The sequence below is a fragment of the Clostridium oryzae genome (assembly GCF_002029235.1).
Taxonomy (GTDB): Bacteria; Bacillota; Clostridia; order Clostridiales; family Clostridiaceae; genus Clostridium_AE; species Clostridium_AE oryzae.
This window is the reverse complement of record NZ_MZGV01000008.1, coordinates 1-57,671: the sequence shown is the minus strand read 5'-3', so window position 1 is coordinate 57,671 and position 57,671 is coordinate 1. Positions and strand designations below refer to the sequence as shown.

Annotated in this window: 39 protein-coding genes and 1 riboswitch (1 of these 40 running past the window's edge); of the genes, 10 read left to right on the top strand and 29 right to left on the bottom strand. The window is 32.3% G+C overall.

Annotated features, from left to right (window positions below):
* The 4 genes from pdxR to yunB form a co-directional block, all read right to left on the bottom strand.
* A protein-coding gene (pdxR, locus tag CLORY_RS05460) for a MocR-like pyridoxine biosynthesis transcription factor PdxR (protein ID WP_079422502.1) crosses the window boundary here: on the bottom strand, positions 1-1,005 show its 5' portion. 417 nt of this gene lie to the left of the window's left edge; the window shows 1,005 of its 1,422 coding nt (coding positions 1-1,005); its start codon is at positions 1,003-1,005; the stop codon falls past the left edge of the window.
* 12 nt (positions 1,006-1,017) lie between these two features.
* Complete coding sequence (locus CLORY_RS05455) at positions 1,018-1,917, bottom strand: nucleotidyltransferase domain-containing protein (RefSeq protein WP_139375968.1); 900 nt, start codon at positions 1,915-1,917, stop codon at positions 1,018-1,020.
* 61 nt (positions 1,918-1,978) lie between these two features.
* Positions 1,979-3,784 carry a GTPase HflX gene (gene hflX / locus CLORY_RS05450; RefSeq protein ID WP_079422501.1) on the bottom strand — a complete coding sequence of 602 codons (1,806 nt, stop codon included), beginning with the start codon at positions 3,782-3,784 and terminating at the stop codon, positions 1,979-1,981.
* Between the two features lie 102 nt (positions 3,785-3,886).
* Positions 3,887-4,546, bottom strand: a complete 660-nt coding sequence (gene yunB, locus CLORY_RS05445) for a sporulation protein YunB (RefSeq protein ID WP_242954349.1) — start codon at positions 4,544-4,546, stop codon at positions 3,887-3,889.
* A 259-nt stretch (positions 4,547-4,805) separates the two neighbouring features.
* Here yunB and CLORY_RS05440 point away from each other — a divergent pair, with 259 nt between their 5' ends.
* Positions 4,806-7,358 carry a transglycosylase domain-containing protein gene (locus CLORY_RS05440; RefSeq protein ID WP_079422500.1) on the top strand — a complete coding sequence of 851 codons (2,553 nt, stop codon included), beginning with the start codon at positions 4,806-4,808 and terminating at the stop codon, positions 7,356-7,358.
* A gap of 92 nt (positions 7,359-7,450) precedes the next feature.
* Here the strand turns inward: CLORY_RS05440 and CLORY_RS05435 are convergent, their stop codons facing one another.
* A complete protein-coding gene (locus CLORY_RS05435) occupies positions 7,451-7,825 on the bottom strand; it encodes a desulfoferrodoxin (protein ID WP_079422499.1) in 375 nt (124 codons plus the stop codon).
* Positions 7,826-7,930: 105 nt separating this feature from the next.
* On the opposite strand from CLORY_RS05435, the gene CLORY_RS05430 reads away from it, so the two are divergent.
* Entirely contained in the window at positions 7,931-8,128 is a 198-nt protein-coding gene (locus CLORY_RS05430) for a hypothetical protein (protein WP_079422498.1), read from the top strand.
* Between the two features lie 446 nt (positions 8,129-8,574).
* Here CLORY_RS05430 and CLORY_RS05425 read toward each other — a convergent pair whose 3' ends face one another.
* Positions 8,575-17,349 (bottom strand): glycoside hydrolase family 94 protein, encoded by an 8,775-nt coding sequence (locus tag CLORY_RS05425; RefSeq protein ID WP_169911542.1) that lies wholly within the window; start codon positions 17,347-17,349, stop codon positions 8,575-8,577.
* A 171-nt stretch (positions 17,350-17,520) separates the two neighbouring features.
* A complete protein-coding gene (locus CLORY_RS05420) occupies positions 17,521-18,816 on the bottom strand; it encodes a M18 family aminopeptidase (protein ID WP_079422496.1) in 1,296 nt (431 codons plus the stop codon).
* A gap of 476 nt (positions 18,817-19,292) precedes the next feature.
* Between CLORY_RS05420 and CLORY_RS05415 the strand changes: the two genes are divergently transcribed.
* A complete protein-coding gene (locus CLORY_RS05415; RefSeq protein WP_079422495.1) occupies positions 19,293-20,477 on the top strand; it encodes a cation diffusion facilitator family transporter in 1,185 nt (394 codons plus the stop codon).
* An 87-nt stretch (positions 20,478-20,564) separates the two neighbouring features.
* Here the strand turns inward: CLORY_RS05415 and manA are convergent, their stop codons facing one another.
* The 4 genes from manA to lepB form a co-directional block, all read right to left on the bottom strand.
* Positions 20,565-21,545: a mannose-6-phosphate isomerase, class I gene (gene manA / locus CLORY_RS05410; protein ID WP_079422494.1), complete on the bottom strand. Its 981-nt coding sequence runs from the start codon at positions 21,543-21,545 to the stop codon at positions 20,565-20,567.
* Positions 21,546-21,550: 5 nt separating this feature from the next.
* Positions 21,551-23,710, bottom strand: a complete 2,160-nt coding sequence (locus CLORY_RS05405) for a HelD family protein (RefSeq protein ID WP_079422493.1) — start codon at positions 23,708-23,710, stop codon at positions 21,551-21,553.
* Positions 23,711-23,743: 33 nt separating this feature from the next.
* On the bottom strand, positions 23,744-25,561 hold the full coding sequence (gene ftsH / locus CLORY_RS05400) for an ATP-dependent zinc metalloprotease FtsH (protein WP_079422492.1): 1,818 nt from the start codon (positions 25,559-25,561) through the stop codon (positions 23,744-23,746).
* A 138-nt stretch (positions 25,562-25,699) separates the two neighbouring features.
* Positions 25,700-26,227, bottom strand: coding sequence for a signal peptidase I (gene lepB / locus CLORY_RS05395; protein ID WP_079422491.1), 528 nt, complete (start codon positions 26,225-26,227; stop codon positions 25,700-25,702).
* A gap of 269 nt (positions 26,228-26,496) precedes the next feature.
* On the opposite strand from lepB, the gene rpe reads away from it, so the two are divergent.
* Entirely contained in the window at positions 26,497-27,162 is a 666-nt protein-coding gene (gene rpe / locus CLORY_RS05390) for a ribulose-phosphate 3-epimerase (RefSeq protein ID WP_079422490.1), read from the top strand.
* A gap of 102 nt (positions 27,163-27,264) precedes the next feature.
* Here rpe and CLORY_RS05385 read toward each other — a convergent pair whose 3' ends face one another.
* The 3 genes from CLORY_RS05385 to CLORY_RS05375 all read right to left on the bottom strand — a co-directional run bounded on the left by CLORY_RS05385 (position 27,265) and on the right by CLORY_RS05375 (position 30,585).
* Positions 27,265-27,894 (bottom strand): cysteine hydrolase family protein, encoded by a 630-nt coding sequence (locus tag CLORY_RS05385; RefSeq protein ID WP_079422489.1) that lies wholly within the window; start codon positions 27,892-27,894, stop codon positions 27,265-27,267.
* A gap of 49 nt (positions 27,895-27,943) precedes the next feature.
* Positions 27,944-28,876, bottom strand: coding sequence for an NUDIX hydrolase (locus CLORY_RS05380; RefSeq protein ID WP_079422488.1), 933 nt, complete (start codon positions 28,874-28,876; stop codon positions 27,944-27,946).
* A gap of 266 nt (positions 28,877-29,142) precedes the next feature.
* Positions 29,143-30,585, bottom strand: coding sequence for a coiled-coil domain-containing protein (locus tag CLORY_RS05375; protein WP_079422487.1), 1,443 nt, complete (start codon positions 30,583-30,585; stop codon positions 29,143-29,145).
* Between the two features lie 172 nt (positions 30,586-30,757).
* Here CLORY_RS05375 and CLORY_RS05370 point away from each other — a divergent pair, with 172 nt between their 5' ends.
* Both CLORY_RS05370 and CLORY_RS05365 read left to right on the top strand, forming a co-directional pair.
* Positions 30,758-31,528, top strand: a complete 771-nt coding sequence (locus CLORY_RS05370) for a hypothetical protein (protein ID WP_079422486.1) — start codon at positions 30,758-30,760, stop codon at positions 31,526-31,528.
* A gap of 137 nt (positions 31,529-31,665) precedes the next feature.
* On the top strand, positions 31,666-32,220 hold the full coding sequence (locus CLORY_RS05365) for a DUF4489 domain-containing protein (RefSeq protein ID WP_079422485.1): 555 nt from the start codon (positions 31,666-31,668) through the stop codon (positions 32,218-32,220).
* 87 nt (positions 32,221-32,307) lie between these two features.
* On the opposite strand, the gene CLORY_RS05360 is transcribed toward CLORY_RS05365, so the two are convergent.
* The 6 genes from CLORY_RS05360 to CLORY_RS05335 form a co-directional block, all read right to left on the bottom strand.
* Positions 32,308-32,862 carry a hypothetical protein gene (locus CLORY_RS05360; RefSeq protein WP_479723560.1) on the bottom strand — a complete coding sequence of 185 codons (555 nt, stop codon included), beginning with the start codon at positions 32,860-32,862 and terminating at the stop codon, positions 32,308-32,310.
* A gap of 202 nt (positions 32,863-33,064) precedes the next feature.
* Entirely contained in the window at positions 33,065-33,736 is a 672-nt protein-coding gene (locus CLORY_RS05355) for a methionine ABC transporter permease (protein WP_079422483.1), read from the bottom strand.
* Entirely contained in the window at positions 33,733-34,509 is a 777-nt protein-coding gene (locus tag CLORY_RS05350) for a methionine ABC transporter ATP-binding protein (protein WP_079422482.1), read from the bottom strand. Before CLORY_RS05350 ends, CLORY_RS05355 begins: the two co-directional genes overlap by 4 nt.
* A gap of 26 nt (positions 34,510-34,535) precedes the next feature.
* Positions 34,536-35,354, bottom strand: a complete 819-nt coding sequence (locus CLORY_RS05345; RefSeq protein WP_079422481.1) for a MetQ/NlpA family ABC transporter substrate-binding protein — start codon at positions 35,352-35,354, stop codon at positions 34,536-34,538.
* Between the two features lie 134 nt (positions 35,355-35,488).
* On the bottom strand, positions 35,489-35,656 hold the full coding sequence (locus CLORY_RS05340) for a YezD family protein (protein ID WP_079422480.1): 168 nt from the start codon (positions 35,654-35,656) through the stop codon (positions 35,489-35,491).
* An 86-nt stretch (positions 35,657-35,742) separates the two neighbouring features.
* A riboswitch (SAM riboswitch) is annotated at positions 35,743-35,851 on the bottom strand.
* Between the two features lie 363 nt (positions 35,852-36,214).
* Positions 36,215-36,691 (bottom strand): hypothetical protein, encoded by a 477-nt coding sequence (locus tag CLORY_RS05335; RefSeq protein WP_079422479.1) that lies wholly within the window; start codon positions 36,689-36,691, stop codon positions 36,215-36,217.
* 202 nt (positions 36,692-36,893) lie between these two features.
* On the opposite strand from CLORY_RS05335, the gene CLORY_RS05330 reads away from it, so the two are divergent.
* Entirely contained in the window at positions 36,894-38,858 is a 1,965-nt protein-coding gene (locus CLORY_RS05330; protein WP_079422478.1) for a GTP-binding protein, read from the top strand.
* Positions 38,859-39,301: 443 nt separating this feature from the next.
* On the opposite strand, the gene CLORY_RS05325 is transcribed toward CLORY_RS05330, so the two are convergent.
* Positions 39,302-39,931: a class I SAM-dependent methyltransferase gene (locus tag CLORY_RS05325; RefSeq protein WP_079422477.1), complete on the bottom strand. Its 630-nt coding sequence runs from the start codon at positions 39,929-39,931 to the stop codon at positions 39,302-39,304.
* 161 nt (positions 39,932-40,092) lie between these two features.
* Positions 40,093-40,986, bottom strand: coding sequence for an AraC family transcriptional regulator (locus CLORY_RS05320; RefSeq protein ID WP_169911541.1), 894 nt, complete (start codon positions 40,984-40,986; stop codon positions 40,093-40,095).
* A gap of 153 nt (positions 40,987-41,139) precedes the next feature.
* Here CLORY_RS05320 and CLORY_RS05315 point away from each other — a divergent pair, with 153 nt between their 5' ends.
* The gene (locus CLORY_RS05315) at positions 41,140-43,626 is read left to right on the top strand and encodes a beta-mannosidase (RefSeq protein WP_079422475.1); all 2,487 of its coding nucleotides are present in this window, start codon (positions 41,140-41,142) and stop codon (positions 43,624-43,626) included.
* 98 nt (positions 43,627-43,724) lie between these two features.
* Here the strand turns inward: CLORY_RS05315 and CLORY_RS05310 are convergent, their stop codons facing one another.
* The 7 genes from CLORY_RS05310 to CLORY_RS05280 form a co-directional block, all read right to left on the bottom strand.
* A complete protein-coding gene (locus tag CLORY_RS05310; protein WP_169911540.1) occupies positions 43,725-45,263 on the bottom strand; it encodes a response regulator transcription factor in 1,539 nt (512 codons plus the stop codon).
* Positions 45,241-47,043, bottom strand: coding sequence for a cache domain-containing sensor histidine kinase (locus tag CLORY_RS05305; protein ID WP_169911539.1), 1,803 nt, complete (start codon positions 47,041-47,043; stop codon positions 45,241-45,243). The genes CLORY_RS05310 and CLORY_RS05305 overlap by 23 nt, the downstream gene beginning before the upstream one ends.
* Positions 47,044-47,238: 195 nt before the next feature.
* Positions 47,239-48,903, bottom strand: coding sequence for an ABC transporter substrate-binding protein (locus tag CLORY_RS05300; protein ID WP_079422472.1), 1,665 nt, complete (start codon positions 48,901-48,903; stop codon positions 47,239-47,241).
* Between the two features lie 88 nt (positions 48,904-48,991).
* Positions 48,992-49,897 (bottom strand): carbohydrate ABC transporter permease, encoded by a 906-nt coding sequence (locus CLORY_RS05295; protein ID WP_079422471.1) that lies wholly within the window; start codon positions 49,895-49,897, stop codon positions 48,992-48,994.
* An 18-nt stretch (positions 49,898-49,915) separates the two neighbouring features.
* Positions 49,916-50,878, bottom strand: a complete 963-nt coding sequence (locus CLORY_RS05290; protein ID WP_079422470.1) for an ABC transporter permease — start codon at positions 50,876-50,878, stop codon at positions 49,916-49,918.
* Between the two features lie 366 nt (positions 50,879-51,244).
* Positions 51,245-52,399 (bottom strand): SGNH/GDSL hydrolase family protein, encoded by a 1,155-nt coding sequence (locus tag CLORY_RS05285; protein WP_079422469.1) that lies wholly within the window; start codon positions 52,397-52,399, stop codon positions 51,245-51,247.
* A 135-nt stretch (positions 52,400-52,534) separates the two neighbouring features.
* Positions 52,535-53,560, bottom strand: coding sequence for a LacI family DNA-binding transcriptional regulator (locus tag CLORY_RS05280; protein WP_079422468.1), 1,026 nt, complete (start codon positions 53,558-53,560; stop codon positions 52,535-52,537).
* A 363-nt stretch (positions 53,561-53,923) separates the two neighbouring features.
* Here CLORY_RS05280 and CLORY_RS05275 point away from each other — a divergent pair, with 363 nt between their 5' ends.
* Together CLORY_RS05275 and CLORY_RS05270 are read left to right on the top strand one after the other, a co-directional pair.
* Positions 53,924-55,300 carry a glycosyl hydrolase gene (locus CLORY_RS05275; protein WP_169911538.1) on the top strand — a complete coding sequence of 459 codons (1,377 nt, stop codon included), beginning with the start codon at positions 53,924-53,926 and terminating at the stop codon, positions 55,298-55,300.
* A gap of 60 nt (positions 55,301-55,360) precedes the next feature.
* Positions 55,361-57,544: an alpha-galactosidase gene (locus CLORY_RS05270; RefSeq protein ID WP_079422466.1), complete on the top strand. Its 2,184-nt coding sequence runs from the start codon at positions 55,361-55,363 to the stop codon at positions 57,542-57,544.
* Positions 57,545-57,671 lie beyond the last annotated feature (127 nt).

Sequence of the window (57,671 nt, the reverse complement as noted above, 5' to 3'; positions counted from 1 at the left end):
ATTTTCGATGCTTTCTTTAAATTTGTCAGGCACTATTACGTAACCTAATCTTATACCAGGTAAAAATAATTTTGAAAAACTTTTTATATATATTACTTTGTCATATCTATCTAAGCTCTTTAAAGATCTATACTCTATACTTTCATCATATATTAATTCTGATAAATAGTCATCTTCAATAATATAAAACTCATATTTTTGTGCCAGTTCTAACAGCTTTAGTTTTTTATCGATACCATAAGTAACTGTAGTCGGATTCTGAAAATATGTCATTAAATAGATGAATCTTATTTTTTTCTTTCTAAGCAGATACTCTAGACTTTCAAGGTTCATTCCATCCGGCTCAACCTCTATCTCAAAAATATTCGTCTTTTTCCAGTTAAAAACAGCCAAAGCACCACTATAAGTTGGTTTTTCAACGACTATGTTATCATTGTTATTTATAAGACCTTTAGCAATTATATCTATCCCCTGCTGAGCTCCAGAAACTATAAGTACATCATCCTTTTTAAATCTACTTTGCCAAAAGTATCTGATTATACTCTTTCTCAATCCCTCAAATCCCAGAAAATCCTGATAGGTAAGGGCATCTATCCCGTCTCTTTTGAGTACATCGTTTAGTATTTTTCTAAAGATATCTACAGGGAAAAAGGAATTTGATATGGTTTCTCCAGTGAAGTCTATGTAGTTTTTCAGCTTTTGCCTATTCAAATTTTTAAAGGTTTCAGAGTATTGTTTTTTTATCATCTTCAGGCTGTTTTTTCTTCTTGCATATGTACCGCTGCCCATTTTCTGATATAAGTACCCTTCCTCTTCCAATCTATTATAAGCATTTATGATAGTTATCTTATTAACAGCTAAATCCTTGGATAACTGCCTTATCGTAGGCAGTTTGTCTCCTTCATTTATTATTCCTCTGTCTATATTTTTTTTAAAATATTGATATATCTGAATATATTTAGGTATGTCATTATCCTTAAACTTAATATAATATTTTTCATTCATATCTATTATTCATTAAATGTAGTATACATTTTCTTTCAATATAACTTCTGTAGTACCAATACATAAATCTCTGGTATCCTTTTTTATAATATTTCTCTTGTAAAGTTCATTCAATATTTCTTCCATATCAATATCAAAACTTCTAAACAATTCATCCCTTTTTATCTGCTCAGAACTCATCTTTACCTCACTTTTCTGCATATATTCAATTAAAAAGCCAGTTATAGTTTTTATATTATCATCAATCTCTTGATTTATATAGTCTAATAGACCATTTATTCTATTTTCTACAGTCTCATCCTTATCAAGCAGGAATTTGTCCACATAAATTTTTAGCGTATCATTAAGATTCAATGCTACAGATAAAGCATCACGGCTTATCATATGTCCAGAATAGTTGACATAGAGCCTGCTGTAATCATCTATGCACATCATGCTAAAAATGTATGCAGTATATTCCCTGCCACTACTTAAATATTTTTTACACAGGTCAATATTGTTCAATAGCCTTGAAAAGTAAACAATATTCCATCTCTCTCTATCAAAATCTTGATAATATCTTCCACTATTATATGTAGAAGTTATATCTATATCTTTTGAAAACACAAGTCTAGATGAAGCTAATACTCTATGAATAAAACCTCCCCCGGCATTGTTTTCATACATATCGGTAAAGGCTTGTTTATTTAAAAATTTTAGGTGAAGAGGGATTCCTTTTTCTTCTGTATATATATTCTCCACAGTATCTGGTCCATTTTTCACTACAACAAATAGATCTATATCCGATTCTTTCCATAGATCTCCAGTAACCATACTGCCAAATACAAGCACAGCTAAGATATCTTCATTATTTTTAAGTTTTTCAACAATGTTGTTAAAAGCTTTTTGATATTGCAAAATTGAATTACTCAAACTAATTCCCCCCATCGTACCTTTATTTACTCTTTTTCTAATATGCACAAGACTTTTAAGCTCACATATCAGTATGAAATAGATACTTTGATCCTTTATTCTGAATTTCTTCATCAACTTCAGCTTTTATATAAATCCCATTATCTCTATATTCTTCGGTCTGCACTTTTGAATTTCTATGCAAAAATGCTGCGAAAGCGCTATCTTCATATGGAATGATATATTCACATGTCTTTAACATAATCGGTACATTATCTCCAATAGCTTTTAACAGTAAGTCAAGATTAACTTTGTCTCTAGCAGAAATCTCAAGCACTTGAATATAATTTCCATAACTTTCATACTGCTCTTTTATTTGCTCCAGCTGTTCCGGCTGGACCTTATCAATTTTATTTAATACCATTATTTTAGGACTATCAAATGCACCAAGTTCTATAAGTACTTGCTCCACAGCCTCTATCTGCTTATGAATTTCATCTGAGGAACAATCTACTACATGAACTAATAAATCTGAAAAAATTACCTCCTCCAGAGTTGATTTAAACGCCTCGATAAGATCATGAGGTAATTTTCTTACAAAACCTACCGTATCAGTTAATGTGATTGTTCCTTTATCTTCTAGTTCTATAGCGCGTATGGTTGTATCCAGCGTTGCAAAAAGCATATCTGCTTCAAACACATCTTCTTTAGTTTGATAATTTTTAGGTTTACACATGGAATAAAGCGTATTTCGCAGCGTTGATTTGCCTGCATTAGTATAACCTACCAAAGAGACTCTAGGTATATTATCTTTCTGCCTTTTTTCCCTCTGTACCTGCCTTACCTGCTGAATTTTCTTAAGCTGATCCCTTAAATCATATATTCTTTCATTTATATGCCTTCTATCAGTTTCAAGCTTCTTCTCTCCAGGGCCCTTAGTTCCTATTCCTCCACCTGTTCTAGAAAGAACTGTTCCAAGGCCCATAAGTCTAGGTATTCTATATTTTAATTGTGCAAGTTCCACTTGAATTTTACTTTCTTTGCTCTTAGCCCTTTTTGCAAATATTTCAAGAATAAGCGTAGTTCTGTCTATAACTTTAAAACCACTGCTATCCTCTAGATTTCTCACTTGCGAACCTGAAAGTTCATCGTCAAATATAAGCATATTTGCATTTAATGTCTGTCCTATAAGCTGAACTTCTTTTACTTTACCACTGCCAATATAGAACGCTGTGTCAATTTTGTTTCTCCTCTGAAAAATCTTATCTACAACTTTTACATTACATGCTAATGCCAATTGTTCAAGTTCATCAAGACTTTCAGTAGAATCACACCCTATAAGTAGTGCTCTTTCTGATACGTCTTCTTTAACATCTATGTCTTCCATGGCATTTTCAACATCTTCAACCTTCTGCTGGAAACCAAAATCTAATGCTTGCTTAATAGTTAAATTATTTTTTGTTTCTACATGCAAAATATTGTCTTTCAAATTGCAAAAGCCTAATGAAATCATAATATCATCACCATTTAGAGCTACAGCTGCCATACAATCTAATTTAAGCCTAAGCAACGCAGACAAATCTACTGCAGAAAGATTTGATATTCCATTAGGATGGGTATGTATAATTCTAATACCCGATAGTTTTTTTTCCTTTATATCAATAATGGGCATCTCCACGGTTGCGCTATCACCAATACTTATATAAACAATTCTTCCTTTTCTATCGATAGCTACACTTATCTCTCTATTTAGTTCCTCAGTCATATGAAGCATGAGTTTAACAATATCTTCTGATATGATTTCTGTCTTTTGTATTTTTTCATCATAGAGTTTTTCAAGAGTCTCCAAATAGCTATCTCTTACACCTTCTATATTACCGTATATCATAAATATCACTCTCCTTATTATTTGAGTAGTGGTATGCTTCTATTAATTTTATAACATTAATAGATTATTGTAAACAAATTGCTAATTAGTGCTTTTTCAATCTTATTTATCTCTAGCGGCTGGTACTGAAGATGAAGCTCCACTCATATCCATATTTATTGATGTGGCTGGTACTTTTCCAACTATTACCGTTTCACATATAGGGACCTCATTTGCAACTGTCACCTCCCTACTTCTCGTAGCAATAACAATTCTTATTTTTGTCTTTAATTCTACATAAATTCTATGTATAACCTGATTTATTCCTGCACTCTTTAATTCAGAACGATATTTTACTTCTATTCTTCCAATAGGTGTCATTTTCACTGTAACTTTTGGACCATGTTCTGACACAATACTATTTTGTAATATGTCGGCTACATATAATTTAATTCCTCGTCTCCCCAACGCAGCCAACTTTTTTTTAGATTCAATAGCTATAGTATTTGCTATTCGATTAAGTTTTAATGTATCTGCACGAAGAAGCACTATATTACCATTATTATCTTTTTGAATTTTAATTATGTTATCATAATTAAAATCTTTCGAATATTCATTTAGAATACATCTATTTATGATATCAAGAGATTTTGACTTCAGGTCTGAGTCTGCTATTACCATAGCTACTGGAAACAATTTTTTATCCAACACGTATATAAATCCAGAAAAAACGACCAATATTATTCCTAAAGCTATTAATATTTTTGCTAATTTTTTCTTCACACTACCACCTCCAACAATACCTAAAGAGCAAAGTTTTTATTGATGCCTTTACTCACTTATCATATATATATTTGTTATAAGCGTTAATAATGATATAAGCATTGAATATAAATAAACTGCTACTATATGAATTTTATAATTTATGTTATTATGTTATAATAGTTTAGAACTTTGATGTCAACCTAATAAAATGCATAATTAACTGTTCATTTTATTAATTATGTGATGTCATCAACTGCTATTTATTTTAGGAGGAAATATGGGAAAAAAGAAGAAAAAAAAGAAGAAAAACATTGTCCTTAGGATAATTAAATATTTTTTTGCTACATTTGTATTGTTAGGATTATTTGCAGCCGTAGCATTAGCTGGTGTTGTCCTAGCCATGGTCAAGACCGCTCCTCAGTTGGATGTTAATTCTATTCTTGAATTAAATCAACCATCTACATTATATGATGATAAAGGTAAACTTATGGATAAAGCTCCGACTGATATTAAAAGAGAAGTTGTTTCATTAAAACATATACCAAAAAATCTCCAAGATGCTGTTGTAAGCATCGAAGACGAGAGATTTTGGAAACATCCCGGTATTGATGTCAGAAGAATATTAGGTTCTGCATTTATTGATGCTAAAAGACTTTTAAGCAACACTCCAGGACTTCACGGAGCCTCAACCTTAGACCAGCAGCTTATTAAAAATACAGTACTTGGAAATGAAGTGACTCCAAAGAGAAAAATTCAAGAAATGTACCTTGCTCTAAAATTAGATAAAGCTCTTAGTAAAGATCAAATATTAGAGGCTTACCTTAATACAATAAATCTAGGTGGAAATATAAATGGTGTACAAGCTGCTTCAAAAAGATACTTTGGTAAAAGTGTTAGTAAACTATCGCTTGTCCAATGTGCTTATCTTGCAGGTGTAACTCAGAACCCATATAAGTATGGATATATTTCTACGTATGCAAGAAAAAACCCAAGTTATTATATGACAAGAACTGAGACAGTTCTATTGATGATGAATAAAAATGGATATATAGACCAACAGACTTATCAAAAGGCTCTCAGTGATCTGAAAAAAGGAAAACTGCACTTTGTTAAGGTAAAATCAACTTCTACTACAAACAAGTTGGATTATGAATGGTTTTCAAGACCTGTAATGGATGCTGTAAAATCTGATCTTATGAGGCAATATAATTATTCGACTGAAGAAGTTAACAAATTAATTATGTATGGCGGATTAAAAATATATACAACTATGGATAGAAACCTTGAAAAAAAAGCTCAGGCCATAATAAATTCCAATACTGTTTTAGGTAGTGCAGGTTCAAGCAAAAAGATTCCAGAGCCACAAGCCTCAGCAGTAATAATGGACTATAAAACAGGAAAAGTTAAAGTTATCATAGGTGGAAGAGGAAAACAGCCTGCTGCCTCTTATAACAGAGCTGCTTCAACAAAATTTTTACGTGCCACAGGTTCTTCTATTAAGCCTCTTACGGTTTATTCACCTGCTATTAATACTCAGCAGCTTACCGCTGGAAGTGTCGTTGACGATTCTCCTATACCAAAAGAAATTGGCATGCAATGGAAACAGGCTGATGGCAGTCCTTATAATCCTAAGAACGATAACCTTCTATATAGAGGCTATGTAACTGTCAGAGAAGCTTTAAGACGTTCTATTAACGTAGTAGCAGTAAAAATGGAATATCAGATTGGATTATCTACTGGTGCTGCTTATGCAGAAAAGTATGGTATACACTTCAGTGACAGTGAAAAAACTAACATGGCTTCCTTGGCTTTGGGTGAATTTACCGGTTCAAATCCACTACAGATGTCCGCTGCATATGGAACCTTTGGTAATAGCGGAATTTATACTTCTCCAATATTATATACAAAAGTTGTCGATAAAACTGGTAAGGTACTTTTAGAAAACAGCCCTAAGTCTCATAAAGTTTTAAGTTCTCAAGCTGCATATATAATGTATGACATGTTGAAAGGCCCAACCAGCAGTGCTCCAGGAGCTACAGCACCATCTGCTCGATTTGGCGCCATGCCTGTAGCTGGTAAAACAGGTACAGCATCATCAAAAACCAACCTATGGTTTTGCGGACTTACTCCTTACTATAGTGGAGCTATATGGATAGGTAATGATAATTATAGGCCTCTAGTTGGATTGAAAAGTAATGATGCTGCTAGGTTATGGGCTCAGATAATGTATGAGGCTAATAAAAATAAAACAGTAAAAGATATTGCAGAGCCTTCTGGTATTGTTACAAGAAAGATTTGTATAGATTCAGGCAAAGTTCCTAAAGCTGAATGTTATCATGACCCAAGAGGAAGCAGAGTTAGAACTGAGATGTTTATAGCTGGTACTGAACCTTCTGAAATATGTGATGTTCATGTCAGTGCTAAAATAAATAGAGCAAATGGTCTGCTCGCTACAGCTAATACTCCTCAAAGCCTTATAACCACAAAAATATTTATAAAAAGAGATGGGAGTTCTTCTAATTTACTTGACAGTAAATATGTGCTTCCTAAGAAACACGACGGAACTAAAGCTGTAAATAATGTACCAAATACTAAAAGTAATACTGCTAAGGATACTGACAAAACTACGGATAAAACTAATCCTAATAATGATTCTCCTATTGTTCCAAATAAGAATGGAGATAATGGTACTAATACTAAGCCAAATAATAATAAAAATACTGATAATAATAGCGGCAACGATGGAAATGATAATACTGATACTGGCGGCAATAATGATAACACCGATAATGATAATGAAGACAACGGTGAAAATATTCCAACTCCATAAAAAAGAAATGTTGTGGCACTACGGAGATTGATACGTAGTGCCACAACATTTTCTATGCCCTAACCCTTAACAGTTATATAATTCTTTTTTTACTAAGCTTTCCAAAGTCCATGAATATTACAATATTCTCTTACTAAAACAATTTCTTCGTCAATTTCAAATAATGCTTCTGGCTTTTGCCCTGGTTCTAAGTATTTTCTATAAATTTTGCTAGAAGTCTCCACTTCAATCCACATAATATAATGTTCAGGCTCCATAGGATGTTCTACACTTCCAACTTTAACAAGAATCTTTCCATCCCTATTTTCTACTACTGGTATATGTTTTTCTACAGCTGCCTCGGTAGTATTCTCTACTAATAAAATCATTGGCTTATCGCAGCAAACAAAACTGCCTCCTCCAGCATATAAAACTTCAATTATATTACCGCATATGTCACATTTATAAATTTGATGTTTTTCGATCATCGTCCATTACCTCCTTTTCAATACATATATTTTATCCCAAGTGAAAAAATAAATTATAGGTTTCTAATAAATAATTAACTATTATTTTTTCAGGAGGTTATAGATATGAAAAGAGCAGATGAAAAAGCTTATTTACCTGATGAACGAGATTATTTGGAACAAGATCCTGAGGAATTAAGATCCTTTTACAAAAAGCATAGAGCATATTCAAATCTTCCTGATCCTGTAGAAGATTCAATTGTTGTGAATAACATTGCCTGCTCAGAATTTGATTATACAGAAGGCTCTCAACTCAAAAAGTAAAAAATGGTTACACCCTATGTCGGCTAGTTCCGCTCGCTAAGCAATTTCACCGCATCTTTTAGTCAAATTTCCTAATGGCTCATAACTCAGCTGTGCCTCAAACAATTCGCCATCTTAACGGAAATTTGCCTAAAAGACACGGATAATTGCTAAACTCACTCCAAATGCCTCCGTCGGATGTAACCATTTTTAATGCCCTAACTCTTAATATTAACAAATTACTTTTATTTTATTAATTCTATTACCTTTCTATCTTAATTCACTAACTTCAAAATATATTACTGTATCTTTTTAACTTCTTCGTAAACACGCTGTACCGTTTTTTTATTTAGCAACCACCTTTTCTACTATTTAGTGGTGTATCTTGATATTAATTAAAAGTTATCCACAATTGGCAAAAATTATAAATTCCTAGAGACTAAAAAAATCGGCAGATGCCGATTTTTTTAGATTGTAACTATTATTTTATGTGTTCCCTCTGGAAAATATGGTATTATGTTTCGTTCGGCCAATTTATCATCTATAATTATCCCTTTATTCTGGCCCTTTTTTACCTGAATATCATAGACGCAATTGCCTTTACTGTAATTAATGCTGTATTCGTTCCAGTTATGTGGAATACAAGGTTCGATTGTAAAGCCCTCTTTTCCTCTAAATTTTAGCCCTAATATTGATTCAATTCCAACTCTATACATCCATCCAGCTGCACCTGTGTACCAGCTCCAGCCTCCTCTTCCTATTAATCCTTCTTTATAGTACACGTCAGCTGTCATTACATAGGGTTCAACTTTGTAGTTTTCGCATTCCAATGGTGTTTCAGAGTGGTTTATGGGATTTATCATGTTAAAGTATCTCCATGCCTTATCCTTATTTCCTGCAATAGCTTCAGCCATGATAACCCATATAGCTGCATGAGTATATTGTCCTCCATTTTCTCTTACACCTGATAAATATCCTTTTATATATCCAGGCTCCTTTTCAGTATTGTTAAATGCAGGTGTAAGGAGCAATATCATACCTTTATCTTCCTTCACAAGGTATTTTTCCATTGCTTCCAACGCAAGTCTATTTTTATCTTTTTCTCCTGCGCCACTAATTATAGCAAAACTTTGAGAAAGAGAATCAATTTGGCATTCATCATTTTGTATGGAGCCAAGTGGCGTACCATCGTCAAAATAAGCTCTTCTATACCAGTTACCATCCCAAGCGTTGATATTAATATTTTCCTTTATATAATTTTGTGCCTCGAAATATCTATTATATGCATCCATATCTTGTCTAGTTTTGCATATTTCTTTAAACTTATCTAGTATTATATATAGAAACCATCCAAGCCATACACTTTCTCCCTTTCCCTTATTTCCAACCATATTCATTCCGTCATTCCAATCGCCACTTCCCATTAGTGGTATATTATGCGGTCCAAATTTGAGTGCCCTTTCTATGGCTTTTTTACAGTGTTCATAAATAGGTGCAATTCCTCCTCTTTCAGTACTTACTCCGTATCTCTCATCCTCTCCTTCTTCAAGCGGTTTCTCAATTATATAATCTGCCTTTTCATCTAAAACTGTATAGTCACCGGTGTTATTTATGTAATCGATGACTACGTATGGAAGCCATAATAAATCGTCTGAAAACCTTGTACGTATGCCACTTTCTACTATAGGATGCCACCAATGTTGTACATCTCCTTCTATAAACTGTCTCTCTGCACTCCTTATTATCTGTTTCCTTGTAATATCGCTTTCTACAAAACCTATAGCCATTGAATCTTGCAGCTGATCCCTAAAGCCATATGCTCCTCCTGATTGATAAAAAGCTGTTCTTGATAAATATCTACAGGAGATAGTCTGATAAAGAAGCCATCCATTAAGTAATAAATCCATAGATTTATCAGGAGTTCTTACTTGCAACCTGCCTAGAAGTTGTTTCCAATAATCTTTTACTTTTTCAAATTCTCTTTCACATATTTCTTGGTTTTTAAATTTATCTATACAGTTCTCAATCTGCTCTTCTGACTCATATTGACCAAATAATATTATTATATTTTTTTCTTCATTCGGCTTTAGCTCAATTTTTACATTTTCTGCCATACATGGTTCCATACCTGCTCCTGAAATTCCTGACAATTTAGAAACACGCATAGCTTCCGGCGAAAATATACTTTGCCCTTCTCCAATAAAATCTTTTCTTGAGCCTGTAAAACTTTCTTCTTTTCCACCTATCATACACAAAAATGCTTTACCGTTACCAAAGTGTTCGCTATATGGATTTTGAGCATATATATATTTTCTATCTGTATTTATATTTGTGACTACATATTGTGCTGTCTGCTGAGGCACTACTCCTAATACTATATCACTATAATATGTAGCCGATAAAGTTCTATCAACAGCACTGATATTCTCTAATGTAACAATACATATCTTACAGCTCTGATTTTTGGGGACAAACATAACTTCTGTACCTTTTATTCCATTTACATTATGAATAAATTTAGAATAACCAAATCCATGTTCAATCACATATCTCCCATTGTCACGAATTGGTTTAGAAGTTATACTCCATGCATTTCCACTAATTTCATCTCGTATATATAATGCTTCCCCTGGCATATCACTTACAGGATCATTGGTCCATGTAGTTATTTTATTTTCTCTACTGTTTTGACTCCAGGTGTAAGCTGACCCTGCTTCTGAAACATGAAAACCAAACTTTTCATTTGATATTACATTTATCCATGGCGCTGGTGTGTTTTTAAATTTATCTAGCAATATTATATATGAACTGCCATCATGTTTAAATCCGCCATACCCGTTATAAAAATCCAAATCAGAAATATTAAAAGCATCTTCAGTAGTTTCTCTTTCCATTTCTGCTATGTCAGTTGCATATTCCATGCTAAATGCATTTTTAAAGCTCCACTTAAACATTTTCTTTGTTTCAGTTCGTTCTCTGCTTTCTTTTTGAGATGAATTAATTCTATTTTTATTGCTGCTTAATCTAATGTAATTGACTACTTCTTTTTCATCAACTTCGTTATCCATATTTTTTACTTTTATAAAATCTACTTGATTGATATTTCCTCTATTTATTTGTTCCAGTATACTTCCTTTTTCGGAATCAATTACAAGTCTCGATATCGCAGTAATAAAATTAATAATTTCATCACTCATACTTACCCTATTGTAAAGGTGTATTTTACCATAACCTTCCTTATCTACTCTTTTTCTAGCTACAAACTCCATAACTCTATTCTGCAGCGGCTGCGAATATGAAGTTTCTTCAAGATTTATTATAACTAAATCCACACTTAATCCTTTTCTATTCCAATATTCATGAGCTGTTACGAGCTGTTTCACTATGTCTACATCATTTTCATTACGTATTATAAGCGTTACTATTGGTATATCTCCTGATATGCCATAGCCCCATAAATCAGATTGATGATTTTTAATGCTTTTTATCATCTTCTCTCTGAGTCTCATCTGATCACTTATAAATATAATTCTAGAAGCCATAATTTGATATAGATTTATCTGAGTAGATTTTATATTCATATATTTCATTTCAACCATTCCCTGATTCCATGCCATATCAAATACTCTACTAGAGTTGTAGTATTCCTTATACTTTTTAGCTAATTCAATTACAGCCTCTTTTGATTCGCCTGCAGCAGTAGTGAGAACAAATTTAAAAGTTTCGCCAGGAAGTATCTTAATCCTTCTTCGCATACTTATAATAGGATCAATTACTGCACCTACATTATTTTGAAGTGGTGCATTGCTATCCAATACAGCTGCATTATATATGCTTCTTCCTCTTCCTATAAAATTACTTCTGTTCGTCTCATATTGAATATTTCCTACCGTCTCTCCTGATAAGCTTATTACCTGCATGAGCCACTTACTCTTTTGCTTTTTATCTCTAGGTCTTCTATTAGCTAACACTGCACCAGTATTATCCTCGTACTCTGTATTTATAAATAGATTACTGAAAGCTGGATGCACTAAATCTGCAGTATACTCTGTAAGTACAACCTCAGCATAGGTAGTTATCTCTAATACTTTTTCTTCATTTCCGTGATTAGTAATTGAAACTCTTCTTATTTCTGCATCTTCCTCACTGGACAAAGCTATCTCCGTATAAGTAATAAAATCCCCATCTTTCCTTTTATACTCAACTTTATCCACTGAGAATATTGTTTCATATTCATCGCCTTGATTTTTTAGAGGTTCGTATGAAGTACTCCACAGTCTGCCGGCAGCTATATCTTTTATAAAAATATATATACCACCAATATCACTGGTAGCATCCTCTCTCCAACGGTACAGCATAGTTTTACCTATTTTAGCATATCCGCTTCCTCTATTTGAAATCATCATACTATATGATCCATTGGACATAAGCTGAGTTTCGGGTATTTCAGTCATGGCTCCTTTATAACTTCTCACAATTACAGTATTCTTTTCTTCATTAGTATCATGTACATTAAATTCTATTTCTCTATCATAAGTAATATTTTGGGGTACTTTCTCCTGAAGCAGTAATTCTGTAGCTTTCACCTCAGGTATTTCATGAAAATTATTGACTAATGAATTTTTATTTATAGCGTTGTCTAACGCCATTAAGCTCATTCCTTGATGATGAATCATATAGCATTTCACTATCACTTTACTACTTCTTTTAGGAAGCCTATCTTTAGTAAAATCTATTGACTCATAAAATCCATACTTTCCTTCCATACCTTCCACTAACAGCCGTTTTATATTTTTAATTGCATCTTCTAAAGCTACCTGTAATGTAATTACTGTAGAATAAGGAGATATAACCAATTCAGATGATAAGCCTCGCTTTAATCCTATTCCAGGAATACCGAAAGCTTTGTATTGATAATTTCTACTTGCATCAAAAGTATAAAATGCAGCTTCTGATACTCCCCAAGGTACTCCTCTTGCTCCACAATACCTTTTCTGACCTTCAACTACAGATTTGTAAGTCTCATTTAATAAACTATCCTCATAATTTTTCATAACTAATATTGGCATAAAATATTCGAACATTGTACCGCTCCATGATACTAGCCCCTTATTCTTGCCAATAACAGTCATCGCTCTGCTAAGTTTAAACCAGTGACTTTGCGCTATGTCACCCTTAGCTATAGCTATAAAACTTGCAAGTCTTGCTTCAGATGCCATCATATCATAGTAACAATTGTTTATCATGTCTTTTTCAATATCATAACCAATAGAGAATAATTCCCTACTATTATCAAATAAGACTGTAAAATCAGTATTCTGAACAAACTGCTTTAATCTTTCTATAACATTCTCAGTTTTACTTTTATGTTCCTTCAAATTTTCTAAAGACAATGTCATTAGCTTAGCAAGTTCAATTTCATCGTTGTTCTCCGGCACAAATTCATTAACTCTTACCTCAAGTTCATTAACAGCTGAATTTATAGAACAAGATGTCATCACTAGAGATAACTCTTCTTTATCCCTTTCGTTAATACCTAAATTTTTCAAGATCTCACTCCAAGGTGCAAACCTTTGGATATCGCTGATGAGCTTGCTACAATCACTTTTCAATTTTGAATTCCAATATATACTTATATTACTATATTGCTTTTCTACCTCAGCTACTTTTCCCCATAACTTCCTTACAAAGTCTTTCATCTCAATAAAATCTATTTTTATATTTGATATTTCTTCAATATAAATCTTATATTCATCTTTTACCGAACATTTCTGCTCAATTTCCCTTTGCGCTAATTGCATAGTTGTCTCTATACCATGGAACCTATTCACATCAATAGCAGGTCTCTCCATATAATTTTTCAGGCAAGATGCTGCAAGCCACATATAGGCAACTAAGTTTCCACTATCTACTGTTGATATATACCTTGGATGCAAAGGTTCCTTGGTAAGGGTATCGTACCAATTATATAAATGTCCTCTATACTTAACTAATTTTTCAATTGTCGTGAGCGTTTTATCTATTCTATCTACGGCTTCATAAAGTCCGATATACCCCATGTCATAAGCACATATATTCGAAGACATCGCCATACCTATATTAGTCGGTGAAGTTCTATGAGCTACTCCGTTAGGCGGATCCTCCTGATAGTTATCAGGGCCTAAATAGTTATTTTCTGTATTTACGAAATCTTCAAAGTATGCCCAGTTCTCCCTTGCCAGCCTTTTTAAAATATTTTTATCTTCTTTATTAATGCTGTACATTTTACTTGTTATATCTTTACTTACATTAAACGCACTATAAGGGCTTACAAACCATAACAAAGTTATTGGCAGCATAAATATACCCATATTTATAGATTCATAAAAAGCCAGAATCTCAATAATAAGCGCTAGTATGCTGCCCGGCCACATCATCCTTATATAATATTCAAAGCTTTTTCCAGCATTTACTTCTACATCTTCCGCTGTCTGCCACTGAAGCATTTTACGTTTACTAATCATTATTCTATATAATGTTCTCCCTATTGCATCCAGCATAAGAAATGCCTGATATGGGATAAACGAAAATAATAGTAAAATCTGCTTTCCTCCAATTTTAACATTTGTTAGTTTGCCGCCCATATTCATAGCCTTAGCAGGAGTTATAACAACTTCTGATACATGAAATACGATTTGGCATACTGCAGAAATAAAAGCGATAAAAATACACAAACTTCTAAGTGGTAATATAGTTAACGAAAGAAGTAGCAATATAACTATCGACGGTGCGAGCAGACTTCTTCTTAAATTATCAATAATTTTCCATCTTGACAACGTATTCAAACCGCGTTTTTCGGGAATCCATGGAAGCAGCTGCCAATCTCCTCTTACCCATCTATGAAGTCTTTTACAACTCGAACTATAATAAGCCGGATATCCATCGACAAGTTCTACATCAGTTACCAGACCTGTTCTCACATAGCTGCCTTCTAATAAATCATGGCTTAACACTGCATTTTCTGGTATTTTATTCTCCAACATAGCAGTAAAAGTATCTATATCGTAGATTCCTTTGCCGGTAAAAATGCCTTCTCCAAATATATCCTGGTATATATCCGATACTGCTGTTGTATAAATATCAATTCCGGTTTCTCCTGAAAAAATTTTTGAAAAAGTAGTTTTATTAGCGCTGGAACAGCCAACAGTAATTCTTGGCTGCATTATTCCATATCCCCTTGAAACCACTCTATTTTGTGAATCAATATGCGGAATATTTAATATATGGGACATAGCACCAATCAACTTTTTAGCACAATCTCTTGGAAGCATTGTATCAGCATCAAGTGTAATAACATAAACCGATTTTTTCAGCTCACTTATATCACCACTAATTATAGAATAACTCGTATCCTCCTTACCTCTTAGCAGCGAATTAAATTCCATAAGTTTTCCGCGCTTTCTTTCCCAGCCCATCCATAATTTTTCTTTTTGGTTATAGCACCTTTTTCTGCTGAGAAAGTAAAAAATATCACTATCTACACTATATTTTTTATTAAGCTTTTCAATTTCTTTTAATACACATTGAGTTATTACTGTATCTGATGCTTCATACTCTTTGTCGCTATCTTTAAAATCACCTAGCAGTGCAAAATATATATTCTTATCCATGTTGGCAAGATAGTACACTTCTAATTTACCAATAATCTCTTTAACTCTGTTTTCATTGCTAATAAGCATTGGTATAGCTACTACTGTTCTGCTTGATTCTGGAATTTCTTTTTTAAACTCAATTTTAGGAATAAACCGTGGCGTTGATACCGTATTTATAATTAAATTTAATATAGAGATAACTATCTCACTTATCGGTACTAGTATCGCAATAGCCCAAATAATATACTGCCATATGGTAATATTCTGACCGCTTCTATATCCATCCAAAAGAACTGCTGATTCTAGTAACACACAGCTAAGTATTATGGCAGTCATATAAATTTTCATTTTACTGCTGCTATTATTAGCTGACATCTTTTCTATAAAAGAATGTTTATATGGCAATTTTTCTTTAAGACATCTTTCCCCGTCATCTATAATATAATATCCAATATGCGTTTCATAATCCTGTTTTCCGTCCTTTACAGCCTGGCGAGCACACTCTAGTGCTTTCTTTGCAACGAAAGATTCTCCCGTATCTATCTTTTTAGCTATCTTCTCTAATTTATGTCTATAAAAATCTCTAGATTCAAAATCCATATTACTATAAACTTCTGCTGGGTCTTCTCTTAATATTTGTTCTACATAACTTAGCTTTTCAAATACATCCTTCCAATTTAGTGCTGTTATATTTCGTATTGAAGTTATACTATTTCCAAGTGAGAATTGGTAGCTCGCTTCTTTATGATGCTCTACACTGATTATACTATCCATATCCCACTGCTTCTCATCTAGCCTATCTTTGATCCATTTATAAATTCCATCGCTATCTACAGCATTATCCCTCAAAACTTTAATAAATCTTTCAACAAAATGGGAAGAAATAGCTATCTTTGATTCCTGTAAAACAGTTATAAATTCATCTAACTTCTTATCCCCATAAGCATTTATAACTTTAGATGAAAGAGCATCTCCTCTTTTCTTTTCTTTAAGTCCGAAAACAATTTTATCCGTTATTGCACTAATATTCTGAATTAACGCCACTCTCAGCATTATAGGTAAAGCCCACAATTCACCAGTAGTTAGCACAGTATTTTTCTGATAATTCTCAATAAAATTCTTTATTATGTTTTCATCTACAATACCATCAGTATGTGAAACTATTTCTACAGCAATTTGATATACTCTAGGATAGCCTTTCATTATGCCTTTGCTTACCACAGGAAGCTTTTTATAATAATTCTCAGGCATATTATGTTTTATATCTTTAAATTCTTTCTGTACCAGATATATATTATCTAAAAGCCATTCTGCTGCCGGCATTAATTCAGTTTTCTCATCCATATCTTTTTCGATAAAGTCATAACCTTTAAGTATGTTTTTATAGCTTACTTGAAGACTCTTAATAAGTTTACGATTAAATTTGATGTTCTTTGTCTCAGAATAAAATGCAGACAGTTTAATTGCATGTTTAGCAAGTTCTTCACTATTCACATAAATATTAGGTACATCCTCCATTATGTTATCTTCCGATACAATTTTATCTTCATTAAGTATATATATAACCACCACTGACGTTAAAATCAAAATTGTGAAATATATGTATAACAATTTAATCAACTCCTCACGCATCATAGCTGCATACCATAAATAAATTGCGAATTAAATGAGTATTTTATAACATTGTTTCCATTTAAATCACTCATTTACTTCACAGTCTATTCACATAATGATTTTAGTTTGCTTAAATTATTATTCCACTTATTTCACAATTTATTATACTTAGATATTATAAAATTCAATAAATGATTTCGTTATATAGCTGTGATCTTTGACTCCTCCTAATTCACATGCTGAATGCATTGCAAGTAATGGTGTTCCTACATCAATACCATTAATTGGCAATTTGATTGATGAAATGGGTCCAATAGTCGTTCCCCCTCTTTCATCTGATCTATTTACAAATTTTTGTACTGGTATCTTTGCCTTTTGGCATATATTTTCATATACTGCAGATGATATAGCGTCAGAGGTATAGGCTTGAGCTGCACTAAGCTTTATTGCTGGTCCCTCATTAATATTAATTCTATTTGTAGGATCATATTTTTCTCCGTAATTCGGATGTACTGCCTGTGCTAGATCAGCTGAAATAATAAATGATTTTGCAAAGGATCTGAGTGTATCTTCTTTGTCCTTACCAAAAACAAAAGCTATTCTCTCCAATGTATCCCTTAAAAAACTTGATGCCGCTCCCTGCTTAGTTGAACTTCCTACTTCTTCATTATCAGTACAAAGCAATATATTAATACCTTTGCTTGGCTTACTTTGAATAAGTGCATTTAGTCCACTATGTACCATTGCAAGATCATCTAACCTAGGCGATGATATCAACTCATTATTTAAACCTATTATACGTCCCTTATCAAATGGATAAAGATATAACTCAAAATCCAATATTTCTGCCATATTAATACCTAGTTCTCCAGCTATTAATTTTAATAGTATATTATCTTTTTCTAATCTCTCATCAATAAGACCTAAAACAGGTAATATGTCTTTCTGTCTATTTAAGTTAATTCCTTTGTTTACTTCAGAATTAAGATGTATAGCAAGACTTGGTATTGTCAATATTGGTCTGCATATATTTATAAGCTTCGTTTCTGGAAATATGTTGTCAGATTTTACAGTAACTCTTCCTGCCAGCGATAGGGGTCTGTCAAACCATGTACCTAATATTGCACTTCCATAAACTTCCGTATTCAACTTTATGTATCCATCTGTTACTATCTCAGGATTAGGTTTTATCTTAAACGTTGGAGAATCTGTATGAGCACCTATTATCTTGAACCCATCCTCTTCAATTTCTCCAGTTCCAACAATAAAGGCTAATATAGCAGAATCATTTTTTGTTAAATAATATTTACCTTGCTTACTTAAATGCCACTTCTGATCTTCGTTAAGCTGAACAAATCCATTATGATTCAATATTTTTTTAACATTGTCTACCACCTGAAAAGCTGAAGGACTTTTATAAATAAAATCCAACAACTCTTCTGCATAATTTATTTCTTGTTCCATACTCGTTGTTAACCACTCCATTCTAAATGTAATTAAGTTTGATACTATCTTTTATGATACAATATAAATATATTACTAACCAAATGCTCAGGGCGGCAAAGCAGAGGGAAAGTGCATTAAATAGGTATGAGAGTTAAGAGTAAAGAGAAAAATGAAGGTTAAAATTCAGCTATGCTGAATTTTGATTGTACAGATAATCCTTATTATTTTGATAATCCTTTTGTAATACTAGGTATAGTCTTAGTTTTTAAAAAGTCGTAGCGGATAATCAGATTTTAATTCTCAGAAATTCCGCATAGCGGAATTTCTTCCTTCACTTTTCTCTCTTTTCTCTTACCTATTTAAAGCATACATTAATTGCTAAACATTATCTTCATTTAATTCACTTTCTTGGTTCGTAATATATTTATAATATTAACACAATATATACTTAAAGTAACAATCCTATATACATTTTTATGATTTGGGGTGATTTTTTGTTTTCAAACTGGTTGGTTAAAAAGTTCATTAAAGATAGTTTAAATGCTAAAAGTTCAAATGTGAGAAATACCTATGGCCTTCTTGCTGGAATCGTAGGGATTATTGTTAATGTTATATTGTTTGCTGTAAAACTTTCTGTAGGAATTTTTACAAACAGTATAGCGATAACTGCAGATGCCTTCAATAATTTTAGTGACACTGCTTCCTCCCTTATTACAATCATTGGATTTAAACTTTCCAGTATGCCCGCTGATGATGAACATCCGTTTGGACACGGAAGAATTGAATATTTATCAGCACTTGCTGTATCATTTATGGTTATGTTTGTTGGAATACAATTTGTTAAGACTTCTTTCAATAGGATATTTAATCCTTCAAAGGTAATCTTTGAAATAGTACCTTTTATTCTCATGATATTATCTATTTTCGTTAAAATTTGGATGTCAAAATTTAATTCCTTTATTGGGAACAAAATTAATTCATCAGCACTTAAAGCTTCTTCATTGGATGCACTCAGTGATGTCATTACTTCTAGCGTAGTTGCTCTTTCACTGCTGCTTTCTAAATTCACCTCTATACCAGTGGACGGGTACATAGGAATGATTGTAGCAGCTCTAATAGTTTACTCCGGTTTTAAACTGGTTAAAGAAACTATAAATCCATTGTTAGGAGAAGCTCCAGACGAAGAACTTGTTGATTCTATAAAAAATAATATTTTATCCTATTCTATTATTAGCGGAGTTCATGATTTGATCATCCATAATTATGGTCCTGGCAGATGTATGGCATCTATTCATGCTGAAGTCCCAGCTAATATGGATATTACCGATATTCATACGGTGATAGATACAGCTGAAAGAGAAGTTTCAGAGAAACTTAATATAATTCTTGTGATTCATATGGATCCAATAAACGTAGACGACAATGAAATTCTAGAAACCAAGGAGCATCTTCTACAAATTTTAGAAGAATTTAAAATGGTAGAATCAATCCACGATTTTAGAATTGTGGGGAAGGGAATATGCAAGAATCTAATATTTGATATTGTAATAAATCCTTCTCTAAAAATCAAACACAATGATACAGTTATATTAAAAGAAAAAATACAAGAAAAGGTCAAAAAGCGTTTTCCTGAATATAATTGTATAATAACTGTGGATAGAAACTATACCTCTATATAAAAACACTGATTATGAAAAAATTTGCCATATATAAAATAAAACACTAAATTTCAAACAAATTGATCTTCAGCGTTTTATTTTTGTAAATTATTTAATTACTTCACTAAGTATTTCCTCTTTAACCTTATCAAGATTTGGCACATACATTTTAAGCAATTCAAGGTTTCCGCTAATAGTGTATTTACCAAGAGTTGCAGGTATTAATACACTTTCACCCTTCTTTATAGTTTCTTTTCCATTACTATATTCTACCTGACCTTGTCCCTCTATGCAGGTAAATATATAAAATCTTTCTGGATTACTAATCTCGGTTGCTTCCGTATTTATTGTATATTTTTCTAAAGCAAATTCCTTCGACTCGCAAAGATAAGTTTTGCAATAACCTTCCCTCTGGATTTTTACTCCAGTTGAATTTTTACTATGAAGGCTTAAGTTTACTACATCCAAAGCCTTTTGAACATGAAGTTCTCTTCCTCTGTTATAGTCATAAACTCTATATGTAGTATCACTATTCTGCTGGATCTCAGCTATTATAACTCCCTCACAAATAGCATGCATAAGTCCGCTTTTTATGAAATATACATCACCTTTTTTCACAGGAATCTTTTCCATATAATCTTCTAGTGTTCCATTTTCTATTGCTTTTTTAAATTGTTCCTTTGAGCAGTTCTCCTTTACTCCCAGAATAAGAGCTGCGCCTTCCTTAGCATCCATTACATACCATGCTTCTGTCTTACCTAATTCATTTTCAACTCTTTTTCCATATTCATCATCAGGATGAACTTGAATGGATAACTTATCTGCAGAATTAATGAATTTAAGCAGCAGCGGGAATTTCTCAGTAGGCATTTTACTTCCAACAATATTTTTGCCTTCCCTATTAATAAGTTCTGTCAATTTAAGTCCTTGATACTCTCCGTTAATTATAATGTTAGTTCCATGAGGATGACAAGATACTTCCCAACTTTCACCTATGTTTCCATCAGGAACATCATCTTTAAAAATATTTAGATCTCTCCCTCCCCATATTTTTTCAAAATAAATACTCTTAAGCTTTATTGGATACATAGTTATCAACCTTTCCTAGTTCTTTTTATTATATGAAGCTGATGTAAAGCTCTAGTGCAAGTAATATAATTAAGCCTGCTGTCCTCAGAAAATATATCATTATCTTCTTTTATTATTATTACCGCATCAAATTCAAGACCTTTTGCGTAATATACTGGAATCACTACATTTCCGCCACTGAATATAATATCTTCATTATCCAGCAGTGATACTTTTACTTTTTCATTAATTAATCCATGTATATTTCTAGCTGCAGCTATATTTTCTGTTATAATAGCCACCGTTTCATAACCTTCCTCTTTAAAAGCATTAATTTTACAATTTATTATATCAGTAAGTTTTTCATCACTGTCACAGTTTATCTCATTTACTTCACTGCCATGTCTAACAAGAGGAATTATTTTATTCTCCTCTAAATACGTATTGGCATATTCCATTATTTCTTGAGTAGATCTATAGCTTTTATCTAAATAAAAATTATTAACTTTCAAATCAGAATATATTTTTTCAAGCTCTTGCATTGGAAGCTCATCAGTATATGGAATCATTCTCTGGTTGGCATCACCGACTATTGTCATAGATTTACAATCTGTAATCATCTTTATCACAATAAACTGTAATAAACTATAGTCTTGCGCTTCATCTATAACCACATGTTTTATCAATTCTTTGTTGTTTCTTCCATTAAGCTTTATCATAAGATAAAGCATAGGAGACAAATCATCCTGCGTAAAATATGGACTATTACAAATATTCTCATATATCTCTGTAATATCTCCTTCAGAAAGCCATTTTAAAGTCTCCTTACAATTAAGTACCGCCCTTATTGTCTCTCTTATAGCATTTCTTCGTTCCAGATCCATCTCATTACCATAAAGTTCAAGTTCATGCTTACTCATTGATGCGACTTTCTCTTTATATTTTCTCTGTATATTCCAGACTATTTCATCTCTTACGTCGCTAATCTTTCTAAACAATATTCGCCTTACTTTCTTACTTCTTCTAAACAGAGGCATATCCTTATACGATTCAAACAGCTCTCTTATTCCATCTTTATCTATAATTAATCTATCCTTCAAATACACATCTTCTATATCGAAGTAATCGTTATCTATGTCTTCTATTTTTCTATCAAGCATATGAATGAATTCTTTGCTCTGCTTAAAAATCACATCATTAATAAACTCTTTATCACCAGACACTATCTTTTCCATATAATCTCTAAATGGCATTATAGTATCTATTTTTAAGAGTGACATAGCATACTCATTAAATGTCCTTTGTTTTACCCCGACTTCGCCCAAACTTGGCAGGACGGTTGAAATATACTCCATAAAAATCCCATTAGGACCTAATATAAGCACTTTATCCTGGAGTGTATCTCTATAATTATATAATAGATAAGCAACTCTATGCAGAGCAATAGTGGTTTTACCGCTTCCAGCTACACCATTAACCACAGTTATATTATGAAGAGGTTGTCTTATAATCTCATCTTGCTCTCTCTGGATAGTCATAACAATATCCTTAAGCTTCTCTGAGCTATTTCTTGTAAGAACCATTTGAAGTATTGCATCTTTTACGTCTAATGCAGAATCAAAAAAACCTTCCAGCACACCTCTTTTTATAACAAATTGCCTTTTCAGTAATACATCTGTATTAATCTGACCCATTGGTGCATTGTATTTAGATTTACCTAATTCACTATTATAAAATAGTGCTGATATAGGTGCTCTCCAATCTACTACCAAAGGTTCATAACTTCCCTCTGGAGTTACACCAAAACGTCCAATATATATTTTTTCTTCGTTATCAGAATCTTCTTCTTTAAAGTCTACTCTTCCAAAATATGGATTATATTTTAATATGAGAAGTTCTTTCAATCTTCTATCTATGTTCTTAAAAGCTTCTTCCTTAACAAATCTCTCATGATCAAAGTATTCCGTTATCTTATCTTCATCATCTCTATACTCATCCATAACATTTTTTCGATATTCAAGTATATATTCAGATAACTCTTTTCTCTTACCTATATATTTAAGTATCTCGGCTTTGATTATGTCCACATATTTTTCAAGATTGTCTTTTTCTTCCTGCCTATCGGCTTCTTGTTTAATGCTGCTAAGCATTGCTTCCTCTTTTTCTGCTTTATATTCATTATTCATATTTATACCCCCAATTCTTTTAGCTTAGTTTGCCTAAAGTTCCGGGTTATCATTCCTGTGCTCAATAAATGACATAAATTCATCTGCATTCAATGTTTCCTTATCCAAAAGTTTCTCTGCTATCCTTGTTAACAAATCCCTATTAGTATCCAATATATCTTTTGCTTTGTTGTGACACTGCTTAATTATATTAAGCGTTTCATTATCTATTTCTGTAGCTGTAGTTTCAGAACAATTAAGAACTGGTCTACCATCTAAATATCTGTTCTTAACTGATTCTAAAGCCATCATATCAAATTTATCTGTCATTCCATAAATAGATACCATGCTTCTTGCACTTTCCGTTGCTCTTTCAATATCATTTGATGCACCAGTTGATATTGAGCCAAATTCTATCTCTTCTGCTGACCTTCCACCAAGCATAACAGTAATTTGATCTAGCATCTCTTCTTTTGACACAAGATACTTTTCTTCTGTCGGAAGCTGCATAGTATACCCCAACGCACCCATAGTCCTTGGCACTATTGTAATTTTATGCACTGGATCCGTATGATCCAAAAGAGCTGTAACAAGTGCATGACCAACTTCATGGAAAGCAACAATCCTTTTCTCTCTAGGTGACATAATTCTATCTTTCTTCTCTTTTCCTGCTATTATAACTTCTACAGCTTCGTCCAGATCTTCCTGGCATACTACTTTTCTATTATTCTTTACTGCCAGCAAAGCAGCCTCATTCACAATGTTTGCAAGATCTGCTCCAACTGCTCCAACTGTGCTTTTAGCTATATCCTCAAGGCTTATTGTACTATCCATTTTAACACTTTTAGAATGTACTCTTAATATAGCTTCTCTTCCTTTTAAATCAGGTTTATCAACAATTACTGTTCTATCAAACCTTCCAGGTCTTAAGAGAGCTTTATCTAATATTTCAGGTCTGTTTGTTGCTGCTAGTATAACAACACCCTTAGAAGAATCAAAACCATCCATTTCAGAAAGCAGCTGGTTTAATGTTTGCTCTCTTTCATCATTAGAATTCATACTAGCATCTCTGCTTTTACCTATAGCATCTATCTCATCGATAAATACTATACATGGAGCCTTCTGCTCAGCCTGACTAAATAGATCTCTTACCCTAGATGCGCCCATTCCAACAAACATCTCTACAAAATCGGAACCGCTAAGTGAAAAGAATGGGACCTTAGCTTCTCCAGCTACAGCTTTTGCCAGCAATGTCTTTCCAGTTCCTGGAGGTCCAACAAGCAAGGCTCCTTTAGGAAGCTTTGCACCTATTTCTGTATATTTTTTAGGATTATGAAGAAAATCTACTATTTCTTCAAGTGATTCTTTAGCTTCTTCCTGTCCAGCCACATCGTTGAAAGTTTTTCCAGTTTGACTCTCTGCATATAGCTTAGCTGTATTTTTTCCAAAAGACATAATCCCCCCACCCATTTTTTTATCCATTGCTCCAAAAAGAAATCTTGCAGCAATCAATATTATAAAAATAGGAAATACACCATATATTAAAAACGTTATGAGTGGATTGCTTTCCGATACATTCTGGCTATATTCAGCTCCTGATTTTTCAAGTAAGTCTACTAATTTATCATTATTTATAGCACCAGTATAAAGAATAGATTTCTCCTCTTTCGTACCTTTCTTTGGCATTATTATTATTTTATCATTTTGAATAACAACCTTTTTTACCTGCTTTTTATTTAACATTTCTACAAATTTATTATATGGAATCTTCTTGCTGCTCATATTAGCGGCAACACTCCTGAATACCAAAATAGCGACTATAATAACTGCTATATTAATTAAAATAATGCTTAGTCTTTTATTTTTAAACATATAATCCTGCTGTAATATATACAAATATTAAAATCATAATCTAAATCCCAGTGAATTTACTGATAAAAGAATTATTATCCTATTTAGAGAGTTAATTAATATATTTTCTATTACAGGCAGTACTCCACCCCTCTCGTTTTAGTTAAGAAATCTGAATCTATTAAAAGGGAAAACTATAACTCTCGCTTTACCTTTAATGTCCTTTATATTTATATAGGGCTTATCCCAATATCTGCTGTCCCATGAGTTAGCTCTGTTATCTCCTAGAAACAAATAGCTATGAGCAGGAACTTTGAAATTGCCGGTTTCATCGCTTTTATTCTTTACATATGACTGATTTATTTTGCTGTCATTTATGTATACCTGACCCTTTTTATCTATTTTAACTCTTTCTCCTGGAAGCCCTATGACTCTCTTTATGAGAAGTTCCTTTAATTCTTTAGAATAAAATATTAATATATCTCCTCTTTTTATGCTTTTTTCACCATATACCCTTGTGGCAAAAGCCTGATCACCTATTTTTAGTGTTGGATACATAGATGAAGATGGAATACTGATTTTAAAAAGCAAAAATTTATTTATTAAAATAAATAAAACTACAGCTATTAGAACTGGTACTAGATAATCCTTTGCAATTTTTTTTACCGTATTTAGAACTGCCTCCAATTGTACACCTACTCTCTCAAAAATTCCCTTATTTATATATTAAATTAAATCGGCTATTATACATTATATTAATCATTATACCTTACATATTAGATTTTTCAAACAGTATTGTATATTGGCAATAGTTTTTTATGTTATTTGAACTTTGCTAATCTTTATAATATACTATTCATGAACATATAATACTAATAACAAATAAATCATTTTGAAAAATACTATGCCGCCGTTTTATTTTATAAAGGTTTAGTAGATCTTTAGGAGGTATTCTTATGATAAAAATTTCCCCATCAATTTTATCCGCAGACTTTTCAAAACTTGGTACTCAAATAAAAACTTTAGAGGATTCAGGTGCGGATTTAATCCATATCGATGTAATGGATGGAAACTTTGTTCCTAATTTATCCTTTGGATTTCCTATAATAAAATCTATTAGGACTTGTTCTTCTCTTCCATTTGATGTTCATCTTATGATTGATGAACCCTCCCGTTACATAGATGAATTTGCGTCTTCAGGTGCAGATTTGATTACCGTACATTACGAAACCGAAAAACATTTGGACAGATTAATTGACCATATAAAAAGCTGTAATGTAAAAGCTGGAATTGCCTTAAACCCAGCTACGCCAGTTTCATGCATACTTCCTGTACTGCATAAAATTGATCTAGTACTCATAATGAGCGTTAATCCAGGATATGGCGGTCAAAAGTTTATACCATATACTCTAGAAAAAGTAACAGAACTTAGAAATATAAAAGAAAAAAATAACTATACTTTCAGTATTAGTATAGATGGAGGGGTAACTATAGAAAACTGCGTTGATATCGCCGCTGCCGGTGTAGACATAATAGTTGCTGGCTCAAGCGTATTTAAAAATAATGCTATTAAAGAAAATCTAGCTTCAATAATAAAAATTCTTAGCCATCCTCTCAGCTAAGTAATTTCTATACAAACTTTTCTTAAAGTAACTACTATATAATTTTTAAGAGTCCATGACTCGTTGTAAATTTTGTACATACTCAGTCATGGACCCTTAAAATTATTTAACTATTTCAATTCCATTTATCTTCATATTATATAGTGCGAACATATTCATAAGTTCACCATTATGTACACCAAAATCATATGTCTCAACGCCATTCTCAGGTACAATAATTCTCTTTTTCAAATTATATTCATTAAAATAGCTGTTTAGCGTCAGCGTAAATTGAAGGCAACAAATGTCAGTAACACAACCAACAACTATATAGTTATCTATTTTTTCTTTATTTTGAGACAGCCATTTCTGAAAATCAGGCGCATGAAAGCCATTGGTACTATTTTTATATATTATATGTATATTTTTATTATCAGCAGCTGCTTGTTTTAATTCCTCGGCAAGCTCTACTTCACTGGTATTTTCTATGCAATGTTTTGGATAGCTTTTAAACTCAACTGAATTCTCCTTATGGCAATCAGCAAAAAAAATTTTATCAGCTTTGTCGCACTTATTTACAAGTTCCATTATTTTAGGAATTATGCTTATAACTCTTGGTGATGCTAGAGCTCCCTCATACATAAAACCTCTTACCATATCCACTACCACTAGCACTGTCATGTTCATATCTAGTTCATTAAAATTAAGTTCACTACCTATAACCTCTTTTTTTAATTGTTCAAACTTATCCATAAATATATCCTTCCTCTCGAATTTGCACATATAGCATTAACTGTTCTTATTATTCTTCAAAATATGAATGTTCCCAATTTTCATTAAACATGTAATATCGGGCAGGTCTATGCCCTCCACTATGAGACATATACTCTGTCTCAATAACCATTGGAGCAACTTTTCTTCTAAAATTAGCTCGAAGTAATTTTTTATTAAGTATTACTTCATATACTTTTTGCAGCTCTGTTAATGTGAAATATTTAGGTAATAGATTAAATGCTATAGGTGTATATTCTATTTTATTTTTAAGTCTCTCTAGACCTGCATCAATAATTTTAATATGATCAAAAGCAAATTCATCGGTGTTTCGAGTCATCGGTACATATTCAAACTCTTTAAATGTGCTTACACCCTTCTTAATGTATTTTTCTTTGATTATATATTCAATAATGCAATTTCCATCGTCAGATGTAAATCTGATAATATATTCATTTACTCTCTGCTTATCATCATTATCATAATAAGTACTTACAAACTCTTTTTTAATTGAAAACCAACTCACCTCCTGGGCTCTATCCCCTGCTTTAGGTTTAATATTAGTTTTATCAACTAAAGCCATATAGGAAATAGATATAACTCTCATTCTCGGATCCCTATTTACATCATCTCCCCAGGTATAAAGCTGCTCCATATATACATTATCAATATTAGTTTCTTCCTTTAATTCACGATAAACAGCTTCACTGATTGATTCATATGTATTAATAAAACCTCCTGGTATTGCCCAGCATCCCATGAATGGATGGTCTCCCCTCTTTATAAGAAGAACCTTTAGTTCTTTTTCAGGAAGCTTTCTAACATCCTCCACGGGATTTTCATCAATCGTAAAAAGGAGCATATCCACCGTATTGGCAGGTGCTCCATGGTATTCATGTTTATACTTCTCCAGAAATTGTTCTTCAGTTAACCCTGTCTTGTTTTTTAACGATAGATTCCTCATAACCCTCATCTCCGATAATAAAAATGTATAATTAAGAATGCCAAATGAAGAATTGCGAATTAAATTCAGCACAGCCGAATTTTTACCTTTATTTATAATTTCTCATTCGGCATTGCTAATTAGTTTACAATTTTATACTTTTATTTTAGATTATTTCTATTTAAATTGTTTAGTTAGTTCACAATACACTTAAATTATAGCGTTAACTTTATTGCATATATGTTATCACTGCTTCATCCTTTAGTCAATTTAAACAATATGACAATTTAGTTTCTGTTCTTTTTAAACATTTTTAATATACCTCTATTTTTTTCCTGCTCCAACTGTTTTTTTAAAATATCATTTTCTTCTATAAAAGAATCAACCTTTTTTTTCATATTTTCACTTTCTACAATTTTTATCTTTAATTCCTGTCTTAACTTATCAACCTCCTTTTTTAGTGTCTCCTGCTGTTTTTTAAATTGCTCAAATTCGTTAAGCATGTTTTCATGTATTCCATTCATAATTTCCAGATTTTCATCAGACTTCCTTTTCGCATCCGTTATTCGCGCATATCCAGCTTTTAAAACACCTAGATTTTTCTCTTTTTCTTCTAATTGATATTTAAGTATTTGAATTTTTTTATCATAATTTTCGCTTACACTATAAAGCAGTTCTTCTCTTTTCTCTGCTTTTTTGTAAGAACTTGCCGTGCTTCCGCTATTAGAAAAAATACTGCTACTGCTTTCTATAGCATTGACGCTTTTAAATTCTGGCATTAATACTTTTACGTCTGGATCAATCTGTAAGAAAACATATTTAGCTACAATATTTCTATCACTTAGATTGGAAAATCTACATAGTATTATACTATCTGCGTTATTTACTTTCAATTCTGAAACATTTGTCCATTTTTTCTTATTCGCTGTCCAAAATATCCTTTGATCTTCTTTCCATACTGCATATAAAATATCATTTATATTAACTATTGTTATATCATCAATATCACTTGTCGTTTCATAGATATTGTTATATACCATATCTGCTTTTTCATACAATGCAACATGTTCCAAGCAATAAGTTGAATATTCCCTAGAACAATTTAAAATATTAGTCCTATTATTATAACTTAAAGTTTTAAATTCCGCATTTTTACCTTTTATACCGTACAATTTTACAGGTATTTTCCATAGTTCATTTTTACATTGTGTAGTTTTTATTACAGCCTCACTACCCTCTTTCGTTATAAAGATTATATCTATCACTTTTTCATTTAAATTATACTCTACCTCATAATGCTGAACAGCTTCATTAACAAGTTGGAGGCTGCACACTGTATTCACTGACTTCAAACTTCCGTCATAGATAAGATGTACTATAAATGCATTCTTTACACTCTTCTTATTTAGTACAAAAATGTTGATTTTTCCATCTATCATATAACTCTTTAATTCGTACAATCCAAATAATAGTTCTTTAAATTCATATATAGTTTCATTTTTCCAGCTATTATCCTTCCACTCAGCCAGCTTTAAAATTCCTTTCTTTTTTATATACACTATACTCATATCCTCATACAATGACATATCCACTACATCACTGTCTATTTGCTGCTTATCTGTCCACTTGTTCTGATATAAAGTTTCTCTGACTAGATCACCATTCTCTGTTAAATATAACCTTTTTAAATATCCCTCTGCATCATAATAAATCCAAGGTATGGATTTCATTTTATGTTCACTCCTCTAAATATTAATTGATAAATTTTATACCAATACTGGTAATTTATATAGTTTTTTATAAATTTTGTTTGTTTAGTATCACATATATTTTTCAATTGTATAGTATGTATATTAGAAATACATGTTACTTACCTATTACTTTATTTGAGGAGGTTTATATATGGCTATTACTCGTGATGAGTTTATTCCCCGTCCAGGCATTGTTAATAAACAAGGTCGCCTGAGTGATCCAAAAGAATTAGTGTGTATTGAAGTACCTAAAGTTTTTGATCAATGCCTTATAAAAAGATGTTTATCATATATGGACGGTGTTGACACTCCTACAACTGATGAAGAATTGAGAAGCAATCCTTTAAACAATCCTCGCATATTTGTAGGATGCAGAAATTTCGATTTAAAGCTTACATCTGTAGAAAAAATACCTATCCTAGGTAAACCAGATTACAAAAAAGTTGTCGTTTCATTTGTAATTTCATTTTTCGCAGACTATATCGATGATTGTGGAAGAACACAAAATGAATTTTTTCAAGTTCAAAGAACCGAAGAAATATGTAAACTATATTGTCCAGATTCTATAGCACAAATTTCCGCTAGTTTTGATTCAACTTATGATTCAACCAATCTTGATGCTGGAATAATTAAATTGGAAATGGTAGCCGATTGCTTAAAGGGTGAATTCAACACGGATGAACATTGCAATACCGTTCTAGACATAGTCCTCGGCGTATTCCTTATTGTAAAATGTGAACTCATTGTTCAGCTGTTAGTACCAACTTATGGTTATTGCCCTGCTCCAGAGGAATGCGAAGTTGAACCCGAAGTAGACCCTTGTGAACTATTTGAACAAGCACCAGTACCACAGTTTTTCCCTGATCAGATTCTCGATAATTTGTTTAATGATGATACTCAAACTGAAGATGGCAATAAATAAATGCAAAATATAATAGTACCATTAAAAATTTATTCTAATATAATATATTATAATATTTGTCATAAAATACTAACTGCATAAATTTTTATGAATTCTAATTATAAATATTACGTGAAAATTTGAGGAGGAATAAATATATGAATTTATTATCAGCTAATAATAAATACCCTGTAGATCCTTGTGTAAAAGAACATGCAGAAGACTGCTGGGGCTGCAAAGACAATAGAGTACTATTAAAATATAGTCAACCAAGGAGCGCAACTCTCCCAGCTAATTCACCAGCTAATTCCACAGTAACTTTAACAACTTTAAACTTATTTACTAAATGTATATGCGATCCTACTATAAAATTAGATTTTTCAACAAATATAATTATACCTGCAATTGCAAGCGGAACTGGAGCTCCAACTCCTGGTCCATTACCTTTATCCTTACAAGTATATAGACTTACTGATGGCCCAGTAGAAAAGATTCCTGTTGATGGTGCATGGACATTTACTCCAATAACAAGAACAGATGGTGCTCAAGCCTTTATAATATCTTTCTCAGTATTTGATACTGATTTATGCTTAGATCACCATGTTTACTCAGTAGAACTTACAACAACTACAGCCCTGCCGGGAATAGCTATATATGCTAATCATTCTACTTTATCAGCACTAGTTGTTGGCGAGCCTGCAAGAAGAAGATAAACTAAACTAGCATAAAATTATGAATAGTAAAACCCCACACTAAAATGTACAATTTCAGCGTGGGGTGCTTAACAGGCAAATTTCTAACTATGGAATCATAAAAAAACTGAATGCATCCTTCCCATTATTACTCTTAATTACACTATTTTTTACATTTCTTATATGATATATCTTTCCATTATAATCTTTAGCCTGATTATCACATATATAAGCATTATCATAGTTTCCTTGTTTTACCCATTTCATAAAAATATAAGTATGGGTTGGGATACCATTTTTATTTCCTGATGCATCAGTAGTAAAACATATGTTTCCAGGTTTTAACCGTGTATAGTCCGTTGATTTTCTCCAACCTAGTTTTTTGAGATCATTTAAAAGCTCAGTTGTATTACAAGTTCCATAAGGTATCTTTACAGAATTGCTCCTAAGTACTTCAGAAACAAAAAATACACAAGTATTTGCAGACTTTCCATTATTAAGTTTTATAGCATTGGAATACATCGTTAATCTATAGTCGCGCTGCTGGAGTTTACTATATATTTGGGGACTTAATGTGTCCTTTCTGAAATACTGATTATATATTTTTCCAATGACAGTTACTGAAATTACTAATGTAACAATAATTAATACTATCTTTTTTATGCCCTTCACGTAAATTCCCCTCTTACTTATCATATTGTACAAGCATATTTTACACGAAAGTTCTTAAAAAATATCTATTGTTTTTCTTAAGATTTTATTAACTTGCTAATACTATTTCATTCTTGCAAAAACAAACCAGAGGCCAAAAATGAATTATTTCATTTTTAACCTCTGGTTTTTGCAGTGAGTTAAAATTTATATACTAATTAAACTTAAATCTTTTTCTAATTATTAGCTTTGCGGCAATATCTCCTAATATCTGAATTATCTGAACCAATGCTATTAATATTATTACTGTTACTATCATATAGCTGGTTTCAAACCTTTCATACCCATATCTTAACGCTACACTTCCAAGGCCTCCTGCACCTATTGCGCCAGCTAAAGTTGTGCTTCCTATTACAGTTATAATACATATTGTATAGCTTCTAATTAATGAAGGTAATGCTTCTGGAATTAACACCCTAGTAATAATTATAATAGCTTTAGTTCCCATGGACACAGCCGCTTCAATTTTCCCATGTTCTACTTCCTTTATGTTGTTTTCAACCATTCTTCCTAAAAATGGTGCGATTCCTATAACAAGTGGAACTATTGCAGCATTCGCACCTATAGTCGTTCCAACAATAAGCCGTGATAGCGGCAGCAAAACTACAATTAAAATCATCGTCGGAAAAGATCTAACTATATTGATAACCGTTCCAAAAACTTTATTAAATCCTCTCGCTTGCAAAATATTACCTTTTTCAGTAACTACTAGAATGACACCAAAAATCGTACCTAGTAGAAATGTAAATACACTAGTGACTACTGACATATAGATAGTTTCTCCTAACGCCTGCTTTATTACGATATACATAGTATTGTCACTCATACTACAGCCACCTCTTTCGTATTACCAATTTGAAGGTTACGAGTAATATCAATAAATATCTTAGCCGTAGCACTTTTAGGATTTGAAAATACCTGTTCTGTAGATCCTTTCTCCATAATTACTCCCTTTTCTATGACAGCTACATTATTGCAGGAATAGTTTACAACATCTAATTCGTGGGTAATGAGTACTATCGTAAGATTAAGCTTTCTATTAATATTCTTAAGCAATTCTAAAATAGAATAGGTTGTTTGAGGATCTAATGCTGATGTAGCTTCATCACTTAATAACACATCCGGATTGTTCGCAAGAGCTCTAGCTATTCCAACTCTCTGCTTTTGCCCACCGCTAAGCTGAGATGGATGAGCTTTCGCCTTATCTGATAGTTCAACGAGCTCCAATATCTCATGTACTCTTTCCTTTATTTTATCCTTCGGGTATTTAGCAACTTTTAATGGAAATGCTACATTTTCAAAAACAGTCTTTGAATCAAAAAGATTAAACTGTTGAAATATCATGCCAATCTTTTCTCTGGCTTTTCTAAGCTCTTTTTTACTTAAACTAGTCATATCCTTGTCGCCTATAATGATTGTACCTTCATCTGGCTTCTCAAGCAGGTTTAAGCACCTTATCATCGTAGATTTACCCGCACCACTGAAACCTATTATTCCAAATATATCTCCTTTTTCTATTTCAAGATTGATACCTTTCAATACTTCAATCTTCCCATAGGGAGTATCAAAATTCTTGCTAAGATTTTTTATGCTTATCATCCTTATACCTCCCACCAATAAATTGATTAAAATGCTGGAACTACAGAACCTTTATATTTCTTTTCTATAAAATTTCTAACCTTCTCGGACTGCAGTGCTTTTATTAATTTTTTAATATCTGATCTGTTTTCATCCCCTTTTCTAACTGCTATTATGTTAGCATAAGGCGAATCTTTATCTTCTCTGAACAGTGCACTATTGGGATCTAACTTTGATTGTAAAACTATGTTGGTGTTTATTACTCCACCATCTATATCATTTAACGCTCTTGGTATCTGATAAGCATCTATTTCCTTTATCTTTAAATGTTTAGGGTTTTCAGCTATATCATTTATTGTGGCATTCTTACTAGAAGCTCCTTTTTTTACTTTTATAAGTCCCTGTTTTTGAAAAAGCAGTAATACCCTATATTCATTTGAAGCATCATTTGGAATTGCTATAGTTGCTCCATCCTTAAGTTCACTAATTTTCTTAATCTTCTTTGAATAAAAACCAATCGGCTCTACATGAATGTTTCCAGCAACAGCAAATTTATATCCTTTTTCACTAGCTACAGAATCAAGATATGGCTTATGCTGAAAATAATTAGCATCTATCTGTTTATCATTAAGCGCAGGATTGAGCTGGCTTGAGTCATCAAAAACTTTAACTTCTAATTCTATACCTTCTTTTTTCAATTCAGGCTTTACGAAGTTTAATATCTCTGCATGCGGTGTCGCCACAGCCCCTACAGTTAAAACTTTAAGTCCGTTCTTAGTCTTCTGAGCATTTCCTTTTGCACACCCAGTAAATGCAAGTGTTGCTAATATGATAGTTGTTACAGTTCTTATAATATTCTTTTTCATTCTAATTTCCCCCATTCAAATTAATAACATAATCATTCAGTTATGATTTCTATGTTTTTTTATCTTTCTGATAAACGCAGAATATAAATTCAATAAACACTCTTACATTTCTATTTAGATAAATATTTATTTAACTAATTAAGTCTTATTTTTTCGCTTGTTTCTATCTGTATTATGATTCCATCTTCAACAACCAAAGTTATTGAACCGTATCTTATATGTTCCAGTAATTCAAAAATTTTACTCGTGTAGTTCTCTAGATTATTATTTTTAGTTAGTTTAACAGCCCCTTTATCATTCAAAATTTTACCCCCCCAAATTATTACTAGACGATAAAAAATCCTCTTTACGATAAAGAGGATTCAATTGCTTTCATAAGCATCACGTCCTCTTATCTCTCAAAACTTAGTTTGCAGGAATTAACACCATACATTCAAATGAAAAATGCTGGTTGTTGGGTTTCATAGGGCCAGTCCCTCCGCCTCTCTTGATAAGATGCATCTTAATATTCACTTGTATTTCCCATTATTAATATAGGAATAATATTTTTTTATTATTATATCATTTTTATAGGTTGTGTCAATATATTTTAATATCCATTTTAAGTATTTTATGGTTACGTGAATTGCAAAAGTAAAAGCAGTTGGTAAAGGGGATTACCAACTGCTTTCAGTAAAGGAGTCCTATGAAAAATTTAATTACTACTATGATTAATATGTTATATCACTTTTATGGCAGTTCTGTGACAATTTGAAGTATTATTTGTTAATAAAAATATAAACTGACTGATACGATAAACATCTGCCATGCCTCTATACATTCATTGCAAAGTAGTAGATACCTAATTGCCTTAATCATATCTAAAGTTTATATTTCTTACAGTACGATTCTAAATCTTTAATGTGTTTCTTCTCTTCTTCTATTACATTATTAAGTATTTTATAATTGTCTGTATTAACATCTTGTTCTTTTTGCACAAAAAAACCTTTTACTCTTAATATCAAGGCCAAATTGTCCTTCTCAAAATTCAATGCTATCTTCATCATTTCATTTAATGAAGCAGGAATTTGATTTCCATGCATTTTAAAAAATTGATATATCAATTGAGATGACTTGTCATATACAAAAAAATCTACAGATACATCATTATATTTTTTACTCTCCTCTTTTATTTGATTATAAATAAGAATATACCTTTTTTCTTGCTTAGAAAACGCTTTTGCTAATATTCTAAGTCTATTATCCATATCCTCATTGTCGGATAGTTTAATGTAAAATTCATAACCAAACTCTTGTATTTTTACAAACTTTTCTAGTAAATCAAATATAGTGTACATGAGTTCTAACCTCTATTCAACAATTTTCTACTTTTATCATACCATCTGAAAGGATTAAATACAATATTTTTCAAATACTATTAAGTTTTATTAATTTACATTATGTACAAATATACCCTCAAAAAATACATGGACACAGAAGTTATTCTAAAATAAAATGTAATTGTATTTTATTTTTTATTAATTACAGAGGTAATATACTATGATTTCATCAGATTCTATTACAAATATTGGAATAATTGCTCATGTTGATAGTGGTAAAACTACACTAACTGAACAGTTACTTTATAAAAGCGGTGCAACAAAAATCGTTGGAAGCGTTGATAAAGGAACTAGTCATACCGACTCATTGCAAGTTGAAAAAGAAAGAGGTATATCTGTTAAGTCTTCAGCGATTGATATACATTGGAAAGATTCATGGATAAATTTAATTGATACTCCTGGTCATATAGATTTTGCTGCAGAAGTTGAGAGAAGTATAAGTGTACTTGATGGAGCAATAGTCCTCTGCTCTGCTGTTGAAGGCGTACAGCCTCAAACGGAAGTATATTTTGATATTCTAAGAGAACGAAATGTTCCTGTGATGTTTTTTATAAACAAACTAGATAGAATTGGAGCAAATCCTATTAATGTGATTACTCAAATAAAAAAAATGTTAACTGAAAACATAATACCTATGGAAGTTGTAGCTATAAAAGATCATAACATAGAAGTAAAATCAATATTGGATATTCGTAGTGATATTTCAGGGAGTATATTTGAAGATATCATTGTTACATTAAGTAATAATAATGAATCCATAGCTGAAAAATACTTTTCCCAAGAACTAACTTTAGCTGATATACGAAGTGAGATTAAGGTTCAAGCTAAAAAAAGTAAAATATATCCTGTGTTCTTCGGCTCGGCTCTGAAAGGAATAGGAATTACTCAAATTTTAGATGGAATAATCGATTTTCTTCCATCCGCAAAATCATATGAATCTGATACTTTTTCTGCTCTTGTATATAAAATTTCTCATGACAAAAATATTGGTAAACTCGCTCACATTAGAATGTTTAACGGTTATTTAAAGAGCAGAGATGAAGTATTGAACTTATCTACAAATAAAAGAAGTAAGGTGACAATAATAAAAAAAGTAGTAAATCAAAAGGAAACAGATGTAAAGGAAATTCGCAGTGGTGAAATTGCAGCATTAAGCGGAATTGATTGTAAAATTTATGATATATTAGGCAGTGACAAATTCGTACCTAATTTTCCAAATATATTTGAGCCGCTTCTTACGCTTAGAATTTATGCTGAAGATAAGGAACAATACATACCATTATTAAACGCGCTTAGAATAATTGAAGAAGAAGATCCTCTTTTGAATGTTCAATGGTTAAAGGATAAAAATGAGATACATATACAAGTAATGGGAAAAATACAATTAGAAATATTAGAGACACTAATACTAGAAAGGTTTAGGATCAAAGTACGTTTTGATAAACCTTCAATAATATATAAGGAGACTCCGGCTTCAAGTACTTACTGTGAAGAACATTACACTATGCCTAAACCTTGCTGGGCTATAGTTAAATTTCATATAGAACCCCTGCCCTGCGGTAGTGGAGTAGTCTATGAATCCAAAGTAAGAACTGAAAAAATTCAATTAAAGTATCAACGAGAAATAGAAAATAGCATTCCACAAATATTGAAACAGGGTATCCATGGCTGGCAAGTTACAGATTTAAAAATCACACTGATCGATGGTGAAGAACATGTAATGCATTCACGTCCTGGTGATTTTGCAGCAGCTTCTGCAATGGCTATTATGAAAGGATTAGATACCGTAGGCACAACTTTCTTAGAGCCGATTATCAGCTTTAGGATCACAGCTCCTGAAGTGACAAGCAGTAAGATATTACATGATATTACTGAAATGAGAGGAAATTTCGAAAATACATTTCTAAATGATGAGACCTTCACAGTGATTGGCAAAATGCCTGTAGCAACCTCTCTAGAGTACAGTAAACAACTCGGAATTATCTCATCAGGAAAAGCATTAATGAGTACAAAACTGTCAGGCTACGCTCCATGCGTTCCAGAATTAGGCAAAGATAGAGAGCGTATAGGAGTAAATCCTCTAGATAGAGCAAAATATATTCTATATGTACGCAGTGCTTTATAAAAAATGGTTACACCCTATGTCGGCTAGTTCCGCTCATTAAGCAATTACACCGCATCTTTTAGTCAAATTTCCTAATGACTCATAACTCGGCTGTGCCTCAAACAATTCGCCATCTTAACGGAAATTTGCCTAAAAGACACGGATAATTGCTAAACTCGCTCCAAATGCCGACGTCGGGGTGAAAGGTCTAAACGACCTTTCACGGGCTATTTACGAATGATAATGAGTATGCATAAATAGCCCCGGAAGACCATTTTTAACGCCCTAACTCTTAATATTAACATAATACTTTTATTTATTAATTCTATTACCTTTCTATCTTAATTCACTAACCTCAAAATATATTACTGTTTCTTTTTAACTTCTTCGTAAACACGCTGTACCGTTTTTTTTATTTAATTCCCGCCTTCACTTTTCTCTTTACTCTTTTCTCCTCATATTTTCTACTTTTCTGCTACAGCCTTAAGCCAATTTTTATCTTCTACAGTCTCAATGCTAATATTTTTAAATCCTGCCTGCTGTAATAATTCTTTCAATTCTTGTGGAGAATGTATAGCCATATTACTGGAGCTGATTAACTTCTCATTTCTCTCTTTGAATTTTTCGCTTTTATATATCTCATTTATTACCACGAATTTACCATTGCTTTTTAACACACGTCCTATTTCACAAAAACATGAAACTAAATCAGGCCAGAAATATATCGTTTCTACAGCAGTAACAATATTAAATTTATTATCATTAAATGGTAGTTTATCTACACTTCCTCTCAATATATGGACTCTTCCAAATTGAATCAGTGTTTCATTATGTTGAGAAGCCCATTTTACACAGTCTTCAGAATAATCAATACCAAAAACCTCTCCCTGCGAAGCTAATTGAGCTAATCTACCTACTGTTACTCCTCCGCCGCAGCCAGCATCAAGAATAGTATATTCTTTTTCTATATTTAAACCCTTTATGCCCCAGCTAGTCAGTTCATAGTGACTTTTATTCATATCTTCTACCACAGTTTTTCCTGAATGTCCTGTTGGTTTTCTGCACTGATTAAGTCTTCGTGCTAATTCACTCATATTCTATCATCTCCGTTATTAACATTTAGCGATATCTCATATCAATTAAATTTCAATATCATTATACACTTTTTTTATATAGATATCAGTAAAAATACTATTCCAATTTATCTGAACAAGCAAATATAAAAATAGTACTATAAGCATAATCTTATAAACTGTTATGCTCTGTTTAAAGCCCTGATTTTAAACTGTTTAGGAGTCTCGCCTTTATACCTTCTGAATTGTTCAATAAAGTAACTTGAATTTGTAAAACCAGTGTTCAATGCTATCTCTGTTATATTTTGTTCAGTAGTAAGCAGTAATTTTTCTGCTTCAATAATTCGTATGTAATTAAGGTATTCAGTAAAAGTTTTCTTCATAACTTTCTTAAAGAATCTCGAAAAATAACAATAGCTTACACTACACATTTGAGCCATTTTTTTTACAGAAATATTTTCTGCATAATGGCTATCTAAATAGTCCAGCAGTACCTGAAGTTTCTCTATGCCAATCTCCTTTGAAATATCTCCCACTTCAAATTTTATGCCTTTGTTTTCCCAATTTCTGATTATCCAAAGGAAAAGAGTCACTATTTTAGCTCTTACAGCTAACTCAAAACCATATCTTTTTTCTAAGTATTCACGGTTAATATCTAGGATTATATTGTTTAGTTCAGTATTTGCTAATTCGCTTTTTCTAAAAACATTCTGAACTTTATATTGAGACATTGTAAACGGCATTATATATTTTGCTTCGAAAACAGCATTCATATTTGTATAGAGCACATCCACATCAAATTTTATAACTATATGTCTAGTTTCTATACCTTCATAGGTCCTCACTGAATGTATCTCTCTGGAATTAATAATGACAAAATCTCCTTCAGTTACTTCATAACATGTGCCTGCTACACTCACACTAGCCTTGCCCTTAATAAAAAATAAAAGTTCTATATAGTAATGCCAATGATAGTCTACATTCACTTTTCTGGCTTTGTTATCTGATATAAATGTATGAAATGGGTATCTAACCCCATTTATTATTGGCATTTCTTCTTCATAATATGGTTCCATGACAGTATCCTCTCGTCTCTTTATAGTCTCGAAATTGTTCATGACAAATTTGTTATATTTTTTTATATTATAGTTATATTATTATATCATATAAAATGATATTTTAGATTTATAGTAAGTATGATGCTTAAACTAATTTAATGAGGTGGCAATATGATAGATAAAAGACTAGTAATCAACCTTAATGGTATTTGGTCCATGCAAACTCTTCCTGAAGGCGAAGTACTCAATGGTAAAGTACCTGGCTCTGTGTTAAACGATTTACTTACAAATAAGAAAATCGAAGATCCATTCTGGAGAGATAATGAAAAAGATGTGAAAAAACTCTTTTATAATGATTACTCATATACTAAAGAATTTGAAATATCTAAAGCAAATTTAGCTTATGATAATTTAGAGCTAGTATGCTATGGGCTTGATACTCTTGCTGAAATCTACTTAAATGGAACATTACTTTCTGAAACTAATAACATGCACAGAACTTGGAAATTTAATGTGCTTAATAGACTTAACGAAGGTAAAAATACGATAAAAATAGTATTCAGGTCTCCTTTGTTATTTATTGAAGAAAAAACTAAAAATTCCGATATTACTTTTGCACCTACAGGATGTATACCTGGAAATAATTATCTAAGAAAGGCCCACTGTATGTTCGGATGGGATTGGGGTCCTCAACTGCCGGACGCTGGTATCTGGAGAAATATTCAGATTGAAGGATACAACACTTCAAAACTTGAAGATGTCTACGTAACTCAATTCCATAGAGAAAATAGAGTGGACTTAAATGTGAAAATAAAAGTTAAGAATTTCTCTAACGTATCTGATTTAAAAGCTATATGTACTATAACTGCTCCTGATGGCTCTGAAACGAAAGAAAGTTGTCACATTATAGACTGTGAATCAGAAATAAATTTATCCGTTAATAATCCCGAATTGTGGTGGCCTAATGGCTATGGTAATCAGTCCCTTTACAATGTAAAAGTAGAGCTTGTAAAGGCTGAAAATCTTTTAGATGCTTACTCTATAAGAATCGGTCTTCGTACATTAACCGTAAGTCAAGAAGCTGACGAATGGGGAAAAGAATTTGCTTTTACTGTAAATGGCAAAAAAATATTTGCTATGGGTGCCGACTATATACCTGAAGACAACATATATAGTAGAATTACTCCTGAAAGAACAAATAAACTTATTACTGACTGCGCAAGAGCAAACTTCAACTGCTTAAGAGTATGGGGAGGAGGATTCTATCCTTCAGATTTCTTCTTTGATATCTGTGATGAACTTGGAATCATAATCTGGGAGGATCTCATGTTCGCCTGCAATATCTATGAAATGACCGAAGAGTTCGAAGAAAACATAGCAGCAGAGGTTGAAGATAATGTAAAGAGATTACGTCACCATGCAAGTCTTGGACTATGGTGTGGTAATAATGAAATGGAAACAGCTTGGGTAGACTGGGGTGGTGTAAAAGAACATAGTTTAAAATTAAAAGCTGACTATATCAAACAATTTGAAACTCTGCTTCCAAAAGTAGTAAAAAAGAATGATCCTAATACATTTTATTGGGCTTCTTCTCCTTCTTCAGGTGGATGTTTCGACGATCCAAATAGCGAAAACCGTGGAGATGTTCATAATTGGGAAGTATGGCACGGTTTGAAGCCTTTTACTGCTTATAGGAATAGATTCTGCAGATTCTGTTCTGAATTTGGATTTGAGTCTTTTCCTAGCATTAAGACTGTAAAAACCTATACTAATGAAAGCGACAGAAATATTTTCTCAAAAATTATGGAGTGGCATCAGAGATGTGATTCTGGTAATGGTAAAATACTTTATTACCTTTCTGAGAACTATAAATATCCTAAAGATTTTGAAAGCATGCTCTATGTATCACAGCTGCTTCAGATGGAGGCAGTTCGATATGGTGTTGAACATTGGAGAAGATATAGAGGCAGATGCATGGGTGCTACCTATTGGCAGCTTAATGACTGCTGGCCTGTAGCATCCTGGGCAAGCATAGATAGTCTTGGACGCTGGAAAGCACTCCATTATGGGGCAAAGCGCTTCTTTTCTCCTCTTCTAGCATCCGTAGAAGACGATGACACCCTAATAAAAATCTTTGTTCATAATGAAACTTTAGAAGACAAAAAAGGAAAATTGGTTATCAAACTAAAGGACAAAAATTATAATGTTAGTTTCGAGAAGACACTAGATGTTAAACTTCCTAACCTAAGTGCTGCTAAGGCTTTTGAAAAAGATTTTGCTGAATTCTTTATTAATGAAGACTTAAAATCAGAGTTATTCCTTGAATACGCTCTTTCAGTAGATGGAAATATAGTAAGTTCAGGAAGCCATCTCTTCCTGAAAGCAAAACATTTTGATTTTGCTGGTACTACTTATATGGTTTTAGTAAAAGATTTAGGCGATAAGTTTGAAATAAAAGTAAAAGCTGATATCTATGCTGCTTTTGTTGAATTAGACTTTGATAACATGGATGCTATATTCAGTGATAACTATTTTGATATAACTGATGCTGAAGGAAAAACTGTTTACTTGATGAAAAATGATTTATCTGATTCATCTGTAGATGCAGCTGACATAGAAAAAAGGATCAAAGTAAGAAGCATAGCAGATACTTTTTAACATCACAGGGTAAATTCAGACTAAACTTTTAGAGTAAAAAATATGCAGAAAGATGTTATTTAATATATAAATACATCCTTCTGCCACTATATATCGGCCTAATTGCCTGTATATGTTTTTTTATATTCAGAGGGTCCTATTCCCACATATTTTTTAAATTTGTTATAAAAATAATCTTTATTTTTAAACCCTACTTTTTGAGCTACCTCTGAAGCCTTATATCCCTTTAGCAAAAGATTCTTAGCATTTTCTATCCTTAGCCTGTCTACATAGCTATTGAAATATTCTCCGGTATAATTTTTAAACATCTGACCTAGATAAGCATTGCTATAGTTAAATCTATATGCTAAGGTTTCTACTTTTAAATCCTTGTCATAATTTCTATTTACATAATCTATTATTCTTCTAATTACCGTATCTGAACTTATACTGCTTATTTTTTGAGATAATTCATCCGCAAACATGACAATATAATTCATGACCTCCATCATATTATGCATTTCATATATTGCATGCATTATTGTATTATGGCTATATGCACCTTTTATCTCGCTATACACGCTTTCAATTCTTTTAAGAACTTCCAGAACTATATTAGCATATATGCCCTTAACTCTTTCTGAAGAAGAGCTGCTTCTTTTAAATATTAGTGCAATATCCTGTATAATTTTTTTCACTCCATCAACATCATTCATTTCTATGGATATATATATTTTTTCTATTGCATCACCATATTCTATTGATCCTACGGAAACCTCATCATCTCTCTGCTCTTCTGACAATTTCTCCGAGTAGACTATACCTAAATGTTCATAAAAAAACTGCTTATCTATTATACGTTTTGCTGCTTCATAAGAAAATGATATTTTCTTAATAGTTTCTACCTTTTCGCCTAAAACTATAAATACTTTTTTAGAAAACTGGTTTTCTAAGCCTCTATTAACCGTATATAGTATTCTGTCTATAGTTTTTTTTGAGCTATCACAAAATAATATGATAATATCTCCATTAACATCATAGATCTCAACATTTTTTTCATGCTTCAAAAAATTATTCAACATATCAATACCACTTTTATTAGTAGCATTTAATATCTTAACTATAGCCACATTAAATTCAGTGAAAATTTCATACCCAGAAATACAATTTCTATAATTATCGTTTAAAATTTCGTCGAAGTCTTTACTATTCATAAGTGTTTTTATAGTCTCATTAACAACATACTTAACACCATCACTTATAACATTTTTTCTCTTTTTATCTTCATCTATCTCTTTTTGAAACCTTAACAATAATTCTATTAATTCGTTTTCCTCTATAGGTTTAAGCAGATATGCATTTACACCTAATTTTATCGCTTTCTGAGCGAAATTAAAATCATCATACCCGCTCAGTATCATAAACTTACACTCGTAACCTTTTTGCTTTGCCTTTTCAATAAAAGTCAGTCCGTCCATTTCTGGCATCTTTATATCCACCATAACTATGTCTGGGGGGTATTCTTCTATTTTCTGCAATCCTTCCATTCCATTTGATGCTTCTCCACATATACTGCAGTTATAATCTTGCCATCTTATTATGGTTTTTAATCCTCTTCTTACGACAGGTTCATCATCAACTACCAATATATTTAACACCTTCATCCCCCTTTACTGGCAAATATATATATACTTGGGTGCCTTCCATATATTTGCTTAAAATTTTCAAACCATATCGCTCTCCATAGTATAGTTTTATCCTATTGTGAACATTAATTAGTCCTATACTTTTTCCTTCTACAGAATGTTCAGCAGAATACAGTTTTTCTCTTAGCTCGTACAATTTCATCTTAGTCATTCCTGCACCGTTATCCCGTATAAGTATTCTAAGGAATTTGTCCTTCCGTTCTATTTTCAATACTATCTTTCCACCATGGCTTTTATTTTCCAGTCCATGAACGACTGCATTTTCAACAATAGGCTGAAGCAGCAGTGGCAGCACATAATATTTATCTATATCAAAATCTATCTGAATATCATAACTTACTCTATCTTCCATTCTAAATTTCTGTATGTAAAGATAGTTATTTAAAAGTTCTATCTCAGATTTTAGCGTCACCAGCTTGTAAGATACTTCCAGGTTTCTTCTCAGCATTTTCCCAAGGGATTTTACCACTTCTGCTATTTTATACTGACCATTATAATGGGCTTCCATCCTAATAGTTTCTAATGTATTATATAGAAAATGCGGATTTATTTGGCTAGCCAGCATCTTAAACTCTATTTCTTTCTGCTTATTTTTTATCTGTTCCTTGTAAATTTTTTCCTCATATACCTCATGAATAAGTTGTTTTATGCTAATGATCATATAATCCAGATCTTGAAAAAGTATTCCTATTTCATCATCACGTTTTATACCCCTATCTTTTACTTCTAGATCTCCACTGACAACTCTGTCCATTTCACCTCTTAACAAAAGTATTCTTCTAGTAAATGCAGAAGAAAATATCACAATGAGCACTGCAGCAAGTATTATACTAAATATGATTATACAAACCCCTAGCAGCCCTACCTGGTTTACGCTGGCTGTAATAACATCAACTCTCAGCATAGTCATAACTTGAAAAGCGTTGTCGGCTTGAGAATCAGCAAAGTTTTCACTGATCAATCTATATCTTCTTCCATTATATATTGTTTGAGAATTTTCAGCCGCACTGTTTTCAAGGTAACGAATATTTATCTTCTTGTTTTTGTTTTTATTATTGGAGATTAATATTTTGTCTTTATCTAAAGTTATTATAGTTTCAAAAGGCTCCTCTTTAATTATAGATTGTAAATATTGATTGTCTACATAAATAACCAGAACTCCAACGGGATTGCCTCTTAAATCCTTTATATATTTCGTAAGGCAAAGATTCTTTCCTCCATTTAATTCATCGTATACATATTGCCAGTAGGATCTTCCACGTTTTGCTATAGCCACTTGATACCATTTCTTAGATTTTATCTCACTAGTAGTTCCTATAATTTGGGAATTATCCAATAGCGTATCATTATCCGCATAGAATCTTATACTTTTTATTTCTTTGTAAGAGCGCAGCAGGCTATCAAACTCTTTATAATTTTCATAAGCCTCTACTACTTGCCATGGAATAGTATATCGCGTTGTTGCTACTTTTTGTAGTTTTTCATCAGTGTACAACCTATCAGACACCTCTGACATAAGCTTAAATAATTCCCCAAATCTATACTTTATTCTATCATTATTAGTATTGGCTTCTGTAACAGCTCTATTTATAACCATATTTTTCATGCTGGATGTCATCACTATTCCCAATGTTATTATAGGTATCACAGCAGATATAGTATAAATTAATATAAGTTTTTTTCTCATTTTCATATTTATAACGTATCCCTTAATTTTATAAAAAAAATTCATAGACCAGCCTACCTTTTTATAGTATTTATACGATTTCATAATGTACAATAAATGCTTCGAAGTATATAATACAATAACTAATAAATAAATTCTATAAAGTACTTAGATGTTAAATAGGCTATACTATATAAAGTATTTATTTTTGTATAAAACAACTATCTCAATTAATCATTTAATTGAGATAGTTGTTTGTCATTACTTACTATTCCACAAACTCAATCTATCTTGAAGAAGTTTTGTGAATTCTTTACCTATTTTTTCTGCGCCTGCTGCTTTAAGCTGAGACTGCATTGCATTCCACTGCTTATCAAAGTTTGAAGGACTAGCTAATACAGCTTTTGATATACCAGCTTTTGTTATATCATTACATTTATTAAGAATTACTGATATATCTGAGTCTGATGGAACTGTTACACCCCATGCTTTACCCCAGGATTGCTGAACAACCTCATTAGCTTTTGGGTAAAGGTCCTTAAATGTATTAGCATTGTATTTCTTTAAAAGTTCCTTCTGGGCAACATTGTAATTCTTAGCTATTTGTGCTTCTGTATTCGGTGTATAGAATTGACCTGAAGAATCTTTGACTCCATCTCCTCTTTCAGGGAATGGATAAGCATATACTCCTACGCCTGTTTCCTTTGCATAATTTTTATCATTTACCCTTTTTTCCATTTCATCCTTTGGAATTACTCGCTTTCCATTTACAACCTTATAGTTCTTACCTTCAATTCCCCAGTGATTTAATATCTGAGCTTTATCGCTGCACATCCAATCAAGAAATTTAAATGCTCTCTCTGGATTCTTACAGCTTGTAGTAATTCCTATTCCATAGCTAGGATTGTAGCCTGCATCAGCGAAATCTGCACATTTTGTAGAATCATTAACTTGAGCAGGGAACATTCCATAAGTTTCATCATATTTCTTATTAGAAGTAAGCGCCAATTGTGCATCTCTATACTGCCATAGCTGATCATTAAGCGCTACAACTCTTCCGCTAGAAATCTTGGCAGTATATTGATCATATTTTTGAACAAAGCTGTCTTTATCTAATAGGCCAATACTATTCATATGATTAAGCCATTTAAAATAACCTTTTTGATCTGGATTTAAAAATCTATATTCTGCTTCCTTAGTATCAGGATTAACATACCATTGACCATCATCCGGTTTTCCAGTAGTAAATGCGGACATATTACCAACGGCACTCTGCCATCTCCAATCGTCTGCTATAATTGAAAGTCCTATAGTTGGCTGTCCATTAGTTTTAGGATGCTTTGCAACATAAGATTTTATTATTTTTTCAGCATCAGCTAATGTTTTTATCTCAGGATATCCAGCTTCCTTTACTGCACGTACCTGTAATTCAACACCTCCGGTAGGTTCAAATGCCTGTGCATCTACACCGAAAGCCCCCAGCATATAAATTGAAGGGTCTTTTTTACTGTATTTCAGTCTGCTTAAATATTTGCCATATAGTGCTTTTACATTTTTACCATATTTATTTATATAGTTATCCAGCTTAATAAATGCACCAGCAGGTATTAGTTTTTCTTGGCCTCCATAAATCATATCAGGATAATCATTTCCTGCAATCATAAGTCCTATCTTTTGATCCAAATTACCGCCTACAGGATATTCCATTTTTAATTTAACTCCTGTTGCTTTAGTAATTTCCTTGGCCACTGGACTTTTAAAATCCTCATAATTGTTATTAACATCCTTGCTGAAAACAGTAAGAGTAATTGGTGATTTATCATTCTTACTTTTTTCATTATTAGCAGTACTCTTTTTACAGCCTGCCATAAGAGATGCTGTAACAAAAGTCACTAATATTAAGCTAAAAATTTTGTTTCTCTTCATAACATGTTCCCCCTAATAATTATATTTATCTAAACAGCTAACAATATTTAGCTGCTAGTAGCATGTGAATCAATAATCATTTATACCATTACTGCTTTACTGCACCTAGTGTCATACCAGAAACAAAGTACTTCTGTAAAAACGGATACACAACTAAAATTGGTACAGTAGCAACTATAGTTATTGCCATTCTTATAGACTCAGGTGATACTGTATTGGCAGAAGCTGATGTTTGATTTTTTAGTGCTTCTGCTTGGCCAGCACTGGCCGTTGTATTAGACATTACTTTTACCAATTCATATTGTAATGTACTTAAGCTATCCTTGCTGCTTGCATATAAGAATGTGTCCATCCATGAATTCCATTGTCCCACTGCTATGAAAAGTGATATAGTTGCAATAACTGGTAAACATAGCGGCATTACTATCTTCATAAATACAACGAAATCTGATGCTCCGTCTATTTTAGCTGACTCCTGTAAACTGTACGGTAGGTTGTCCATAAATGACCTTATTACTATTACATTCCAAGTGTTTATAAGTCCCGGAAGTATATATACGGCAAAATTATTCACCATGTGTAATTTTCTGACTAGCATATAATCAGGTATCAATCCTCCTGATATATACATCGTTAATACAAAAAGTACTCCGAAAATTTTTCTTGCCATAAAATCTTTTCTACTTAATGTATAAGCTACCATACATGAAGCAACAATTCCTGTAACTGTACCGATAATTGTTCTAAGTATCGATATAATAAATGCATGAGGTATACTTTTATATTTAAATATCTCTTGATAATTAGCCAATGAAAACTTTCTTGGCAATATACCTATTCCTCCTCTAGCAGCATCCACTGAATCATTAAGTGAAACCGCCAGTATATTAAGGAAAGGATATAACGTAATTATAAGTACAAATATAGCTGTAAGATATATGAATATATCAAATATTTTCTCGACTGCATTTTCTCTTCTAAATGTTTTAAACATTCTTATTTCTCCTTTCCTTTACATTATTTCCCCTTCACCAATTCTCTTTGCAAACTTATTTGCTGCTACTACAAGTATGACACTTATTACCGATTTAAAAATACCTATAGCTGTTCCATAGGAATACCTTCCTAAATTTATACCATACTGTAAAGCATAATAATCAAGAACATTTGCATAATCCATTACTATTGCATTTCCTAATAAATATTGTTTCTCGAATCCTATATTTATAAGCCATCCTATGTTCATAATTAAAATAACAATTATTGTTGACCTTATTCCTGGCAGCGTTACATTCCAGATCTGTCTGAACCTTCCTGCCCCGTCCACTTTTGCAGCATCGTATAATTCCATATCTATTCCAGTTATTGCTGCTAGATAAATTATTGAATTCCATCCAACTTCCTTCCAAAGATCCGCACCTGTTACTATCCACCAAAAGGCCTTAGGAATAGCCATAAAGTTAATCGGATTTGCTATAATATGTACTTTTAAAAGGAACTGATTTACAATGCCGCTTGAATCTACTGAAAGCATCGTAGTTATTAAAGTTGCTGCTATAACCCAGGATACAAAGTGAGGAAGGTAAGACACCGTCTGTATAAATCTTTTAAATAAGCTGTGTCTTATCTCATTGAGAAGTATCGCAAATATTATAGGCGTAATAAATCCAAATGTTATCGAAAGAAAGCTCATCGCCAATGTGTTTCTTAATGCCTGATAGAAAGTTGGATCGTTAAATAGCTTTGTAAATTGCTCTAGTCCAACCCATTCCTGTTGTCCGAAAGTTAGGTTGGGCTTATAATTTTGGAACGCCATTGTCCAACCCCAAAGCGGTAAGTATCTAAATATAACAAGCCAAATTACAAATGGTATTGACATTAAAAATAGTGATTTTTGATCGTATACTCTCGAAATAAGGCTTTTAGTTGGCTTTTTTTTATGAGTAGAACGTTTTACTTGAATATTATTTTGCATTTATGTTACCCCCTCTTTTCTTGATCATATTATGCTGCAGTAATAGTCATATCAATTTTCCTATATACAAATAACTCATGAATAAATCTTAACAGCTTTCAATGAAAACGTACACGAGAAAAATTTGGGGTATTTACATTAAAATTTTTAACTTTCATTGATAGAAAAAATATAAACAACTTTAAATACAAAAAAACTTATGCGCCTCTAAAAGCGCATAAGTTTTTTGATTGTTATTTCACCAGGGGTAGGTAATAACAATAATGATTATAAGTCTACAAACCATAGTGTAACAATTTTTTTGACAAATATGTACATTAATTATTATGCATATTTACGTTAATTTTTATATATACAAAATATTATCTAATACCATTTTAAAAATTTCTCAGAAATTCTCGTTCCAGCTAGTCCATTAGGATGAGGATCATCAACATTACTATGATATTCCACCTTTTCTAGGTTATCATTAGGCTTGTCCTGTGATAAAATCTCCGTTATATCGAAAATTCTATCTACATTTTTAAATTTACCCTTCAAAATATATTCATTAACTCTTCTCCACGCTATCTCCTGTTGTCCCTTAAAATCAAACGTTGGAACTGTAAATAAAATGACTTTACACAAGGAATTATTTTCTTTTACCCTATTAATTATGATGGTTAAATCATTAATTATTTGATCTGCATTTCTATTCAACGTGCCTATATCATTGACACCTAAACATATAACTATTTCGTCACAATGCTTAGCTTTGTATAACCACTTACCATCCTGCGCGGCATCTTTTGCTCTTGACCATCCACAGCCAAGATTCCATATACCATACTCAACACCAAGTCCATCCGCTATCTTACTTACCCAATACTCATATTTATCTTTTTGAGTTCTGACGCCTTGAGTGATTGAGTCCCCAAAGAAAACAATATTTTTAGTAACTGCTTTCTTATATAATATTAATGACGGCAATACCAACATATTTTCGCATGCCTCAAATAAATCGTTACTATCCTGATCAGCAAGATTTCCTTTAGCTATGTATGCACTGGCAAGATTTCCTTCACAATTATATGGTAATACTTGCCCTATAGTTTTGTTTGTTATTGTCCATGTAAATGCTAAATAGTGTCCCTCAGGAATATTAATCCTTACATCATCACTCTCAAATGTTTCAGCTTGTTCAACATCCTTAGACCTACTATTATTATAAGTTATCGGAACACTACTGTCTGCCACAATGGTTCCATCGGCAGAACTACCTCCATCAGCCAAATAAGCATTTAGTATTTTCCACTTTCCTCCTGGCAAATTAGCCCGAGATACCGCTCCATCATCCCAAGTGGAATCCACAGTATTACTACACCAAGTTTTCCAAACAAAATCCCCATACTCTCTTGGCTTAATATAAGTTCTATAAGTAAAGGTCTGCACTTCTTTAAAATCCATGATACAATTGTTCGCAGTAGATAAAATCGTACCCGATGCATATTCACTAAATAAGTCCTTTAATTTCTTTTCCATTTTTTCATCCTCCCAACAAAATTATCTATATAAGTTGCAATAAAGTTCTTACATTATGGCTTCTAAAATATTACTGCTGAATCGGTTCCACCCTAGGATCTTTTAGAAGTCAGAATGTATTAGAACTTTCACAACTTATCTAGTTGATTTCCTATAGACTGGTTTTGTACTTACATATATTTTTTCAAAAGGCATATCTTTGTTGTTTATTCGCCAAACAAGCTGTTGAACAAGTCTTGCACCTATTTGTTCATTACATACATGCACAGTTGTAAGTGCAGGTTCTACTACAGTTGCATTTCTAGTATCATCAAAACCAGCAACAGATATGTCGTCAGGAATTTTATATCCTTTAGCTTTATAATATTTGATTACATTTATTGCAATGCTGTCATTCACGCATACAAATGCATCTGGTTTCTGAATTTCGTCAAGACACCTCTTTACTTCTTCTTCAATATATAAGTTATATTGAACTAATTTATTGAGACATAGCCTTTTATCTATTGGAATCCCAGCTTTAACCATAGCCTTATGAAAGCCGTCCCATCTTATACGCATAGACTCACAATATTCAGTATAGCCAATAAATCCAATGTTCCGGCATCCGTTTTTAATTAATCTAGTTGTAATTTCATACACACTGTTTTTTCCCTCTACAACTACATTATCACCTAGCAGCTCATTGTCCGAATTTTCCAGCAAATTATCTAAAAACACCATTGGAATATTATACTGTACTAATCTTTCAATATATTTCTTTTTAAGTAAACAAACTACTATGATTCCGTCTACAACAGTCTTTTCAATATTAGAAGGAAGCCGCAGTTCCTCCTCATCCTCATCATTTACACAAGTAAGCATTAAGTTGTAATTATTCTTACGCAATTCATCTGAAATACCTATTATTATTCTATTCCAAAAATCAACTATCTGCTTATCAATTATGACTAATATACTCTTTGTAGGCGATTTTATTAAATTACTGAATTTTTTCTTTATTTCAGGATCAATTTTGCTATATCCTACTTGTAATGCTCTTTTCTGAACTTTTAATCGAGTTTCATATGCAACAGTTTCACTATCGCTAAGAGCTTTTGAAACAGTATTTCTAGATAGTCCTAAATCATTAGCAATGTCCTGAATAGAAACTTTTTTCATAATTTTCTCCTTGTAATATATAAAAATATTTTACTATTTCCCACAAATTCTGCTCTTTTACAGTACATTATAACATTTGTACTAATACGCATTCAATGTTATACACCTATTTATTGCAGATGCTACCTTCGCTTAAACAATTTGCACAATTTGCACAATTATTTTTTGCAATACAATAAATATTACCATAAACTAACGTTTACAATCAACTTAATAATATACTTTGAGTCAATATTGCACTTATTGATATTTCATTTTTGTGCATTTTATGTTGCATTCCATAATATTTTAATGTACTATAATCATATAATATATATTAGGTATCTTATGAAAAATACAAATACACAAATGGAGGTAATTAGTTTGATTACGAAATATTCTAATTATGGTAGTTATTTTATCTACAAAGCTGAAGACGCAATTCTTACCGGTACTGAAATTGTATCATCTATTCAAGGTTATTCAGGTTCAGGTTATGCTGATAAATTAACAAAAGAAGAAGCCAATATATCAGTTATTGCAGAGTTTAATACTGATGGATACTATGATATATCCATTTCATACATTAGTCCCGATGGTCCAAGAAAGAATTTTTTAATGGTTGATGATTATTTTTATGGTGAATTTCTAACATCTCAATGTGATAATTTCTCAGAAACCGTTATCTGTAACTGTTTCTTTAAAGCTGGAAAACACAATGTAAAAATACAAAAATTCCACGGTGATATAGCAATTGATTATATAAAAATAGCTAAAGCTGGAGCTCCAGCTCCATTAAAATCAAATTTTTCACTATGCAATGAAAAAGCTTCAAAAGAAGCACGAGCTGTAATGAATTATCTAAAAAGCATCTATGGTAAAAAAATACTTACTGCTCAACATACTAGCGCTGCTTCAGGACCCGAGATCGACTATATATATGAAGTTACAGGAAGCCTTCCTGCAATAAGAGGTTTTGATTTATTAAGCTATTCACATTGTACAGAAACTATGGATGCCTCAGAAAGTATTGTGTCTGAAATAGCAAATAATAAAGGTACTATAGAAGAAATAATTAACTGGTATTCTAAAGGCGGTATTCCAATAATTTGTTGGCATTGGTTTTCTCCTATAGTCGGTAAGGATAGAAGTTTTTATACAGATTTAACTGATTTCAACCTAAATTTAGCCTTAACTGATGGTACTGAAGAAAACAAAGCACTTCTTGCAGATATAGATGAAATTGCAAGACAGCTCTCCATACTAAAGAAAGCAAATATACCTGTACTTTGGAGACCGCTTCATGAAGCTGAGGGAGGATGGTTTTGGTGGGGTGCAAAGGGACCTGAAGCTTATAAGAAACTATATTATCTGATTTTTGATCGATACACAAAAGTATTTGATCTAAACAATTTGATTTGGGTATGGAATGCTCCAAAGGAAGGATGGTACCCCGGAAATGATTTCGTTGACATAGCAAGTATAGATGTATATGCACCTGCTGGAAATTATGGACCGGTTAAAATATCAGCAGACTATGTTCTCGACCTTACTGATGGTGAAAAGCCTGTAGCTTTAGCAGAAAACGGTTCAATACCAGATCCTGATCTTTTAATCCAAACTGAAACTCCTTGGCTTTGGTACATGCCTTGGTGGGGAATGCATGCTCTAGATGGAATTCACAACAGTAAAGAGCACCTAAAGAAAGTATATAATCATCCATACACTATTAAATTAAAAGATTTGCCAAGCTTCAAATAAACCATTTCTCAGGTTTATTTAGAAATATAAATTTTTATTTTAAGGAGGATTCGTTCTACTATGCCTATTTTATATGACAAAGAACATAAATTATTTCATTTACAGGCAGCTGATACAAGCTATATTATCCAAATATTTGAAACCGGACATCTTGCCCATCTTTATTGGGGAAAAAGAATCAACAAATTAAGTTTTAATAATTTTCCTATAACTGCAGTAACAAATTTTAAATCAACTGATCCAATTTTGCCCATAGATGTTGTCCCTCAAGAATTTCCGAGTTTCGGTGCAGGTGATTTCAGAACGCCTGCTTATCAGGTTCAACTTGAAAATGGATCTACAGTAACAGATCTCTTGTATGTATCACACAAAATATACAAAGGAAAACCTTCACTTGATAATCTACCATCCACATATGTGGAAAACGATGATGAAGCAGATACACTAGAAATAACATTGGAAGACAAATTAACAGGACTAAATGTAATTTTATTGTATACAGCCTACAGAGAGCTAAATGTTATAACAAGAGCAGCTAAACTTATCAATTTGGGAAAAGAAAAATTAAAGCTTCTCAGTGCTCTTAGCATGAGTGTAGATTTTAATGACTATAACTATGATCTTTTGCAATTGTCTGGCTGTTGGTGTAGAGAAAGACATATATTCAAAAGGGCTCTAGTTCCCGGTGTACAGTCTATCGAAAGTAAACGAGGCATGAGCAGTCATACCCAAAACCCATTTATAGCACTATTAGACAAAGATGTAACTGAAACTCACGGTACCGTATATGGTTTTAATCTAATATACAGCGGTAATTTCTTAGCTCAGGTTGAAGTAGATCCTAATTACTTAACAAGAATACTAATGGGAATAAATCCATTTGATTTCTCATGGTTATTAGATGTTAATGAAAGTTTCCAAACTCCTGAAGTTGTAATGGTATATTCAGATTGCGGACTTGGAAATATGTCAAGAACTTACCATAATCTATATAGGAAAAGATTATGCAGAGGCAATTATAGAGATAAATTGAGACCTATTCTAGTAAATAACTGGGAGGCAACCTATTTTAATTTTAATGCTGATAAGATAAAAAGCATAGCAAATACTGCAAAGGAACTTGGTATAGAACTTTTTGTATTAGACGATGGCTGGTTTGGTAAAAGAAATTCTGACAATTGCTCCTTAGGCGACTGGATAGTTGACAAAAATAAACTTCCTGACGGACTTGAAAGTCTAGTTAAATCAATTAATGATAATGGTACAAAGTTCGGATTATGGTTTGAACCAGAAATGGTATCACCAGACAGTGATTTATATAGAGCACATCCTGATTGGTGCATTCATGTTCCAAATAGAAAACCTGCGCAAGGAAAATTTCAAAGGAATCAATTAGTTTTAGATTTAACACGTGAAGAAGTATGTAATTACATTATAGATGCTGTTTCCAATATTTTAAAAAGTGCTCCGATTTCTTACGTTAAATGGGATATGAATAGAGCTATTTCAGATGTCGGATCTGAAAGCTTACCTGCTGAAAGACAAAGAGAAACTTCTCATAGATATGTACTCGGTCTTTACAAAGTAATGGACAAAATTACTTCGGCTTTTCCAAATGTTCTATTTGAAAGCTGTGCGTCTGGAGGCGGAAGATTTGACGGAGGAATATTATACTATATGCCTCAAACTTGGACAAGTGATGACACTGATGCTGTAGAAAGGCTTAAAATACAATATGGTACAAGTATTGTTTATCCTGCCATAACAATGGGAGCTCATGTATCAGCTTCACCTAATCATCAGCTTGGAAGAGAGACAAAACTATCTACAAGAGCAGATGCAGCTATGGCTGGAAACTTTGGCTATGAACTCGATCTTACTAAATTTACAGACGAAGAAAAATCCATAGTTAAGCAGCAGGTAGAAAAATATAAAGAAATTAGACATATAACTCAGTTTGGTGATTTTTACAGACTTAGGAATCCTTTTGAATCGAATGAAGCTGCCTGGATATTTGTTTCTAAGGATAAGAAGGAAGCTTTTGCTTCATATTTTAAGGTTTTAGCTAAACCTTTTACGCTTCCGTCAAGACTCGTTTTAGAAGGATTGAATCCCGATTATACTTATGAAGTTATAGGTAGCGATATGACATTCGGCGGAGATGAGCTTATGTATATAGGTCTTGATACTACAGAACTTAAAGGTGATTTCACCAGCATAACCTGGAGACTTAAGGCCATATAATAAAAAAATCCCCTACCGGGGACTATGAGTTTTAGAATGGAAAAGGTTCGTTCTCATCAACTAAATACGAACCTTCTTCTACTTTCTTTTCTCCTGAATAATAAAAATCTGCATCACAATTAGGGCA

What these genes read in the sequence shown, in the direction of transcription:
- hflX (WP_079422501.1), bottom strand. Translation starts at nt 3,784, where the DNA reads ATGATATACGGTAATATAGAAGGTGTAAGAGATAGCTATTTGGAGACT.
- CLORY_RS05440 (WP_079422500.1), top strand. Translation starts at nt 4,806, where the DNA reads ATGGGAAAAAAGAAGAAAAAAAAGAAGAAAAACATTGTCCTTAGGATA.
- CLORY_RS05435 (WP_079422499.1), bottom strand. Translation starts at nt 7,825, where the DNA reads ATGATCGAAAAACATCAAATTTATAAATGTGACATATGCGGTAATATA.
- CLORY_RS05430 (WP_079422498.1), top strand. Translation starts at nt 7,931, where the DNA reads ATGAAAAGAGCAGATGAAAAAGCTTATTTACCTGATGAACGAGATTAT.
- CLORY_RS05420 (WP_079422496.1), bottom strand. Translation starts at nt 18,816, where the DNA reads ATGGAACAAGAAATAAATTATGCAGAAGAGTTGTTGGATTTTATTTAT.
- manA (WP_079422494.1), bottom strand. Translation starts at nt 21,545, where the DNA reads ATGTATCCAATAAAGCTTAAGAGTATTTATTTTGAAAAAATATGGGGA.
- CLORY_RS05405 (WP_079422493.1), bottom strand. Translation starts at nt 23,710, where the DNA reads ATGAATAATGAATATAAAGCAGAAAAAGAGGAAGCAATGCTTAGCAGC.
- ftsH (WP_079422492.1), bottom strand. Translation starts at nt 25,561, where the DNA reads ATGTTTAAAAATAAAAGACTAAGCATTATTTTAATTAATATAGCAGTT.
- rpe (WP_079422490.1), top strand. Translation starts at nt 26,497, where the DNA reads ATGATAAAAATTTCCCCATCAATTTTATCCGCAGACTTTTCAAAACTT.
- CLORY_RS05385 (WP_079422489.1), bottom strand. Translation starts at nt 27,894, where the DNA reads ATGGATAAGTTTGAACAATTAAAAAAAGAGGTTATAGGTAGTGAACTT.
- CLORY_RS05380 (WP_079422488.1), bottom strand. Translation starts at nt 28,876, where the DNA reads ATGAGGAATCTATCGTTAAAAAACAAGACAGGGTTAACTGAAGAACAA.
- CLORY_RS05375 (WP_079422487.1), bottom strand. Translation starts at nt 30,585, where the DNA reads ATGAAATCCATACCTTGGATTTATTATGATGCAGAGGGATATTTAAAA.
- CLORY_RS05370 (WP_079422486.1), top strand. Translation starts at nt 30,758, where the DNA reads ATGGCTATTACTCGTGATGAGTTTATTCCCCGTCCAGGCATTGTTAAT.
- CLORY_RS05365 (WP_079422485.1), top strand. Translation starts at nt 31,666, where the DNA reads ATGAATTTATTATCAGCTAATAATAAATACCCTGTAGATCCTTGTGTA.
- CLORY_RS05355 (WP_079422483.1), bottom strand. Translation starts at nt 33,736, where the DNA reads ATGAGTGACAATACTATGTATATCGTAATAAAGCAGGCGTTAGGAGAA.
- CLORY_RS05350 (WP_079422482.1), bottom strand. Translation starts at nt 34,509, where the DNA reads ATGATAAGCATAAAAAATCTTAGCAAGAATTTTGATACTCCCTATGGG.
- CLORY_RS05345 (WP_079422481.1), bottom strand. Translation starts at nt 35,354, where the DNA reads ATGAAAAAGAATATTATAAGAACTGTAACAACTATCATATTAGCAACA.
- CLORY_RS05335 (WP_079422479.1), bottom strand. Translation starts at nt 36,691, where the DNA reads ATGTACACTATATTTGATTTACTAGAAAAGTTTGTAAAAATACAAGAG.
- CLORY_RS05330 (WP_079422478.1), top strand. Translation starts at nt 36,894, where the DNA reads ATGATTTCATCAGATTCTATTACAAATATTGGAATAATTGCTCATGTT.
- CLORY_RS05325 (WP_079422477.1), bottom strand. Translation starts at nt 39,931, where the DNA reads ATGAGTGAATTAGCACGAAGACTTAATCAGTGCAGAAAACCAACAGGA.
- CLORY_RS05320 (WP_169911541.1), bottom strand. Translation starts at nt 40,986, where the DNA reads ATGGAACCATATTATGAAGAAGAAATGCCAATAATAAATGGGGTTAGA.
- CLORY_RS05315 (WP_079422475.1), top strand. Translation starts at nt 41,140, where the DNA reads ATGATAGATAAAAGACTAGTAATCAACCTTAATGGTATTTGGTCCATG.
- CLORY_RS05305 (WP_169911539.1), bottom strand. Translation starts at nt 47,043, where the DNA reads ATGAATTTTTTTTATAAAATTAAGGGATACGTTATAAATATGAAAATG.
- CLORY_RS05300 (WP_079422472.1), bottom strand. Translation starts at nt 48,903, where the DNA reads ATGAAGAGAAACAAAATTTTTAGCTTAATATTAGTGACTTTTGTTACA.
- CLORY_RS05295 (WP_079422471.1), bottom strand. Translation starts at nt 49,897, where the DNA reads ATGTTTAAAACATTTAGAAGAGAAAATGCAGTCGAGAAAATATTTGAT.
- CLORY_RS05290 (WP_079422470.1), bottom strand. Translation starts at nt 50,878, where the DNA reads ATGCAAAATAATATTCAAGTAAAACGTTCTACTCATAAAAAAAAGCCA.
- CLORY_RS05285 (WP_079422469.1), bottom strand. Translation starts at nt 52,399, where the DNA reads ATGGAAAAGAAATTAAAGGACTTATTTAGTGAATATGCATCGGGTACG.
- CLORY_RS05280 (WP_079422468.1), bottom strand. Translation starts at nt 53,560, where the DNA reads ATGAAAAAAGTTTCTATTCAGGACATTGCTAATGATTTAGGACTATCT.
- CLORY_RS05270 (WP_079422466.1), top strand. Translation starts at nt 55,361, where the DNA reads ATGCCTATTTTATATGACAAAGAACATAAATTATTTCATTTACAGGCA.